This is a genomic window from Microbispora sp. CSR-4, assembly GCF_008033685.1.
Taxonomy (GTDB): Bacteria; Actinomycetota; Actinomycetes; order Streptosporangiales; family Streptosporangiaceae; genus Microbispora.
Window position 1 is genome coordinate 1 of sequence record NZ_VJVX01000047.1, and the last position, 57,671, is coordinate 57,671.

42 protein-coding genes and 1 other RNA gene (1 of these 43 running past the window's edge) are annotated in these 57,671 nt (G+C 71.3%); 20 read left to right on the forward strand and 23 right to left on the reverse strand.

From position 1 onward, the window contains the following. Nucleotides 1-996, reverse strand: a 996-nt coding sequence (locus FLV34_RS28615) for an ARMT1-like domain-containing protein (protein ID WP_147944570.1), incomplete at its 3' end; no start/stop codon positions are given. 280 nt (nucleotides 997-1,276) lie between these two features. Beyond that, nucleotides 1,277-2,392 carry a nitronate monooxygenase family protein gene (locus FLV34_RS28620; protein ID WP_147944571.1) on the reverse strand — a complete coding sequence of 372 codons (1,116 nt, stop codon included), beginning with the start codon at nucleotides 2,390-2,392 and terminating at the stop codon, nucleotides 1,277-1,279. Between the two features lie 248 nt (nucleotides 2,393-2,640). Here FLV34_RS28620 and FLV34_RS28625 point away from each other — a divergent pair, with 248 nt between their 5' ends. Together FLV34_RS28625 and FLV34_RS28630 are read left to right on the forward strand one after the other, a co-directional pair. Continuing rightward, nucleotides 2,641-3,603 (forward strand): LysR family transcriptional regulator, encoded by a 963-nt coding sequence (locus FLV34_RS28625; RefSeq protein WP_142648204.1) that lies wholly within the window; start codon nucleotides 2,641-2,643, stop codon nucleotides 3,601-3,603. A 234-nt stretch (nucleotides 3,604-3,837) separates the two neighbouring features. Continuing rightward, nucleotides 3,838-4,992, forward strand: coding sequence for a S1 family peptidase (locus FLV34_RS28630; RefSeq protein WP_142648203.1), 1,155 nt, complete (start codon nucleotides 3,838-3,840; stop codon nucleotides 4,990-4,992). Between the two features lie 43 nt (nucleotides 4,993-5,035). On the opposite strand, the gene FLV34_RS28635 is transcribed toward FLV34_RS28630, so the two are convergent. The 4 genes from FLV34_RS28635 to FLV34_RS28650 are packed head-to-tail and all read right to left on the reverse strand — an operon-like array spanning nucleotide 5,036 to nucleotide 9,037. Next, entirely contained in the window at nucleotides 5,036-5,785 is a 750-nt protein-coding gene (locus FLV34_RS28635; RefSeq protein WP_142648202.1) for a decaprenylphospho-beta-D-erythro-pentofuranosid-2-ulose 2-reductase, read from the reverse strand. 34 nt (nucleotides 5,786-5,819) lie between these two features. Continuing rightward, nucleotides 5,820-7,160, reverse strand: coding sequence for an FAD-binding oxidoreductase (locus FLV34_RS28640; protein ID WP_147944572.1), 1,341 nt, complete (start codon nucleotides 7,158-7,160; stop codon nucleotides 5,820-5,822). Continuing rightward, nucleotides 7,157-8,089 carry a decaprenyl-phosphate phosphoribosyltransferase gene (locus tag FLV34_RS28645; RefSeq protein WP_147944573.1) on the reverse strand — a complete coding sequence of 311 codons (933 nt, stop codon included), beginning with the start codon at nucleotides 8,087-8,089 and terminating at the stop codon, nucleotides 7,157-7,159. Before FLV34_RS28645 ends, FLV34_RS28640 begins: the two co-directional genes overlap by 4 nt. Nucleotides 8,090-8,110: 21 nt before the next feature. Continuing rightward, complete coding sequence (locus FLV34_RS28650) at nucleotides 8,111-9,037, reverse strand: DUF3068 domain-containing protein (RefSeq protein WP_142648200.1); 927 nt, start codon at nucleotides 9,035-9,037, stop codon at nucleotides 8,111-8,113. A 200-nt stretch (nucleotides 9,038-9,237) separates the two neighbouring features. On the opposite strand from FLV34_RS28650, the gene FLV34_RS28655 reads away from it, so the two are divergent. After that, entirely contained in the window at nucleotides 9,238-10,518 is a 1,281-nt protein-coding gene (locus FLV34_RS28655; protein ID WP_261985938.1) for an acyltransferase, read from the forward strand. A gap of 1,902 nt (nucleotides 10,519-12,420) precedes the next feature. Then, the gene (locus FLV34_RS28660) at nucleotides 12,421-13,191 is read left to right on the forward strand and encodes a bifunctional 2-polyprenyl-6-hydroxyphenol methylase/3-demethylubiquinol 3-O-methyltransferase UbiG (RefSeq protein WP_142648198.1); all 771 of its coding nucleotides are present in this window, start codon (nucleotides 12,421-12,423) and stop codon (nucleotides 13,189-13,191) included. On the opposite strand, the gene FLV34_RS28665 is transcribed toward FLV34_RS28660, so the two are convergent. The 6 genes from FLV34_RS28665 to FLV34_RS28685 form a co-directional block, all read right to left on the reverse strand. Continuing rightward, on the reverse strand, nucleotides 13,132-14,115 hold the full coding sequence (locus tag FLV34_RS28665; RefSeq protein ID WP_187280767.1) for a DUF3068 domain-containing protein: 984 nt from the start codon (nucleotides 14,113-14,115) through the stop codon (nucleotides 13,132-13,134). The two genes, FLV34_RS28660 and FLV34_RS28665, sit on opposite strands and share 60 nt — an antisense overlap. Beyond that, nucleotides 14,112-18,242 carry an alpha-(1->3)-arabinofuranosyltransferase gene (locus FLV34_RS28670; protein WP_261985939.1) on the reverse strand — a complete coding sequence of 1,377 codons (4,131 nt, stop codon included), beginning with the start codon at nucleotides 18,240-18,242 and terminating at the stop codon, nucleotides 14,112-14,114. Before FLV34_RS28670 ends, FLV34_RS28665 begins: the two co-directional genes overlap by 4 nt. A gap of 6 nt (nucleotides 18,243-18,248) precedes the next feature. Next, nucleotides 18,249-19,727, reverse strand: a complete 1,479-nt coding sequence (locus FLV34_RS28675) for a glycosyltransferase family 4 protein (protein WP_261985940.1) — start codon at nucleotides 19,725-19,727, stop codon at nucleotides 18,249-18,251. A gap of 222 nt (nucleotides 19,728-19,949) precedes the next feature. Then, on the reverse strand, nucleotides 19,950-20,081 hold the full coding sequence (locus tag FLV34_RS42770; RefSeq protein ID WP_256862666.1) for a hypothetical protein: 132 nt from the start codon (nucleotides 20,079-20,081) through the stop codon (nucleotides 19,950-19,952). A 152-nt stretch (nucleotides 20,082-20,233) separates the two neighbouring features. Beyond that, nucleotides 20,234-22,312, reverse strand: coding sequence for a hypothetical protein (locus tag FLV34_RS28680; protein ID WP_187280768.1), 2,079 nt, complete (start codon nucleotides 22,310-22,312; stop codon nucleotides 20,234-20,236). Nucleotides 22,313-22,381: 69 nt separating this feature from the next. Then, nucleotides 22,382-24,589, reverse strand: coding sequence for an acyl-CoA dehydrogenase (locus tag FLV34_RS28685; RefSeq protein ID WP_147944597.1), 2,208 nt, complete (start codon nucleotides 24,587-24,589; stop codon nucleotides 22,382-22,384). Between the two features lie 170 nt (nucleotides 24,590-24,759). Here FLV34_RS28685 and FLV34_RS28690 point away from each other — a divergent pair, with 170 nt between their 5' ends. Together FLV34_RS28690 and FLV34_RS28695 are read left to right on the forward strand one after the other, a co-directional pair. Next, entirely contained in the window at nucleotides 24,760-25,833 is a 1,074-nt protein-coding gene (locus tag FLV34_RS28690) for a S1C family serine protease (protein WP_147944577.1), read from the forward strand. Between the two features lie 79 nt (nucleotides 25,834-25,912). Beyond that, nucleotides 25,913-26,950, forward strand: coding sequence for an adenosine deaminase (locus tag FLV34_RS28695; protein WP_260617292.1), 1,038 nt, complete (start codon nucleotides 25,913-25,915; stop codon nucleotides 26,948-26,950). Here FLV34_RS28695 and FLV34_RS28700 read toward each other — a convergent pair. Further along, the gene (locus FLV34_RS28700; protein WP_261985941.1) at nucleotides 26,923-27,477 is read right to left on the reverse strand and encodes a GntR family transcriptional regulator; all 555 of its coding nucleotides are present in this window, start codon (nucleotides 27,475-27,477) and stop codon (nucleotides 26,923-26,925) included. The two genes, FLV34_RS28695 and FLV34_RS28700, sit on opposite strands and share 28 nt — an antisense overlap. A gap of 180 nt (nucleotides 27,478-27,657) precedes the next feature. On the opposite strand from FLV34_RS28700, the gene FLV34_RS28705 reads away from it, so the two are divergent. From FLV34_RS28705 to FLV34_RS28720, 5 genes are all read left to right on the forward strand, one after another. Further along, complete coding sequence (locus tag FLV34_RS28705) at nucleotides 27,658-28,071, forward strand: hypothetical protein (protein ID WP_142648193.1); 414 nt, start codon at nucleotides 27,658-27,660, stop codon at nucleotides 28,069-28,071. Continuing rightward, nucleotides 28,056-30,293, forward strand: a complete 2,238-nt coding sequence (locus FLV34_RS28710) for a hypothetical protein (RefSeq protein ID WP_142648192.1) — start codon at nucleotides 28,056-28,058, stop codon at nucleotides 30,291-30,293. Before FLV34_RS28705 ends, FLV34_RS28710 begins: the two co-directional genes overlap by 16 nt. A gap of 141 nt (nucleotides 30,294-30,434) precedes the next feature. Beyond that, the gene (locus tag FLV34_RS28715; protein WP_142648191.1) at nucleotides 30,435-33,131 is read left to right on the forward strand and encodes a LuxR family transcriptional regulator; all 2,697 of its coding nucleotides are present in this window, start codon (nucleotides 30,435-30,437) and stop codon (nucleotides 33,129-33,131) included. 53 nt (nucleotides 33,132-33,184) lie between these two features. After that, a complete protein-coding gene (locus FLV34_RS40790) occupies nucleotides 33,185-33,334 on the forward strand; it encodes a hypothetical protein (RefSeq protein WP_168065981.1) in 150 nt (49 codons plus the stop codon). Between the two features lie 79 nt (nucleotides 33,335-33,413). Beyond that, nucleotides 33,414-35,009 carry an NBR1-Ig-like domain-containing protein gene (locus tag FLV34_RS28720; protein ID WP_147944579.1) on the forward strand — a complete coding sequence of 532 codons (1,596 nt, stop codon included), beginning with the start codon at nucleotides 33,414-33,416 and terminating at the stop codon, nucleotides 35,007-35,009. Nucleotides 35,010-35,111: 102 nt separating this feature from the next. Here the strand turns inward: FLV34_RS28720 and ssrA are convergent. From ssrA to ftsE, 5 genes are all read right to left on the reverse strand, one after another. Continuing rightward, nucleotides 35,112-35,497, reverse strand: a transfer-messenger RNA (tmRNA) gene (gene ssrA / locus FLV34_RS28725). Between the two features lie 292 nt (nucleotides 35,498-35,789). Next, complete coding sequence (locus FLV34_RS28730) at nucleotides 35,790-37,694, reverse strand: penicillin-binding transpeptidase domain-containing protein (RefSeq protein WP_142648190.1); 1,905 nt, start codon at nucleotides 37,692-37,694, stop codon at nucleotides 35,790-35,792. 3 nt (nucleotides 37,695-37,697) lie between these two features. After that, complete coding sequence (smpB, locus tag FLV34_RS28735; protein WP_142648189.1) at nucleotides 37,698-38,180, reverse strand: SsrA-binding protein SmpB; 483 nt, start codon at nucleotides 38,178-38,180, stop codon at nucleotides 37,698-37,700. Nucleotides 38,181-38,236: 56 nt separating this feature from the next. Continuing rightward, on the reverse strand, nucleotides 38,237-39,136 hold the full coding sequence (gene ftsX, locus FLV34_RS28740; protein WP_142623990.1) for a permease-like cell division protein FtsX: 900 nt from the start codon (nucleotides 39,134-39,136) through the stop codon (nucleotides 38,237-38,239). 14 nt (nucleotides 39,137-39,150) lie between these two features. Next, entirely contained in the window at nucleotides 39,151-39,840 is a 690-nt protein-coding gene (gene ftsE, locus FLV34_RS28745) for a cell division ATP-binding protein FtsE (protein WP_079315626.1), read from the reverse strand. Between the two features lie 179 nt (nucleotides 39,841-40,019). On the opposite strand from ftsE, the gene FLV34_RS28750 reads away from it, so the two are divergent. After that, the gene (locus tag FLV34_RS28750) at nucleotides 40,020-40,208 is read left to right on the forward strand and encodes a hypothetical protein (protein ID WP_030509253.1); all 189 of its coding nucleotides are present in this window, start codon (nucleotides 40,020-40,022) and stop codon (nucleotides 40,206-40,208) included. Here the strand turns inward: FLV34_RS28750 and prfB are convergent. Beyond that, complete coding sequence (gene prfB, locus FLV34_RS28755) at nucleotides 40,202-41,320, reverse strand: peptide chain release factor 2 (protein WP_142648188.1); 1,119 nt, start codon at nucleotides 41,318-41,320, stop codon at nucleotides 40,202-40,204. The genes FLV34_RS28750 and prfB overlap by 7 nt on opposite strands. Before the next feature lie 83 nt (nucleotides 41,321-41,403). On the opposite strand from prfB, the gene FLV34_RS28760 reads away from it, so the two are divergent. Beyond that, entirely contained in the window at nucleotides 41,404-42,474 is a 1,071-nt protein-coding gene (locus FLV34_RS28760; protein ID WP_142648187.1) for a hypothetical protein, read from the forward strand. Between the two features lie 13 nt (nucleotides 42,475-42,487). On the opposite strand, the gene FLV34_RS28765 is transcribed toward FLV34_RS28760, so the two are convergent. The 4 genes from FLV34_RS28765 to FLV34_RS28780 all read right to left on the reverse strand — a co-directional run bounded on the left by FLV34_RS28765 (nucleotide 42,488) and on the right by FLV34_RS28780 (nucleotide 49,502). Then, on the reverse strand, nucleotides 42,488-47,434 hold the full coding sequence (locus tag FLV34_RS28765) for an NAD-glutamate dehydrogenase (RefSeq protein ID WP_147944580.1): 4,947 nt from the start codon (nucleotides 47,432-47,434) through the stop codon (nucleotides 42,488-42,490). 26 nt (nucleotides 47,435-47,460) lie between these two features. Continuing rightward, the gene (locus FLV34_RS28770; protein WP_142648185.1) at nucleotides 47,461-48,282 is read right to left on the reverse strand and encodes a tryptophan 2,3-dioxygenase; all 822 of its coding nucleotides are present in this window, start codon (nucleotides 48,280-48,282) and stop codon (nucleotides 47,461-47,463) included. A gap of 441 nt (nucleotides 48,283-48,723) precedes the next feature. After that, nucleotides 48,724-48,924: a zf-HC2 domain-containing protein gene (locus FLV34_RS28775; protein WP_142623997.1), complete on the reverse strand. Its 201-nt coding sequence runs from the start codon at nucleotides 48,922-48,924 to the stop codon at nucleotides 48,724-48,726. Continuing rightward, a complete protein-coding gene (locus FLV34_RS28780; RefSeq protein ID WP_312845745.1) occupies nucleotides 48,924-49,502 on the reverse strand; it encodes a sigma-70 family RNA polymerase sigma factor in 579 nt (192 codons plus the stop codon). Before FLV34_RS28780 ends, FLV34_RS28775 begins: the two co-directional genes overlap by 1 nt. A gap of 123 nt (nucleotides 49,503-49,625) precedes the next feature. On the opposite strand from FLV34_RS28780, the gene FLV34_RS28785 reads away from it, so the two are divergent. The 7 genes from FLV34_RS28785 to FLV34_RS28815 all read left to right on the forward strand — a co-directional run. Next, nucleotides 49,626-50,228 carry a DUF4142 domain-containing protein gene (locus tag FLV34_RS28785; RefSeq protein ID WP_147944581.1) on the forward strand — a complete coding sequence of 201 codons (603 nt, stop codon included), beginning with the start codon at nucleotides 49,626-49,628 and terminating at the stop codon, nucleotides 50,226-50,228. Nucleotides 50,229-50,249: 21 nt separating this feature from the next. Then, entirely contained in the window at nucleotides 50,250-51,389 is a 1,140-nt protein-coding gene (locus FLV34_RS28790) for a DUF1996 domain-containing protein (RefSeq protein WP_147944582.1), read from the forward strand. A gap of 117 nt (nucleotides 51,390-51,506) precedes the next feature. Continuing rightward, entirely contained in the window at nucleotides 51,507-52,388 is an 882-nt protein-coding gene (locus tag FLV34_RS28795; RefSeq protein WP_147944583.1) for a hypothetical protein, read from the forward strand. After that, the gene (locus FLV34_RS28800; RefSeq protein ID WP_261985942.1) at nucleotides 52,385-53,842 is read left to right on the forward strand and encodes an NADH-quinone oxidoreductase subunit NuoF family protein; all 1,458 of its coding nucleotides are present in this window, start codon (nucleotides 52,385-52,387) and stop codon (nucleotides 53,840-53,842) included. The genes FLV34_RS28795 and FLV34_RS28800 overlap by 4 nt, the downstream gene beginning before the upstream one ends. A gap of 146 nt (nucleotides 53,843-53,988) precedes the next feature. After that, complete coding sequence (locus FLV34_RS28805) at nucleotides 53,989-55,461, forward strand: FAD-binding oxidoreductase (protein ID WP_147944584.1); 1,473 nt, start codon at nucleotides 53,989-53,991, stop codon at nucleotides 55,459-55,461. A 58-nt stretch (nucleotides 55,462-55,519) separates the two neighbouring features. After that, nucleotides 55,520-56,254 (forward strand): N-acetyltransferase, encoded by a 735-nt coding sequence (locus FLV34_RS28810; RefSeq protein ID WP_147944585.1) that lies wholly within the window; start codon nucleotides 55,520-55,522, stop codon nucleotides 56,252-56,254. Nucleotides 56,255-56,402: 148 nt separating this feature from the next. Next, nucleotides 56,403-57,671, forward strand: partial view of an ATP-binding protein gene (locus FLV34_RS28815; RefSeq protein ID WP_142648180.1) — the 5' portion only. The gene runs 165 nt beyond the window's last position; the window shows 1,269 of its 1,434 coding nt (coding positions 1-1,269); it begins with the start codon at nucleotides 56,403-56,405; the stop codon falls past the right edge of the window.

Genomic DNA, 57,671 nt, shown 5'->3' on the forward strand with positions numbered 1-57,671 from the left:
CACCTCCTCGCCCACGCGACCCCTCCGCAGTCGGGTGGGCGCGCCCGCGGCGCCCGCCCCCCGCGGTCCCGCCGCCCCCCCCCGGGCCGCAGGGGGGGCGCGGGGGAGGGGCCCCCCCCGACGGGGTGGCCTCCCCCCCCCCGGGCCCCCCCAGGGGGGGCCCCCCGCCTCTGCGGCCCGGCCGGGCGCCGCGGCGAGCCGCCGCAGGCACGCCAGCACGTCGGCGGGGGTGGCGTCGGACACGAAGTACGGATAGGGCTTGACGTGCAGGACGACCTCGCCCGCGAGCCCGCAGGCGAGGAGATCGTCGGCCAGCACGAGATCGGGCAGCAGTTCGCGCCCCGCGTTGTCGGCGACCAGGCAGATCCTCCCCGGGGCGGCGGCCTCGACCAGCGACCACAGCAGCGGGCGGTCGTCCACGACCAGGTCCGCGGCCTTCTCCCGGTCACCGGTGAGGGTGACGCCGAAGGACAGGTCCGCCCGGTTGCCCCAGAGCGAGCCGAGCAGCAGCGCGTCGGCCCGCTCGGCCGGGGAGAGCGCGGCGGTCTCGTCGAGCGCCGCCAGCTCACCGTCCACGTCCGGGCCGTCGAGCTCGGCCTGCTTCATCGGGCCGAACGGATCGATCCCGCGCCACGGGCCGTCGCCGAAATATCCGGTGGCTTCGAGCACCTTCCGATAGAAGTAGCTCTCCCCCCACAGGAAGGGCACGTCGACATAGGGGCGGCCGATCTTGCCGCGTCCCCACTCGGCCCAGGCCGCGGCGTCGTGCGCCGACGGCTCCAGCGGCTCCATGACGTCGCGCACGACCTCGTCGAGCAGCCGGTCGAGCGCGCGCCGCCGGTCCGGCGAGTACGGCAGCGCCTCCGCGACCTGGCGGACGAGCACCGGGTGCCGCTCCCTGAAGACGCTCAGCGCGTAGGAGCCGGGGACGTTCCCCATGATCGGCGGCGGGGTTGGCAGGGCCTCAGCCACGGTCTCGTCGCGGGCACCACTCATCCCCGGCGTCCTCCCTCTGCTCGCGGAACGGCACCGCCAGTAAATCGCAGCGGCCGGGCGACCGAGGGAGGCGGGGGCAGGCGTGGGGACAACCGGGCCTGGCAGGGCCCAGTTGCGTGCCCGTACGGGTGATGTGGTGGGGGCGGAGCGGGAGCTGGCGTTGGCCGGTGAGGCGGCCGATCGGGGTGCGGAGTCCTTCTCTCCAGGGGACGGACGCGCGAGGGGACCCGCCGCTCACCGCGTCAGCCGTCGCTCACCGCGTCAGCCGTCGCTCGCGGTGTCAGCCGTCGCCGGTCATGCGGCCGAGACGTTCCATCGCCTCGATGTACTCCTCCACCATCTCGAAGACGACCTGTCTGGCCGGCTTGACCTGGTTCATCGCACCGATGATCTGCCCGGCCGGGAACGTGGCCAGCTCGGTCACGTCCGACCTGCTGATCCGCCGCAGCGCGTCGGAGATCAGCATGAACTGCAGCGGCATCGGCAGCGTGCCGGGCGACTCGGCCGACTCCCACGCGTCGGTCCACTCGTTCTTCAGCAGGCGGGCGGGCTTGCCGGTCCAGCTCCGCGACCTGACCGTGTCGCGGGAGGTGGCCGCGATGATACGCCGCCGTACGGTCTCGGAGGTGTCGGCCTCCTCCACGGCCAGCCAGATCGAGCCGGTCCACACGCCCTCGGCGCCGAGCGCCATGCCCGCGGCCATCTGGCGGCCCGACCCGATGCCGCCCGCGGCCAGGACCGGCACGTCCACCGCGTCCACCACCTGCGGGATCAGCACCATCGTGGAGATCTCCCCGGTGTGGCCGCCGGCCTCGGTGCCCTGCGCCACGACGACGTCCACGCCGACCTCGACCTGTTTGATCGCGTGGCGGGGCGTCGAGGCGAGCGCGGCCACCTGCACGCCCTTGGCGTGCGCCTGCTCCACGACGTCCGCGGGCGGCGGGCCGAGGGCGTTGGCGAGCAGCGCGATGGGGTGCCGGAGCGCGACCTCGACCTGCGGCCGGGCGGTCGCGTCGGTCCAGCCGAGCAGCACCTTGCCGGAGTCGGCGCCGTCGAGCGGCGGCACGCCGTGCCGGGCCAGCAGATCCTCCACGAAGGCCCGGTGCCCCTGCGGGATCATCCCCTGCAGCCGCGCCACCAGTTCTGCGGGAGTGTCCACGTCGAGGTCCGCGCCCGCGTAGGAGGCGGGCATCACCACGTCCACGCCGTACGGACGACCGTCCACGTGGTCGTCGATCCACTTCAGCTCGATCTCGAGCTCTTCCGGGGTGAAGTACAGGGCGCCGAGCACGCCCATGCCGCCGGCGCGGCTGACCGCGGCGACGACGTCCCGGCAGTGGCTGAAGGCGAAGATGGGGAACTCGATTCCGAACATGTCGGTGACACGTGTCCGCATGCCTCGAACGTACGACGGCCCCCACCGAACTGCAACGCGTTCTAATAAGCCGCGCCCGACAGGTTCCTACCAGTCGGTAACCATTCCCCGGAGGGCGGGAGAAAGCCCAGGCGAGAACGCGTTTCACGCCACGGCCGACGCCCCAGCCGCACCACCCGTCACAGTGGTGACGACAGCTCACGGGCCAAAGTCAGATTTCATGACAATGCGGGATTGCGGCCATAACACGAGGGTCGTACCGTCCCTCTATGGATCTGGAGATCCGCCATCTGAGAATCGTGCACGCGGTCGCCGAAGCCGGGAGCGTCACGAAAGCGGCCACCCGGCTCGGCCTCGCCCAACCGTCGCTCACCGCGCAGCTCAAGCGCATCGAGCGATCACTCGGAGGTCCGCTGTTCGAACGCGACCGCAACGGCGCCCGGCCCACTCCTCTCGGCGAGATGGTGCTCGCCCGCGCCCGGGTGCTGCTGCCCGCCGTACGGGACCTCCAGGAGGACGCGGTGAGGTTCGCCAACACCTCCGTCAAGCTGCCCGGCTATCGTCTGGGCGCGACGAACGGGCCCATACTCGGCGGGCTCGTCGAGCGTCTGACCGCCGACCAGCCGGGCATCCCCGTCACCACCCGCACCTCGTGGTCGGCCGCTGAGCTGACCTCGCTCGCGGTCGCGGGCCGGCTCGACTTCGTGCTGCTCGGAACGTGCGGCGACAGCCCGCCTCCCCCGGCCGAATCGATGAACTGGACCACGGTCGGCACCGATCCGGTCTTCGTGCTCCTGTCCGAGGATCATCCCCTCGCGGGAGAGAAGGAACTGGAGCTGTCGAGCCTCGCCGAGGAGCACTGGACGGTCGCCCCCGGCGACGGCTGTTTCGCCGACTGCTTCGCCGCCGCCTGCGCCCGGGCCGGGTTCGTCCCCGAGTCCATCTACGAGACGGACGTGGCGACCTGCCTGCACCTGGTCGGAGTGGGCAAGGCGGTCGCCCTGTGCCAGGCCACCTTCCGGCTCACCGCCGGGCTGGTCATGATGCCGCTCGCCGGCGCGCCGCTGCGCTGGCGGCATCTGCTCGGCTGGCACGCCGACTCGATCGGCGCGCGGGCCGCCGCCCCCGTCGTCGCCGCGCACGCCCGGGCCGCGTACGCCGACGCGGTGCGGCGCAGCGCCCGCTACGCCGACTGGCTCGCCACCAACCCCGAATACGGCGCGGTTCCCTGAGCGGTTCCCCGACCGAAATCGCACGACCGGCGAATTCCGTCATGAATGACGGCGTACGAAAGGGCTATTTCGGAATGCTCCCGCGGGCGTGGTGCGGGAGCGGCCAATTTCGGGCCAGCGAATCCTCTCGCGAGGGCGGTTCCATAACTCGGTGATAGGGGCGAACTGATAGATCCACCGGAGAGCGGAGGTCGGTTACGTTGACGGCACCCCCAGAGACAAGGAGAGCCCCACATGCTCCACAGACGCACCGTACTCGCCGGATGCGCTCTGGCCGTCACGGCCCTCGCCACGGTCGCCACCCCCGCCGTGGCCGAGCCGAACGACTCTCCCGCCTCCTCCGGCCTCAAGCCTCCGCCCGCCTTGGTGGACGCCATGCAGCGCGACCTCGGGCTCACCCCCGCCCAGATCGACGCCCGCCTGGCCAACGAGGCCAAGGCCATGTCCGCCGACGCCAAGGTCCGGGCCGCGATCGGCGACGCCTACGCCGGTTCCTGGGTCACCGGCACCACCTCCGAGAGCTTCATCGTCGCCACCTCCGACGCCTCGAAGGCCGGTGCGATCCTGGCCGCGGGCGCGCAGCCGAAGATCGTCGGCCGCAGCCTCGCCGCGCTCGAGTCGACCGAGGCCGCGCTCGACCGGGCCGCCGCCAGTGCGCCCGCCTCCACCCCCGTCTGGTACGTCGACGTGCGCAGCAACAGCGTCGTCGTGCTGTCGTCCAACCCCGCCGAGGCCGAGGCGTTCGTGGCGGCCAGCGGCGCCGACACGTCGGCCGTACGGGTCGAGCAGTCCAGCGAGCAGCCGCAGACCTACTACGACGTGCGCGGCGGCGACGCCTACTACATCAACGGCTCGGCCCGGTGCTCGATCGGCTTCTCCGTACGCAAGGGAAGCACGAACGGCTTCGTCAGCGCCGGCCACTGTGGCCGCGCCGGCAACACCACGACCGGCTACAACCGGATCGCGCAGGGCACCTTCCAGGGCTCCTCGTTCCCTGGCGACGACTACTCGTGGGTCGCGGTCAACAGCAACTGGACGCCCACGGGCTGGGTCAACAACTACAGCGGCGGCAACGTGGCCGTGAAGGGCTCGTCCGTGGCCCCCGTCGGCTCGTCGATCTGCCGCTCCGGCTCGACCACCGGCTGGCGCTGCGGCACCGTCCAGCAGCTCAACGCCAGCGTCCGCTACTCCCAGGGCACGGTGAGCGGCCTGACCCGCACCAACGTCTGCGCCGAGCCCGGTGACTCCGGCGGCTCGTTCATCTCGGGCAACCAGGCCCAGGGCATGACCTCGGGCGGCTCGGGCAACTGCACCGTCGGCGGCACCACGTACTTCCAGCCCGTCAACGAGGCCCTGTCGGTCTACGGGCTGACACTCGTCACCGGCTGATCCGGCCGATCACAGGAGGCTCTCCCGCCGGCCCGGCACGGGGTCAGCGGGGGAGCCTCCGCCATATGGGGCGGGGCAGCAGCCGCATGACGGCGAACGCGAGCCGCAGCCGCGCGGGCACCCACACGGTCACCTTCCGCGTGTCCAGGGCCTCCATCACGCCGTCCGCGACCTCGGCCGCCGTCACCGACATCGGAGCGGGGGTCATCCCCCGCGTCATCCGGCCGATCACGAACCCCGGCCGGACGACCACGACCCGGGCCCCCGAGCCGTGCAGCGCGTCGGCCAGCCCCTGGGCGAAGCCGTCCAGCCCGGCCTTGGCGGAGCCGTACACGAAGTTGGCCTTCCGCACCCGCACCCCGGCCACCGACGACAGCACGACGAGCGTGCCGTGGCCCTGCTCGCGCAGCCGCCGCGCGGCGGCCAGGCCGATGGAGACGTGGCCGCCGAAGTTGACGGCGACGTCGCGGGCGGCGGCCACCGGGTCGGCGTCATAGACCGCCTGGCTGCCGAGTACGCCGAACGCCGGGATCACCACGTCGAGGTCGCCCACCTTGGCGGCGGCCTCCTCGATCAGGCCGGCGTGCGTCTCCGGCCGGGCGGCGTCGAAGTCGAGCACGTGGACCTCGGCCCCGAGCCGTTCGAGCTCCTCCACCGGCGCGGTCCCGCCCCGAGCGGCGAGCACGACCCGGCGGGCGCCCCGCCGGACCAGCCGCTCCACGATGGCGAGGCCGATCTCGCTGCGCCCGCCGAGCAGCAGGACGGTGTCGACCGAGCCCAGCGCGTTTCTCACGACCACTCCCACGACGACGGAACCAGCACAGAACTCAGCACAGCCGCAGCCTACGGGCGAGATCGGAGACGAAGACGCCGTCCGGGTCGGCCCGGCGCCGGATCTCCCGCCACTCCCCCAGCCGCGGATAGGTCGCGGCCATCGTGGCGGCCGACATCCGGGAGTCCTTGGCCAGGTAGAGCCGCCCCCCGGCCGCCGCGACCCAGCCGTCGAACTCGGTCAGCATGGCGGCCAGCCCGCGCTGCCCGGCCGGGATGTCCAGGGCCAGCGTCCACCCCGGCATCGGGAACGACAGCATGCCGGGCGTCCCCGCCCCGAACCTCTTCAGCACGGTCAGGAACGACACGACGCCCGCGCCGGACAGCCGCTCGACCACCCGGCGCAGCGTGTCCTCCGCCCCGAGCGGCACCACGAACTGATACTGCACGAAGCCGCGCGGGCCGTACATCCGGTTCCAGCCGGCCACGCCGTCGAGGGGATGGAAGAACGGCGCGATGCCCTGGACGATCCGGCGCGGGGCGGCGGGCGCCTTGCCGTACCAGGCGGCGTTGAAGGCCCGCACCGTGGCCCGGTTGAGCAGGCCGCCGGGCGCCCAGGGCGGCGCGGACAGCAGGGGCCGCGGCGCGAACGCGAGCGGGTTCGCCCGCGCGCGGGCGGGCAGGTCGCCGGGCGCGGCGTGGTCACCACGGGTGAGCACGCCCCGGCCCATGCGCCCGCCCCGCGCCAGCAGGTCGATCCACGCGACCGTGTAGCGATGCCCGTCGTCGGTCGCGGCCATCGTCTCCAGGGTCTGGTCGAGGTCGCGGGTGCGCTCGACGTCCACCCGCATCCACGCCGTCTCGATCGGCACGCACTGGAAGGCCGCCTCGACGACGATCCCGGTCAGCCCCATCCCGCCCACGGTTGCCCAGAACAGGTCGTCGCCCGGCCCGAGCGTACGTACGACGCCGTCGGCGGTGAGCAGGCGCAGCGACCGCAGATGGGCGCCGAAGGAGGAGTCCACGTGGTGGTTCTTGCCGTGCACGTCGGCCGCGACGGCCCCGCCGACCGTGACATAGCGGGTGCCGGGGGTCACCGGCACGAACCAGCCGCGCGGCACGAGCGCGGTCATGAGGTCGTGCAGGCTGACCCCCGCCGACGCGGTGACGAGCCCGGTGGAGTCGACGCGCCATGACCGCTCAAGTGCCGTGCAGTCGAGCACGAGCCCGCCCGCGTTCTGCGCGGCGTCGCCGTACGCGCGGCCGAGCCCGCGGGCCACGACGCCGCGCCTGCCCGCCTTCGCCACCAGCTCCGCGGCCTCCTCGGCGGTGCGCGGGCGGACCACCGTCGCCCGCGTGGGCGCGGTGCGCCCCCATCCCGTCAGCGGCGTCGTCATGCCAGTTGGATACCGCATGCCAGCAGGATCAGCATCAGCGCGAGGAACACCTGGAGCGGGCGGTCGCGCAGCAGCAGTTCCTCGGGCTCCTCGCCCACCCCGCGGTCGACGAGCAGCGCGTGCCGCAGCACGACCAGCACGAACGGCACGATGCTGAGCGCGCAGAACGCCCTGGCCGATCCGGTGTGCTCCTGGAGCGCCCACAGGCAGTAGGTGACGATCATCGCTCCCGAGGCCATGACGCGCACGTGGCCGAGGTAGCTCGCGGTGTACGTCTCCAGGGTGGCCCGGGCGACCTGGCCGTCCTGCGGCCCGGCGCGGAGCTCGGCCTCGCGCTTGCCGGCCACCAGCAGCAGCGAGCCGAGCGAGACGACGACCAGGAACCAGCTCGTCACCGGCACGGCCACGGCGACCGCCCCCGCGTACGCGCGCACGACGTGGCAGCCGGCCACCGCGACCAGGTCCACCACGGGCTGGTGCTTGAGCCACAGGGTGTAGGAGAAGGTGAGCGCCAGATAGGCGGCGACGACGGCGGCGAGCGGCCACCCACCGGCCAGCCCCACGAGCAGGCCGGCCGCCAGCAGCACCGCGCCTGCCGTCCGCGCGAGCCGTACGGACACGATCCCGGCCGCGATCGGGCGCAGCCGCTTGCGGGGATGGCGCCGGTCGGCGGCCACGTCGGCCGCGTCGTTGAAGAGGTAGGACCCGGCGGCGGCCAGGCAGAAGGCGGCGAACGCGACGAGCGAGCCGCGCAGCCCCGCCCCGGTGGTGAGCACGCCGGCGGCGGCAGGAGCGGCGAAGACGAGCGCGTTCTTGAGCCACTGCCGGGGCCGGCAGGCCCGCACCAGCCCGGCCGCGCGGGAGCGCCGGGAGGGCGTGCCCGCCGGAGGCGCCGCCACCGGCGGGTGCAGGACGCTGTCCCGCTTCACGGGGTCGGCCGGCTTCCCGGGTCAGTCCGCGCGGCCCGGCCGCAGCAGCCACACTCCGACGACGGCGAGCGCGAGCCCGAGGATGAGCGACACCAGGGGGAGCGTCGTCTTGATGAGCGTGATCTGGGCGATGTTGTCCCGGGCCGTTTTGACGAGCTCGCCGATGGTCTGCGGCGTGAACGAGGCGGTGGCGATGAGGGCGGGCATGCGCTCGACGCCGTCGGCCGTCTTCAGCACCTCGTGGCGCTGCTGCTCCTGCTTGACCGGGACGCCGGTGGTCGGCTCGACCCAGAAGGTGTTCACGCCGTCGTAGACACGGTCGACCTGGATGTCGCCCGTCCCCTTCATGCCGAGCACGGAGGCGGGCGCGCTGAGCTGCTCGACGGGCGTCGGCGGGATCTTCTGCACGAACCGGTAGACCGGCAGGCCGTCGATCGTGTCCTCGCCGTCGAACGTCGCGTCGTACGCCTTGCGGGTATCGGTGTTGAACACCTGATAGGTCTTCTTCTCGACGCCGAACGGGAACAGGAAGATCTGGCCCTGCAACTGCACCGGCTCCGCGCCGGAACCGCTGTTCACGCTCGTGCCGCAGCAGGTGACGCCCTGGCCGTTGTATTTGTTGAACGCGCTGCGGAACTGCGTCATGGAGATCTGCGGATTGTTGTTCGTCACGTCGTTGGCGTTGGTGAACTGGTCCCACACGACGTGGTCGTCCTTGGCCTCCTTGACATCGCCCCTGGTCGTGACCGTGATGTCGAGGGTGCCGGTGAGGACCTTCAGGTCGCGCATGCTGAAGTAGCGGGCGTTTTCGGCGGTCAGCCGCGTGACGCTGTATTGGTTCGCCGGCGCCTGCACGAGTTTGTCCGCGACCTGGAATCTCAGCAGCGGCGCGAGAACGACGAGGAACGCCCCGAGTCCTACGAGGACCACTCCCAATCCGCGGCGCATCGCTCCTCCTGGGGCAGGCCAGATACTACCTATTTGTCCTGAAACACGTTCCTATTTCGCTGTATGTTAGACGGGGCGGTGACCAACGTCACGAGGGATGCGGAAAAGTGACCGAAACAGGTTCTAGCTCGACGGCGACTCGTGACATGTTACCGGCCGGTTCGCAACCTGTTCGTGACACACCGGTGCTTTCCGGTCAGGTGCCTGCCGGACATGTGGACGCCCTCGACGGTGTGCGGGCGCTCGCTGCCATCGCCGTCCTCGTGTTCCACGTCGCGATCGAGTCGGCGGCGGCATTGCACGACAACTTCTTCAGCAGCCTGCTCGCCCGGGGCGACGTCGCGGTGCCCATCTTCTTCGCACTGTCCGGGCTGCTCCTCTACCGGCCCTACGCGCGTGCCGCGCTGCTCGGGGAGCGTCCCCCGAGCACCCGGGTCTACCTGGTCAAGCGCGCCCTGCGCATCCTCCCGGCGTACTGGCTGGTCGTGGTCGCGGCCATGACGCTGTGGGCCGGGCCGCACCTCGGCGACGTGAAGACGTGGCTGCAACTGCTGCTGCTCGGCCAGACCTACGAGATCCACCCCTGGTGGTTCGGCCTCGGGCCGCGCGGGCTCGCCCAGATGTGGAGCCTGTGCGTCGAGGCCGCGTTCTACGTGCTGCTGCCACTGGTCGCCGCCGTGCTGGCGGCGTACGCGCGGCGCGGCGGTCCCGATCTCGGCAGGCGCGCCCGGCGGCTGCTGACCGGCGTCGCCGTGCTCGCCGCGTCGTCGTTCGCGTGGGCGCTGCTCACCTATTTCCCCGTCTATCGGCCCTACCTGAACACCTGGCTGCCCCGAGCCTGGGTGTTCTTCGCGATCGGCATGGCGCTGGCCGTCGTCTCCGAGTGGGCCCGTCAAGAGACCCGCGAGGACGGCCCAGCGCACCGGTTCGTCCGGGCGGCGGGCGCGTCGGCGGGCTCGTTCCTGCTCGTCGCCGCCCTCGCGTACGCCGTGGCGGCCTCGCCGCTGACCGGCACGCGCTTCAGCGGCGTGGACGGCGTGTGGGCCGACCTGTCGGAGCTGGCCCTGTACGCCACCGTGGCGGCCGGGCTGGTGACCCCGGCCGCGCTGCTGCCCGCCGGGGGCTCGCCGTACGGGCGCTTCCTGGGCAGCCGGGTGATGCGCTTCCTCGGCCGGGTGTCCTACGGCGTGTTCCTGTGGCAGTTCGTGGCCCTCTATCTCTGGTACGACTTCACCGAGCAGCGGCCGTGGAGCGGGAACTTCGCCGGCAACCTCGTCGTGGTCGGCGCGTTCACGCTGCTGCTGGCCACGCTCACCCATCGCTACGTCGAGGAGCCGGCGAGGCGCCTCGCCCTCCGGGCGACCTCTTCACGGAGGGGGACGCGGAGGGGGACACAGACGGAGACGGAGACGGAGATCTCTTCACAGAAGGCGAGGGCGACGGGGAAGGAGACGGAGACGGCGGCGTCACCGCGTCCGTAGGGGCGGGCGCGCCGGGCACGGGGTCGCCGTAGGCGAAGCCCTTCAGGCAGACCGCCGCCGGGTCGTCCAGCCGGATCAGCAGCCCCTTGCCGACGGCCGTGACCGGGAAGTGCACCAGCGCGCCACTGGATCCGGTGGCATGGAACCGCAACCGCCCCTGCTGCCCGCTCATCTCGTAGCTGCCGGTGCCGTCCCGCTTCGCGGTGTAGGCCAGCCCGGCGACCGGCCCGGGCCCGCCGAACGAGACGACGTCGGGGAAGAAGATCGCGTCGCCGAACAGCGGGAAGCACGAGCGGTCCCCCGGCGGCAGCACCCCGACCGACGCCTTCACCTCGACCGGCGCGAGCCCGCCCTTGTCGTCGAAGACGAGCGCGTGCTCCGACGGCTCGGGCACCCGCATCCGGGCGCGCAGCGCGGGCCGGGCGAGCGGGGCCAGCAGGTGGTGGCTGAGCCTGCGGTTGCCGTTCCACGGCAGCACGATGCCCTCGGGCAGCGGGCTGGAGTAGATCACCGCCGTGTCCGGCGTCTTGGCGAGGGAGGCCCGTACGGCGGCCAGGTAGGCCCGCACCCGGTCGCCCGACAGTGTGTCGCGGTAGTTCTGGATCGACACGATCGACATCGCGAGATAGGCGCCCGCGACGAGGCCCGCCGCCGTCGGCAGCCCGCTCCCGGGGGGAATCGGCCGGCGGTAGGGCGCGGTCTCGTCCCGGGCGGGCAGCAGTGCGAGCCCCAGGCAGACCGCGAGCACGATCGCGGCGTCCGCGACATAACGGGTCTCGGAGCCGACGACCTGGGCGAGCCCGGTGCCGCGGGCGATCGCCGTGGGCACGCCGTCCGCGGCCACCAGGTAGCCCGCCAGGATCACCCAGGCGCGTACGGCCCGCCGCCGCCACAGCACGGTGGCGACCACCAGGGCGGCGAGCACGGCCCACCCGGCGGCCACCAGCAGCGGGCCGGGGTCGGCCAGCCCGCCGTTGGGCAGCACCGGGCCCCACGACAGCGGCCCGCCGACCACCCCGGCCGGGAAGACCTGGCCGAGAAGGCGGCCCAGCAGGCTCGCCACGTCACCCGGAGCCGGGACGGCCGCGCCCTCGCCCGGCGCGGTGCCGCGCCGGGCCAGGTAGAGCGCCGCGTATCCGCCCATCAGCAGCACGTAGGAGCCCCACAGCCGCCAGTGGGAGCGCAGCTCGCGCAGCATGAGCGCGATCCACGGGCCCGCCCACGGCCGCAGGTGCGACGTGGTGAGCGCGAACAGCAGGAACGGGACGAAGACCCCCTTCGTGCTGAACGCCATGCCGGCGAGCACCCAGTAGAACGCCCGGCGGGCGTGCCGCGCCCCGCCCTCCCCGGCCCACCTGACCTGGGCCGCCAGGGCCATGACCATCGTGAGCTGCAGCGGCACCGCGTTGATGGCGGCCGACCACCAGCCGAAGGCCGGGACCGTCAGCGGCGAGAACAGGGCGAAGGCGAGCGGCAGCAGGATCCCGGGCCGGGTGCCGAACAGCCGCACGAGCAGCCGCAGCAGCATCGCCGCCACCGCCGCCTGGACGGCGAGCGTGACCGCCGAGACCAGCAGCCAGTCGTACGGCGACAGCCGCGACAGCACCCAGGTGAGCCCGAGCGCCCCCGGCATCAGGTGGCCCTTGTGGACGCGGAACAGGAAGTCGAACGTCAAGGAGTGCTCGTAGGCGTCGCCCACGAACAGGAAGTCGTCCTCCACGAAGGACGAGGACGTCAGCACGGGGATCCGCACCGCCAGCGACGCCACGACCAGCAGGACGCCCGCGATCATGACGGGGTTCCGCAGGCCCGCCCGCCATCCCGGCAGGGCCCCGGGCCGTTCCGTACGCGTGGTCTGAGTCATCGGAATTCTCCCAGCGCCGTGGGACAAAGGGGGATGTTATGCTCCGGCGCACCCGACAGGAGAGGGACGTCGTGCACGCCGAGCCGTTCCGCGCCGACCTGGCCCGTTCGATCCGCCTGTTCAGCGCCTTCCGCAAGGAGCAGACCGACCCCGACTTCTTCTACGGCCTGCTCGCCCGGGACACCGTCGCCCAGCTCGCGGCGTACGCCGACCTCGACGGCGCGCTCGTCGCCGACGTCGGCGGCGGGCCCGGCTACTTCACCGACGCGCTGCGCGCCGTGGGCGCGCGGCCGGTGTGCGTCGACTGCGACGCCGGGGAGATGAGCGCGCGCACCGGCGCCATCCCCGACGGCGCGGTGCTCGGCAGCGCCCTCGACCTGCCGATGAAGACCGGATCCGTCGACGTCTGCTTCTCCTCCAACGTGCTGGAGCACGTGCCCGATCCGTGGCGGATGGGCGACGAGATGGTGCGGGTGACGCGGCCGGGCGGCCTGGTCTACCTGTCGTTCACCAACTGGCTGTCGCCGTGGGGCGGCCACGAGACCTCGCCGTGGCACTACCTGGGCGGACATCACGCCGCGCGCCGCTACGCGCGCCGCCACGGCCGCTCCCCCAAGAACGTGTACGGGACGAGCCTGTACGCCGTCTCGGTGGCCCGGGCGCTCGCGTGGGCCAGGCGGCATCCCGGCGCCGACCTCGTCGACGCCCTGCCGCGTTACCACCCTCGCTGGGCGACCCCGGTGATCCATCTACCCGGCGTTCGCGAGATCGTGACCTGGAACCTGCTGCTCGTGCTGCGCCGCCGCTGACCTTCCCGGCCGGACGCCGATCGCGTAGCCGCCGGCCAGCAGAATCGCCAGCAGCCCGCACCCCAGCGGGATCCACTCGCGCGTCAGCAGCATCCACCGGCGGAACCGGGCCGCCTCCCCGGCGAAGGCGTACACCTCGGCGGTGCTCGTCGTCAGGTCGGCGTCGAAGGCGACCAGCCGCTCGACCTGGTCGGGCGTGCGCAGCGTGTCGCGCCGCCGCTCCTGCGTGCGCACGGTCAGACCGCTCTCCGGCTCGACCCAGATCGTCCGGGTGATCTCGGTGTATCTCGCCACGGCGACCCGCTCCTCCTCCGGCATGCCGACCGTCGTGCCGGGCACCGGGCCGGGCAGATCGGCGGTCTTCACCGGCCCGGCCGAGTAGGTGTAACGGTAGGTCGGCACGCCCGCGACGGTCTCCTCGCGCTCGAACCGCAGTTGCTCCTCCCGCCGCAGCAGCGGGTCGAACATCGCGTACGAGCGCGGCTCGGCCCGGGCGGGCAGCCGGAAGGCCAGCCCGGTCTGCCGCACGCCGGGATCCTCGTCCACATAGGCCGCGCAGCAGTCGACGGCAAGACCGGTGCGCCGGTCGAAGGCCGTGCGGCGCTCGTGATAGTCGACGCGCTCGCCGTCCCGGGTGTCGAGCGAGGAGAACTCCACCCACACGGCCGTGTGGTCGTCGCCCGCCCGCGGATCGCCATAGACGGCCACCGTGTTCTGCACCGGCACGTCGCGGTGCAGGCGGAAGGTCGCGGTGTCGAGATAGGTGGCCGAAGGCGAGACCAGCCGCTGCACGCGGGTCTGCTCCAACGGCATGACCGTGGTCCGCGGATAGACGTAGAAGTGGAACAGCGCCCCCACGGTGACCAGGAAGGCGATGCCCGCCAGCAGGAGCGGGCGCCGCAGCCGCACGAACGCGTCCGTCACCGGCTCACCCCTCCCTCGTCCCGTACGGCGGCCAGCAGCCGGGCCAGCACGACGAGACAGAGCGCGTCGGCGGCGAGGCCCTGCCCGGCGGCCTGGGCGAGCCCGGCGAGACCGAGCGCGACCAGCGCCACCCACGCGGAGGCGGCATGGCGGGCGAAGACCCGGAAACGGGTCGGATCGGCGTGCTGAGCGGCGGCGATCCCGCGCAGCCACAGGAACGCCGCCAGCGCGGCGGCGACGACGGCCACGCCCGCCACGCCTCCGGCCCACAGCCCGGCGACCGGCGCGGCGATCCACACCCACAGCACACGGACGCGGCCCGGCCCGGTGGCGCGCAGGCGCGACCGGCCCCGCACCAGCGCCAGGGCCACCACCACGAGGGCCAGGCCCAGCCCGGCGAGCAGCGCCGCGCGGTAGGCCGGGTCGGGCTCGTAGCGCAGCACCACCTCGCCGCCGCCGGACGGCAGCTCCCAGGCCTGCCGCCAGCCGTCGAGCCGTGCGGGGGTCAGCCGCACGCCGTCGAGGTACGCCTGCCAGCCGGCGTTGTAGTTCTCGTTGACCACCAGATAGGACGGCGCGGCTGCGGCCACCCGCAGGCGGCGCTCCTGCGGCCCCCATGACGTCACCGTGGCGGGGGTGGCCGTCACCTTCTCGTGTTCGGCTTCCGCTCCGTCGTCCAGCACCACCGAGCGCACCCGGAAGGCGTCGCCCGGCGCCACGCTGACCCTGCTGCGGCCCTCGGTCAGGTGCACGGGCGCGCAGCCCGAGTAGGTCAACGGGCGGCCGTTGAGCACGTCGTCGAGCGTGCCGCCGACCACCCGAGTCGGCACGTCGTCGCCGTCCACCCGCAGCGTCGGGCCATAGCCGCAGGGCAGCCGCAGCGGGATGGCGCCGAGGCCGCCGAGGGGCTTCACGCCGGGGATGGCGATCTCGGCCACCTCGATCGGGCGCGAGGCGGGCGCGGTGAACTCGATGGTGAACGTCCGCGTCTTCACCGCGGGGAAGGTGAACACGCCGTCTCTGTCCACCCACCCCTGCACGGCCCTCTCCCCCGCGCGCAGCGTGAGCTTCACGGGCGGGATGCCCTGCGCCGAGTCGGGGAACAGCACCCGGATCCGGGAGAAGCTCCGCTTTTCGCCCAGGTCGATCGACAGCGTCGGATGCCGGTCGAACGGCTGGGCGTACCACAGCGTCGCCGGGTCGCCGTCCATCGCCTGGCGGCCCAGCACGGCCCCGTGCTCGGTGGCGGTGGACGACGCGGTGACGTGGGGATAGCGGTCCGGCAGCGTGGTGAGCAGGTCCGCCGCCTTCGGATCGCTGAGCACGGCCTGCCCGCGCACCGTGCGCACGCCGGCGTGGGCCACCGGGACGAGCCGGTCGAAGCCATAGCCGTCCTCGCCGATGATCTGCAGCCGCGAGGAGCAGGTCCAGGTGACCGAGCCCCGCATGCACGCGTCGGCGTCCCCCCGCTTGGTGAGCAGCACGGTGCCCGGATCTTCGCCGGACACGTCGGGCACCGAGATCGTCCGCACCGCCCGTACGCCCGGGATGCGCAGGTCGGTGATGCCGACCCGGCTGCCGAGCGCCGTCTTCGGCTCGTACGCGAGCCGGGTCACCCGGATCCGCAGCCACGAGCTCGTCCCGGGCACCGGGCGCAGTGGCTGGAGCGCGTCGGTGCGCGCCACCGCCACCCGGCGGACGCCGCGCTCGGTCTCCAGCGCGACCTCGGCCACCGGCGGGCCGAGCGTCCCCTGCTCGAAGGCCGCCGAGATCTCGGTCAGGTCCACCGGGCCGGTGAAGCGGACCTCCAGCCACTCCCCGACCGCGCCCTTCCAGCCGTCCGACCGCCAGCCCGTGCGCGGATCGTCGTCCAGCGCGGCGTACGGCTGCCGCCCCGGGTCGCGCTGGCCCACGGCGGCGGTCACGGCGGAGTCCGCCGACGAGGCGGTGACGTCCTTCACGTCGAGATAGCGGGCGGTCGAGGTGGCCGACGACCATGCCGGGTCGGTGAGATCGGTGGTGACCGGCGCCTGGCCCTCCGTCAGCGTCGCCGACGCGATGCGCCGCACGTCACCGAACACGATGTCGCGTTTGCGCAGCGTGTCGGTGAGGATCGTGTCGCGGGCGGGGATCTGCGCCGCGCCCGGCTCGTCGCCGACGAGCACCGGGCGGTCGCCGGTGAGCAGTCCCTCCTCGGCCAGGTCGAGCATGGCCTCGGGGGCGCCCTCCACGTGCAGCGTGCCCGCGCGGGGCACGATCGAGGCGAGCGGCGCCGTCTCAGGGATCGTGTAGACCTCCAGCGCCGGGTAGGGCTGGTCGAGCCAGCCCGAGGCGGTGCCGTTCGCGGTCAGGCCCACCAGCGGCCCGAACTCGGCGGTCCTGGGCAGCCCCGAGTCCTGCAGCGTCTGGTGCACCCGGGCGGGCCAGGCGGTGCCGAGCGCCTCCCTGACCAGGTCGTTGCGGATGAGCAGGTAGGTCACCCCGGCCCGGCGCAGGGCCTCGGCGAGACCCGGCGAGCCGTGCCCGGTGGCGAAGCGCTCGTCCACCGCCTGCACGAGCCGGGCCAGGCCGGGCGACCCCCACGGCACGTTGGCGTGGGTCGCCCAGCGCACGGTCAGCAGCGACTGCATGGGCTCGTCGAGCGGACGTCCCCACAGGTATTCGCCCCGCGCCGAGCCGGGCATGGCGAGCACCATGCCGTCGCCCGTGTTGCGGTTCAGCCAGGCCGCCGCCTCTCGCCAGTAGGCGGGGATGTCCGCGAAGGCACCACGAGCGGTCACCCCGGCCGTACCGACCGGCACGAGCGTGAGCGCGAGCAGCCCGGCCGCCACGGCGGTGACGGGTCTGCGCAGCCGCACCGGGCCCGCTACGGGAAGCGCGGCGAGTCCGAGCGCGAGCGGCAGCCGGATCAGCGCGTCGAACTTGTGCAGGTTGCGGAACGGCGCGAGCGGCCCGTCGAGCAGGTCCCTGACCTGGCCGGTCCAGGGGTGGGCGAGGTCGCCCGCGTGCCCGGCGGTGACGATCACGAGACCGGCGATCACGGACAGCGCGAGGAACGTCCGCTCGGGGGTGGCCCTGCGGACGACGCCGGTCAGCCCGAGCCCTGCCACCAGCGCCGTCGCGGCGACCAGCCACGGCACGGTCGCCTGGTCGTAGGCCGCGGGAAGCCACGGCTGCCCGTCCACCGGCAGGAACGAGATCCAGCTCGACGTGCCGCGCAGCGCGTTCACCAGGGAGGTGACGCTGGCGGTCGCCGACGCCGTCTCTATGAACGGCAGGAACGAGAAGATGTAGCGCCCGAGCAGCAGCAGCGGGACGAGCCACCACATCGACACGAGGCCGACGAACGGCAGCCACCAGCCGAGCAGGGCCCACTTGCGCCCACCGTGGCGGCGGCTGAGCAGGTAGAGCAGCGGGACGACCAGCACGGCCAGCTCCGCCGCCGCGTTGACGCCGCCCGCGAACAGGAACGCGGCGGCCGACAGCGCGGCGGCCCGGCGCGGGCTCGCCCCTTCCCGCGTGCCGTGCACCAGGGGCAGCAGCACCCACGGCAGCACGGCGCTCGGCTGGAACTCCGAGGAGTTGATCCCGATCAGCGCCAGCGCGTGCGGGGCCAGGGCGTAGGCGAGCGCGCCGAGGAGCCGGGTGCCGGGCGAGCCGATGCCCATCGCCCGCGCCAGCCGTTCGGTGCCGAGGAACGCCGCGCACAGCACGAGCGACATCCAGAGCCGCTGGATGTCCCAGGCCGGCATGTCCAGGGCCCGGAAGAGCACGTAGAACGGCCCCATCGGGAAGAGATAGCCGTACGCCTGGTTCTGCAGGTGGCCGAAGTAGGCCGGATCCCACAGGTGGAGCGCGCGCGACAGGAACCCCAGGGGGTTCACCGCCATGTCGAGCTTGGTCTCGGAGATCACCGCGCCGGGCGCGGTGTTGAACGCGACTGCCGCCAGCAGGAGGCAGCCCGCCAGCAACCGGAGCCGGTGCCGCAGCGTACGGCCCGGCGAGCCCGCCGAGCCCGCGGCGGGCTCGGCCGAGGCGGGAGCCTCGCCGGGCGCCTCCGGCGTGCGGGTCACCGCTTCCCGGGCGGAGCCGGGCTCCCTCGGGTGGACCGAGACGTCGACGGACACGGGCGCTCAGGACTTCTCGGAGCGGGACTTCACAGAGCCGGTCTCGGGGCCGGACTTCTCGGGGCCGGACTTCTCAGCGCCGGACTTCTGAGGGCGGGACTTCACAGAGCCGGTCTCGGGGCCGGACTTCTCAGCGCCGGACTTCTGAGGGCGGGACTTCTCGGAGCCGGTCTCGGGGCGGGACTTCACGGAACCGGACTTCTGGGAGCCGGACTTCACGGGGCCGTCGCCGGGGGTTCGCGCGGGGAGCCGGTCGAGCTCGCCGGCCACCAGCCTGGTCATCGCCGCCCCGGTCTTCCCCCAGGTGAACTCGCCCGCCCATTGGCGGCATGCCCGCGCCATCCGCGCCCTGGTCAGGGGGTCGTCCAGCTCGCGCAGCGCCTGGCCGACCACGTCGGCGAGCCGCTCGCCGTCGCGCACCAGCCACCCCGTCACGCCGTGCCGTACGGAGTCACGCAGGCCGGCCACGTCGTAGGCGACGGTGGGCACGCCGAGCGCGGCCGCCTCGATCACGGTCAGCCCCCAGCCCTCGAACTCCGAGGCCGTGACGTTGAGCCTGGCGCCGCTCAGCACCGCGTTCTTCTCCCTCTCGGGCAGGAATCCGTGCAGGTGGACGCGTCCGGCCACGTCGGGCCTGCCCGCCCGCTCGGCCAGCCGGTCGTGCTCGGGGCCCCGCCCGATCACGTGGACGTGCAGGCCGGGACGGGCGGGCGCCAGCTCGGCGGCGAGCTCGACGACCCGCTCGACGCGCTTGTGGCCGACCAGGCGGCCGAGGTAGACGACGGCCGGGTCGCCGGGCACCGGCTCCCGCGCGACGGGCCGCGCGGTCGGGCTGCCGTTGGGCACCACCTCGATCGGCGCCAGCCAGCGCAGCCGCGCGCGCATCTCGTCGCGGGACGACTCGGAGACCGTCACCGTCGTGCACCGCCGATAGAGCAGCCGCGCCACCGGCCCCTCGATGAAGCAGCCGATCCGCGCCAGCCACCGGGGGAAGAAGGCGTAGAACTGCCGGTCGTGCACGTGGTGGACCACGCAGATCACCCGCGTACGGCGGCGCGCCACGACCGGCGAGAAGAACGGGATGCCGTTCATGCAGTCGATGATGACGTCGAACCGGCGGCGGTGCATCAGCAGCCAGAGCGGGACGAGAAGGTAGACCAGGTATTTGTTGCCCATCCGGCGCAGTTCGATGCCGTCACGCGCCTCGCCGCGGGTCTGGTCGCGCTCCCGGCTGGTGAGGAAGTGGACGCGCGCCCCCTGACCGACGAGGTAGGCCGAGACTCGCCAGGCGTACTCCTCCGCGCCGCCCGCGACGGTCTGGCTCGGTTCGCGGAAGTTCAGCACGGCCACGCGTACGCCGTCGAACAGCGGAACGGCGGCCGGTGCCGCGACCGTGCCGGTGGCCGCCAGATGCGGCCTGCCGGGCGGTTCGAGAGAGGGGGCCGGGCGCCCCGAGGACTTCGCCTTCGCACCCTGTGCGACCACGACCACTCCTTCGGGTGACGCGTCTCTGCGGGGAGTTCGGGGAGGCACCGCGCGACGTGGCCGCCCGTACGGGTGGTCCGGGTGCGGCGGGCGGGGCGGTGCGGGTGAACCGGGGCACGGACGCATGAGGGCATGGCGGAGCCACGCCCCTGACGAACTGGGTCTTCGCGGGGAGTCCTTTTCGAGAAAGTCCTTATGGCACGGGCGTCAGGTCTGGTGCGCTCACCTGTCGCCGTAGTTGTAGAGCGGCTTGTTCGGCGGCTCGGCGGTGGGCGCGGCCACGTTGACGACCGCCACGGAGGCGACGCCGGCGAGCACGGCCCCGACCGCGAGAGCAGCCAGCACCTTCAACACGTGGCTTCCTCCTTGTCGGAACGCACAGTGCCTAGCGGTATGTACGGTGCGCCGAGATTAGAACGTGATACAGCTCCTACACCAGAGCCTTGGTCAAACCGTGATAAAAAGACTTACCGTCCAGTATGCCGTGAGGCGCAGGTCTTCCCAGTTCACAGGCGTATCAGGAGAAGTTCCCGGCCTCTGTATACGGGGGTCACCCCCGGGAACCGAGACAAGAACGTGTTCTCATCGACTCCTTCCACGAGCACATACCGCACCCCCTCCCGCCGGAGCGCCACTGTGAGCGACGCAGTGAGCGACGCAGTGAGCGACGCAGTGAGCGACGCAGTGAGCGACGCAGTGAGCGACGCAGTGAGCGACGCCGTGGGCGGCACAAGTGCCGACACAGTGGGCGGCGTCGCGAGCGGCACTGTCGGCGACACTGTGGACACCGCGGGTGGCACGGTGCGCGTCGTGGGCGACGCTGCGGGCGGCTCGATGGGCGACGCAATGGGCGACACGGTGACCGACGTTGCGGGCGGTGTCGTGGGTGGTGTCGTGGGCGACGCAGTGCTCGGCACGGTGGGCGACGCAGTGCTCGACGCAGTGGGCAAGGCTGCGTGTGCCCCTGGCGCCGCTTCCGGAGCGGCCAGCAGCGCGCCGATGCGCCGCGCGCGCGGGCTCTCGGCGGCCAGCCGGATCCGCGTCCCGTCACCCGTGCCGACGACGAGCCCGTCGTTCCACACCACGGGCCGGGAGAACATCTTGGTGGCGGGGTCGAGGACGACCCGGCCGCCGTTCCACGCGAACGCCCGGTAGGCGCTCCAGGGCAGCGACAGCAGCGCGCCGGGCGCGGGATCCCCGTTGACGATGGCCTGCACACGGCGCCATTCCTCGGGATACTCGGCCGTCCCGAGCCTGCCGAAGGCGCCCAGCGCGAACGTCGGCAGGGCCAGCACCGGCACCACCACTGTGGCCGCCGCGACCGGAGCCGGCATCGCGGCGCGCAGGGCCGTCACCGCCACCGCGACCCCCACGGCCTGCGCCAGCGCGAGCGGCGCGATGTACGCCTGGCCGTCGCGGAGCGGGCCGAACCCCGCCCACCAGCCGATCAGAGCGCGCGGCACGCCCGGCGCGAACGCCCCGGCGCACGCGATCACGACACCGGCGCACGCCGCCGCGGCCAGACCCCGCCACCACGCGGGCCGCCGCACGAACCCAAGCCGCGCGAAGCCGAACCGTACGAACCCGAGCCGCACGAACCCCGCGATCGCGACGAGAGCGAGGGCGAGGCGGACGGCGGCGAGCGCGGGCATGTCCTGTCCCGGCACGGCGGCGTGGGAGTTCCAGATGCCGCCGAGCGTGAGCAGGCTGCCGAGCGTTCCGAAGGGCCCGTCCGCCCGGGGCGCGAAGGCGGCCACCCCGGCGGGGTCGGCCGCGGTGTCCGCCCCGATCACCGATGTGAGCGCAGGGACGAGCCACGGCAGGCTGAGCACGGCGAGGACGCCCAGTGGCGGCGACACCGACGAGAGCACCGCCCGCACCCGGCCTCCCCCGCCGCCATCACGGCCGTCTCCCTCGCCGCCATCACTGCCGCCCTCCCCGCCACCGTCCCGCCGGCACAGCGCGGCCACCGGGAGCACGGTCAGAGCGCTCACGAGCATGGCCTGGAACCCGCCTATGGCGGCGGGCAGGAGGGCCGCCGCGAGCCGCACGGCCCCGCCACGCGACACGGCGTGCGACCCGGCGTGCGACCCGGCGTGCGACACCGCGCGCACGGCCCAGGGCAGCCCGGCATATCCGAGCAGCAGCGCCCACTGTCCGATGAGCAGGCGCTGGGCCAGATAGGCGTTCCAGGCGTAGAACGCCGCCGCGGCCAGCCGGGGCACGATCCCGCTCCCCGGCAGGGCGTCGCGCGCGAGCGCCGCCGCGCCCGAGGCGGCCAGCACGAACAGCCCGAGCAGGATCGCCTTCTGCACGATCTCCCCCGGGATCACGGCCGACAGCACCGCCACGACCTGGTCGCTCGGCACGGCCCTGGGGAAGCCGTCGCCGAGGTGCACCGGCGGGTCCGGCACGAAGACCATGTCGTAGCGCAGGACGAATCCCGGTCCCAGGGCGGGCCCGAGCGCCAGCACCCCGAACGCCAGGCCGAGCAGGGCGGGCCCCAGCCGTACGAGCGCCGCCCCAAGGGCGGCGCCGTCACGCCCGGCGAGGCCAAGGCGCGCAAACCGGAAGGGCCGCCACATAGTCGTACAGGCTAATGGCAGGTCACCCGGGCGCCCGGTGGCCCGGGTGACCGGCCGGTCACCTGAGGGCTACTTGCCCGGCTCCGGGGCGCGGGGCAGGCCGAGCATGCGCTCGGCGATGATGTTGAGCTGCACCTCCGTGGTGCCGCCGTAGATCGTCATCGCGCGGGTGGCGAGCACGGCGCGGTTCCAGTAGCCGGCGTCGCCGAGCTTCCAGTCGGCGGCGGTGACGGCGGCCGGGCCGAGCAGCGAGACCGCCACCTCGGAGACGTGCTGCGCGTGCGCGGTGGACAGCAGCTTGCGCACCGACGCGTCGGCGCCCGGCTCGCTGCCGGCGAGCTGCTTGAGGGTCACCCGCAGCGACAGGGCGTTGATCGAGTGCGCCTCGCAGACGACGCGGGCGAGGTCCTGCCGCTCGGCGGGGGTGAGCTCACGGCCGAGCCGGCCGGCCAGGCCGAGCAGGTCGGGTACGGAGGCGCCGGTGCCGCCCGAGCCGGACGACAGCGAGACCCGCTCGTTCGACAGCGTGTTCCTGGCGACCCGCCACCCCTCGTTGACCTCGCCGACGACCATCTCGTCCGGCACGAAGACGTCATCGAGGAACACCTCGTTGAAGAGGTTCTCCCCGGTCATCTCGGTCAGCGGCCGCACGGTGACGCCGGGCGCCTTCATGTTCACGAGGAAGTAGGTGATGCCGTCGTGCTTGGGCTTGGACGTGTCGGACCTGGCGATGCAGATGGCCCACTCGGCGACGTGCGCCACCGACGTCCAGATCTTCTGGCCGTTGAGCTTCCAGCCGCCCTCGACCTTCTCCGCCTTCATCTGCAGCGACGCGAGGTCGGAGCCGGCCTCCGGCTCGGAGAAGAGCTGGCACCAGATCAGCTCGCCGCTCAGCGTCGGCGGCAGGAACCGCTCCTGCTGCTCCGGCGTGCCGTACGTGACCAGCGACGGCACCACCCACGCACCGATGATCATCTGCGGCGGCTTGATCTTGGCCGCCCTGACCTCCTGGTGGATGAGCACCTGCTCCAGCGGGGAGGCCGCGCGGCCCCAGGGCCTGGGCAGGTGGGGCATGACGAAACCGGCCTTGGCCAGTGCCCGCTTCTGCTCGGCGCCCTCCAGGGCGGCGATCTCGGCGAGCTCCGCCCGGATGGACGCGCGCAGCGGCTCCGACTCCTCCGGCAGGTCGATCTCCATCTCCCGGGCGACACCCTGGAGCGCGAGCCCGGCCACCCGGTCGGACCACTCGGAGGAGGAGCCGAGCAGCGCGCGGAGGGTCAGCGCCCGGCGGTAGTAGAGGTGCGCGTCGTGCTCGAAGGTGTAGCCGATGCCGCCGAACGTCTGGATCGCGTCCTTGGCGCACTGCACCGCCGCGTCGGGCGCCATGACGGCGGCGATCGCGGCGGCGTAGTCGCGCTCGGCGCCGTCCGCCCGGGTGGCGTCCCAGACGGTGGCCCGCGCCTGCTCCAGCGCGACCAGCATCCGCGAGATCTTGTGCTTGATGCCCTGGAACTGGCCGATCGGGCGGCCGAACTGCACCCGGACCTTGGCGTAGTCCGCCGCGGCGGACACGCACCAGGCGGCCACCCCGGCGGCATCCGCTCCGAGGACGATCGCGGCCACGTTCCGCACCTCGGCGCCGGTCAGGCCGGTCAGCACCCGCTCGGCGGGCACCCGTACGGCGTCCAGCTCGACCTTGGCCACGCCACGGGTGAGGTCGAGCGACTTGACCGCGGTGACCGTCGCCTGGGCGGCGTCGACGGCCACCCACTCCTCGCCGCCGTCCGTGGCCACCGGCAGGACCAGCACGTCGGCGACCGTCGCGCCGAGGACGTACCCGGCCGCGCCGCTGATCGTCAGCGTGTCCTCGTCGCGGACCCCGGTGATCTCGGCGTCGAGCGCCACCGCGCCGGTCAGCGACCCGTCCGCGAGCCCGGGCAGCAGCTCGGCCTGGGCCTTGCCCTCGGAGGCGAGGATCGCGGCGCTGGCGAGCACGGTCGGCACGATCGGGCCGGGCGCCACCCGCTCCGACAGCGCCTCGATCGCCACGGCCGCCTCCAGGAGGCCATAGCCGGAGCCGCCGAACTCCTCGGGGATGTGCAGCCCGAGCAGCCCCTGGCCGGCGAGGGCGGGCCAGAAGGATGGGCGCTCCTCCGTTCCCGGATCGGCGAGGACGCCCACCGTGCTCCGCACGAGGTCGGCGGGCACGGCCCGCTCGGCCCATCCGGTCACCGACTCGCGAAGCGCCTCGTGCTCCTCGCTCAGCCCGATCGCCATAAGATCCTCCAGCACTAGGTCCTTGTAGAACCATATTCTAGAGGAATATTCGCTGGCTAGGCCGGGTTCCGCCGGGCTCGGGTATCGGCCGTTCCCGGCACCCGTCATGAGCTGCGCCGGTCCCGGCGTGCCGCCTTGCGGCGACCGTACGCGCAGGTAGACAGGGGACTATGCAGCTCTCACGGAAGGTCCTCCGCACGGTCGCCACCCCAGCCGTGGCCGTGCTGGTCGCGGCGGGATGCTCGCCGAGATCCGAGATCGCCTCTCCGACGGCCCCTCCGAAGACGGGAACGGCCGCGCCCCTGCCGACCCGCCCGCTCGAACTGGAGACGACGTACGAGCAGGTCATCAAGAGCGTCCTCCCGTCGATCGTGCAGATCACCACCGGGCAGGCGCTGGGCTCGGGCATCGTCTACGACACCGACGGCCACATCCTGACCAACGCCCACGTCGTGGGCGCGTCGACGACGTTCCAGGTCACGCTGGCGACGGGTGGCAAGCCGAGGAGGGCCAGGCTGGTGAGCTCCTATCCCCCCGGCGACCTGGCCATCATCCAGGTCGAGGACAAGACCGGGCTGACACCCGCGGTCTTCGGCCGCTCCGCCGACCTCAAGGTCGGCCAGATCGTGCTCGCGATGGGCAACCCGCTCGGCTTCTCCGGCAGTGTGACCCAGGGCATCGTGTCCGCCCTGGGCCGCACCGTGACGGGCGAAAGGCACGCCGGCGGCGGTGCCGCGACCATCACCAACGCCGTCCAGACCTCCGCGCCCATCAACCCCGGCAACAGCGGCGGCGCGCTGGTGGACCTGTCCGGCCAGGTCATCGGCATCCCGACGCTGGCCGCCGTCGATCCCAACCAGGGCACCGCGCCCGGCCTCGGCTTCGCGATCCCGAGCGACACCGCGACCGACATCGCCCGCCAGATCATCCAGTACGGCCGGGTCGTCAACAGCCATCGGGCCGCCCTCGGCGTACGGGTCGGCACGGCGGTCAACGCGGACGGCGACCCGATCGGCGTGGCCGTCGGCTCCGTGGCCCCCGGCGGCGGCGCGGACAAGGCCGGCATCCGCGCCGGCGACGTGATCCTGAAGGTCAACGGCACGCCCACGCCCACAGCCACCGACCTGGCGCAGGTCCTGGTGACGCTCAAGCCGGGCGACAGGGCCAAGGTCGAGCTGATGCTGCCGGACGGCAGCAAGAAGACGGTCACCGTCGTGCTCAGCGAGCTCCCGGCCGGAGGATGAGCCTGATCCTGACAAAGTGCTGTGAGATAGCGCGGAAACGCTTGGAGGCGGCTCCTGCCTGCTTGTTACGTTCGATCCCGTGATCTCACCGCGACTCACCACGTTCATCGCCGGGCTGCCCAAGGCGGAGCTGCACGTCCACCACATCGGCGCGGCGTCCCCGCGCATCGTCGCCGAGCTCGCCGCCCGATATGAGGGATCAACGCCCGTGCCCGCCGACCCCGCCGAGCTCGCGGCCTTCTACGACTTCCGCGACTTCGCCCATTTCCTCCAGGTCTATCTGCAGGTCGTGGACCTGGTGCGGACCCCCGAAGACCTGTGGACGCTGACCTACGGCGTGGGCGGCGATCTGGCCGCCCAGCAGGTGCGGTACGCCGAGCTGACCGTGACGCCCCATTCCCAGCTCGTCCGGGGCTTCGCCCCGCAGGAGTTCTGCGAGGTGATCGAGGACGCCCGCCGCAGGATCGAGGCGGACTTCGGCACCGTGCTGCGCTGGTGCTTCGACATCCCGGGCATCCCGGGCCCGCCCGCCGACCAGACGCTCGCCATCGCGCTCGACCAGCGGCCCGACGGCCTGGTCAGCCTGGGCCTCGGCGGCCCGGAGACCGGCGTGTCCCGGTCGCAGTTCGCCCCGCACTTCGCCGCGGCCCGCGCCGCCGGGCTCCACTCGGTGCCGCACGCCGGCGAGGTCACCGACGCCGATTACGTCTGGCAGGCCGTACGCGACCTCGGCGCGGAACGGATCGCGCACGGCATCCACAGCGTGGGCGACCCGGCGCTGCTGGAACACCTGGCCGAGCACAAGATCACGCTGGAGGTCTGCCCCACCTCCAACGTCTGCACGCGGGCCGTGCCCAGCCTCGCCGAGCATCCGCTGCCCGCGCTGGTCGCGGCCGGGGTGCCGGTCACGGTGAACAGCGACGACCCGCCGATGTTCGGCACCGACCTCAACCGGGAGTACGCCGTGGCGGCCGAGCTGCTCTCCCTAGACGAGAAGGGCGTCGCCGACCTCGCCCGCGCCGCCGTGGATGCGTCCTTCCTCGGCACCGAGGGCAAGTCGGCGCTGCTCGCGGAGATCGACGCGTACGCTCAGAACTCGTCGGCGCCGCTCACCTGAGCGATGTCGAAGACGTGCCGGGAGGCGGCGCAGATGGTCTCCAGGACGTGGATCGGCAGGTCGTCGGCCGAATAAGCGGCCCGTACGATCTGGACCACCCACTCTCCCGGGTCCAGGCGCAGCGTGGCCGCCTCCTCGTCCCGGGGCGGCCGGGCGACCAGATGCTCCTCCGCCCGTCCGAACCGGTGGCCCTGCTCCTCGATACGCGCCTGCAGACTCGGCGAGAGGAAGCCCGGCTCGCACAGCGGGGTGTCCGCGAAGAGGTCGAGCCGCAGGAAGCTCGTGGCGACCCGCACCGGCACGTCGCCGGCGAGCAGCAGCTTGCGCCGGGCCAGCACCGGCGTGCCCGGCTCGACCCGCAGCCCGGCGGCCACGTGCTCCGACGCGGGCTCCGGGCCGACGTACAGCATCCGCCGCCCGGCCCGCACGCCCTGCCGCTGGGCCTCCGTCAGGAACAACGAGGCCGATCCCCGTACGGCAGGCTCCGACGGCAACGACCGCCGCACCAGCACTCTCGGCTCCCCCACGACTCCCAACTCCCCCACGGCGGATCCCCTCCCACGTACCGGACCCGACAGTACTCGCCATGCCCGAAAGCCGACGATCGGGGAAGCGCTCCCTAGAGGAATCCCTGGGCCGCAACCCGAGGTGCCGCCGCCGACGCGCCGCTTAGCCTGCGTCTCACGCGCGATCGGAGAGGCAGGGCGATGGCGGACCGGCAGGTGATGCTGAGCTACGGATACTCGGTGCCGGCGTTACCGGAGCCGTTGCTGCGTGGTGTCTACGGGGAGCGCACGCCCGATCCGCGGGTCGAGTTCGTCGCGCTGACGGTCGCCTGCTACGTCAGGGCCAACGCCACCCGCCGGCTGACGCGCGATCGCGTGCTGCGGGCGATGGAAGCCCGGATCACGTCGTCGAACGTGTACGACCTGATCTCCCTGCTGGCCGGGCTCGGGATCGCGGACGAGTTCTTCGGCCTGACGGCCCGGACCGTGGACGAGGACGGGGCTTTCCGCGAGTTCCTGCTCGGCCTCGATCCGCTGCTGATCGACGCCATCCGGCACCACAAGGGACCCAACAAGATGTTCACAGGAGGGATTAGCACATGGGCGAGGCCATAGTTGCGGGAATCGACACCGGCGGGCTTTCCTTCACGGCCGGCTTCTCCGACCGTTATGTCTATTCGAATTATTTCGTGCCCGTACTGCTTACCTACGGCGACGGGATCACCCCGATCCTGCCCTTCTACACCAAGCGGCTCCTCATCGAGGTGCTGCGGTATTCATCGGTCGGCGACCGGCTGTTGGACGCCATCGACGCCCTGAATCTGCCGGACCTGTGGTCGCTGAACGCCCTGGACGACGCGAAGGAACGGCTGCCGCAGACGGAGTCGACGATGACCGTCGGGGAGCCGCCGACCTCCCGGCCGACGCTGCTGGGAACGCAGGACGTGGAGTTCGTGGCCGGGATGCTCAGGTCCGACCTCGGCTTCGCCTTCCTCGACCGCACCTGTGTCCGGCCGGTCGGGTTCGCGCTGGGAGAGCATGTGTACGCCCTCGCGCTGGCCCCGGGTGAGGAGGTCGTGCTGGAGCAGAAGACCTACACCAAGCGCCAGCTCACCCTCGAAGAGCAGAACGAGACCGAGCGCCAGTTCGACCTGGAGCTGGTCAGCTCGCTGAGCACGGAGATCCAGGAGGGGTTCCAGCGGCAGCGCAACCTCACCGACAGCTCAGGACTGAACGCCACCCACACCGGCTCCTATCAGAGCCCGGAGTTCTTCTGGGGCAAGTTCAACGCCAGCCACACCATCGCGTACAGCAGGAACGTGACCGAGGCGCACCAGGAGAGCCGCAGCCGCACTGTCAAGGACAGTCAGACGGCCAGCTCCAAGGTGGCCGCCCGCTATCGCGCCCAGCACAAGGTGGACTTCAAGCTCGTCACGGAGACGGGCCTGGAGACGACGGCCAAGCGCACCGTCCGCAACCCGAACCGGACGACCCCTCTGACCCTCCACTACTTCAAGGTGCTGCAGCGCCTCCAGCTGCGGCAGGAGCGGTACGGCGTGCGCCTGTGCTGGGCACCCTGCGTCAAGGATCCCGCGCAGACGTTCTTCGACAAGATCCGGGCCGGCCGCCAGGCGATCATCGACAAGGCCCTGCGCGCGCTGCCGCCCCGGCCGCAGGAGCCGAAGAAGCCCGAGCCCGTGGCCGGGCCCGTGCAGACGACGGCGGCGACCAAGGTCTTCGCGTCAGCCGTGACACCGGCCGACAATTGGGGGTTCAGCGGCGACATGAGGGCCGAATACGACGTCCTCATCCCGTACGACGCTGCCTTCGAGTGGGATGGCGACACCGGCTTCGTCCAGAACAGCATCGCGATCTTCTCCCGCCGTCCCAAGGTCAGTCACTGGATCACCGGCACGCCCTACCCCACGGACGGCGGGCTCAAGGTCCGCGTCCACATCGGTGCGGATTCCTGGTTCGGCGGCCCCGGCATCGACTTCCAGGTCAAGGCGCGGTTCAGGGAGAAGCCGACCATCGTCCAGGAGACCGGGGAGAACACCAAGTACAACGACGATCTCACGGCGTACCGTACGGCGCTCAAGGCATGGGAGGACGCCCGCGACGCCGCCGTGCGGGCGGCCCACGAGGAGGGCGACGCGTTCGAGGCGCGGCTCAGGCAGGGCCTCAATCCGGTCAACGAGATGGTGTCCCAGATCATCGAGCAGCACTTCCCCGCGAGCGTGCGCGACGAGTGCTGGGAGATCGAACACTGGCAGCGGGTCTTCGACTGGGAACGCGCCTCGTTCGAAGCCTTCCCGAGCTGGTGGTCGGGTGGTGCCGCCCGTGAGCCGGAGCGCGACCCCTCCGATTTCGTCAACGCGAGCTGGGCCAAGCTCTACCTGCCCGTACGACCCGGAATGGAGCGCCAGGCCCTGCGCTGGATCTTCGGCAAGGCCGTCAGCAGGCCGCTGCGACCGGAGATCGAGAAGCGGTTCGACGTGGTCATCGACGATCTGCGGCAGTTCCGCACCGACCTCATCGGACAACCGGACGAGCTGCCCGACCTCGCCGAAGAGGGCCGCGAGCTTCCCGGCGCGGCCCACTGCCTGGCCACCTGGACGGAGCTGATGCCGACCGACGGGACGCACGCCGAGGTCGTCCAGGGCGTCACCAGCGCCGCCGACCAGACGACCATGCGGGAGATCGAGGACGCCGAGGCCATGCGGAAGACCCTGCTCGAAAGCGAGCGGCAGGCCGTCAGGCTCAAGGACCGGGCACACGAGCGCATGACCGAGCCCGCCGGCATCGACGTCGTCATCGGCTCGACGCCCACCCACTGAAGCGACCGGCTCGGCGGCCACGGAAGCGGCCGCCGTCCGGGCCGGCCCGTGGGCGTCCCGGCTCCACCTCGGCTAGGGGATTTCTCCGGGTTTGCACCTGTCGTACAGTCACGGTGGGCCGCACCAGCGGAGGTGATCATCATGTCGCCGCACAGGATCGTCTCATTCGTCGGACGCGCGGCCGAGCTGGCGAGGCTGGACGCGGAGCTGGCCGGGGTGCGGGCGGGATCACCGCGGATTCTACTGGTCGACGGGCAGCCGGGGATCGGCAAGACCGCGCTGGTCCGGCGGTTCCTGAGTCGCCATCCCGGCCTCACGGTGCTGTGGGCGAGCGGAGAGCAGAACGAGTCGACGCTCTCGTACGGAACCTTCGACCAGTTGCACAAGGCGGACGCCGTCCCCGCGGACCCGTTGGAGGCGGGGGCGGCCCTGCTGGAGAAGCTGGGCGATCTGCAGGACCGGGGCGAGCTGGTGCTGGTCCTCGATGACGCCCACTGGGCGGACACCGCCTCGCTGCACGCGATCACCTTCGCCTTGCGGCGGCTGCGTGTCGACCGGATCATGGCGATCGTCATCGTGCGCGATCCCGCCGACCAGCGCCTGCCGGAGGGCCTGCGCCGGCTGCTCGCGGCCGAGTCCACCGCGCGCATCTCGCTGGCCGGGCTCGCCGCCGAAGACATCCAGGGGCTGAGCGAGACGCCGTTGCCGCTGCGGGTGGCCTCGCGGCTGCGTGACCATACGAGCGGAAATCCCCTCCATGCCCGCGCCCTGCTCGAACAGGTGCCGGGAGAGCTCCTCGCCGATCTCGGGTCACCCCTGCCGGCGCCTCGTTCGTACGCCATGCTGGTCCTGTCGCGCCTCGCCGGCAGTGCTGTCCGCACCCAGCACCTCGTGGAGGCCATGTCCGTGCTCGGCGCGTCCGCTCCCCTGTGGCAGGCCGCGCGGCTGGCCGCCCTCGACCATCCGGTGGCCGCCCTCGACGAGGCCGTGGCGGCGCACCTGCTAGAGGAACGTTCCACAGGCAACGGCATCGTGGTCGCCTTTCCTCACCCGCTGATCCAGGCCGCGGTCTACCAGGACTTGGGACCCGCGCTCCGCATGGCCCTGCACGGCAGGGCGGCCGAGATCGTCGGTGACGAGCTGGCGAGGCTGAACCATCGGCTCCACTCGACCGCTCACCCTGATGACACGCTGGTGGCGGAGTTCGCGGCGTTCGCTCGGCGGGAGGCGAACGCGGGCCTGTGGTCCAGCGCCGCCGTCCACCTCACCCGCGCCGCGCGGCTGGCCCCGGCGGAGGACGAGCGAGCACGGCTGACCGCCGACGCGATCGAAGCGCTGCTCCTCGACGGGCAGGTCGGCGAGGCGGTGACGCTGACGACGGAGCTGCCCGAGACCTGCCCCGCGGCCGTCAGCGGATACGCCCGTGGCGCGGTGGCCTATGTGACCGGACGGCTGGAGGACGCCTTCGAGCTGCTGACGGACGCGTGGAAGCACTGCGCGCCCGATGAGGAGCCGGTGCTCGCGGCCCGGATCGCCGAGAACCTCGCGGCCCTGTGCAGCATGCGATCCCGGGGAGCGCAGGGCGCCTGGTGGGCCGAGCAGGCGTTGCGGCTGGCGCCCGACCGGCCGGGCATGGGCATGGCCCGCTATTTCCGGCTCGCCGGCCTCGGCATCTCGGGGAGTATAGACAAGGCGCTCGACCTCATACCGTCACTGCCCAACCCGGAGATCGCCAGTCCCTTCGAGCTCGACGCGATCTGCGGACGAGGGGTGCTGCGCACCTGGGCCGACGACCTCCAGGGAGCACTGCGAGACCTCTCCGGAGTCGTGGCCGCCTCGGCCGGTCGCTCGGCGCCGTTCCGGCTGCTCGCCGCGTCGATGCTCGGGTACGCCGAATATCGTGCCGGTCATTGGGATGACGCCGTCGTGCATGCCGAGATCTCCACCTCGATCGCCGACGACGCCGGTCAGGCGTGGCTCGCCGCCATCGCTCACGGCCTCGCCGCCTGCGTGCCCGCCGCGCGCGGCGAATGGGACCACGCCACCGCGCACATCCGGGCCGCGTGCGGGGTGCGTCCGGACAGCACCGTCGCGCTCACCACCGCGTGCAGCGCCGAGGCTCACCTGGCCGCGGCGCAGGGCAGCCATGATCAGGTCATCACCGCGCTGAAGCCGCTCGCGGACCTCGGTCACCAGGACGGGAGCCACGAGCCGGGAGTGATCGCCTGGCAGGATCTGCTCGCCGACGCGCTCATCGCCGTCGGCGCGGACGAGGAGGCGGAGGCCGTCCTCGTCCCGTGCGAGAGGCTCGCGAGGGAGCGCGGCCGCCACTCGGTGCTGGCCGCCTGCGCGCGGGTCCGCGGCAACCTGCTCGCCTTCCGCGAGCGGCACTCCGCCGCCGACGCCGCCTTCCAGGAAGGTCTCACCCACTGCGCACGGATCTCCATGCCGTTCGAGACCGCCCGGTTGCGGTTGGCGTACGGCGGCTTCCTGCGGAGATGGGGCAAGCGTGCCCTGGCGGCCGAGCAGTTGGAGGCCGCTCGCGACGCGCTGGAGAGGCTGGCCGCCCGGCCGTACCTCGAAAGGTGCGAACGCGAGCTCGCCGCCTGCGGACTGCGGGCATCCTCCGGTCATCGGCGCCGGGGAACTCTCACCCCGCAGGAACAGGCGGTGGCGAGGCTGGCCGCCACCGGAATCAGCAATCGCCAGATCGCCCGCGAGCTCATGCTGAGCACCAAGACCGTCGAATATCACCTCAGTCACCTGTACGCCAAACTGGGCGTGACATCCCGCGCGGCGCTGATCGCGACATTCGGGAACGTGAGAGACCCAGGGTAAGCACCTAGGCGTCTCCCGATGAATCTCCCTCACCTCAGGTCTACCGTTGGCTCATGCGATTCGTCATCGACCTCGACTACACCGATGACGGAGTGCGCGGCCAAGTGCTCCGCGAGGGCCACGCGCCGGAGACCTTCACCGGCTGGCTGGGACTCCTCCGGCTCCTGGAGCCTCCCTCAGCAGTCGACGAGGGCGACGCCTAGCGATTTCCCTGAGAGCTCCCCTGGGGCGACCTCCCCTCGATGCCGTCTTCAATGAGACGACTCCAAGGGAGGATCGCTCATGGACCGATTAGCGGCCGGCCAGGAGATGAAGGCCGGCTCGGAGCTCGTGTCCGGCAACGGACGGGTGTGCCTGGTCATGCAAGGTGACGGCAACCTGGTCCTCTATCGCACCGACGACGGGCGCCCCTTGTGGGACACCGGCACCTGGGGCAAACCCGTCGCCCACGCCGTCATGCAGGGCGACGGCAACGTCGTTCTCTACGACGACTCCGGCCAGGCACACTGGGCCACGAACACGGACGGCAACCCCGGCGCCTGGCTGTGGCTGCAGGACGACGGCAACCTCGTGCTGTACGGCACCGCCGGAAATCCGCTCTGGGCCACGAACACCGTCCAGCACTTCGGCCCGGCCGCCGTACCCGGGTTCCTGCCCTCCACGAGAGCCCCGCGGTTCGGAAACCGCCCGTGGCCTCAGGGAACCGCGCTGCAGATATCCATCCACGGCCTGCCGCCCGTCTCCATCGACGTCACCGAGATGGGGTTGTGCGGTGGCATGTCCTTCCTCGCCCGGGACATCCACGAAAGCGGCACTCCTCAGCTGAAGGGCACGGACTCGTCCGCCATTCCCGTCCCGCTCGCCCAACACATCCTCACCCGCCTGGTGCACAGCTTCGACGGCCCCGGCGTGGTCGCCCGCTGGCTGGCCGACACCCAGGCGCTCGACCACGACGCGATCGTCTGGGGCTCCGGGCTCTTCCGCCGGTCGTACAACGAGATCCCGGGCATCATCCAGGACATCGACAACGGCGTTCTCAGCCCCATAGGGCTCGTCCTCACCCACTCCTACGCCCCCTGGGACGTGTTCAAGAACCACGTCGTCCTCGTGTGGGGTTACGAGCGGCACGGTGACCTGCTGACCCTGCGCACCTACGACTGCAACTTCCCCGGCCACGACGACATCGTCATCCAGATGGACATGAGCTCTCCCACCCCGGCGAAGACCATCACCACCAACGGCACACACGGCCCCAATTCTGGCCAGATCCGCGGTTTCTTCAGGCTTCCGTACCGACACGTGGACCCGGCCCCCGCCTACATCGACGACGGCTCGGTCGTCACTTCGACCCCGCCCGCGGCGACCATGCCCGCCGGCTCGCGCACGCACGTCACTGTCCGTGTCACCAACACCGGGTCCACCACGTGGACTCCCGATCTCGGGTATCGGCTCGGCAGCCAGTCTCCTCAGGACAACACCACCTGGGGCCTGGGCAGGGTCGAACTGCCGGTGCCCGAGGTCCGCCCCGGTTCCACGGCGACGTTCCGGTTCGACGTCACCGCGCCCGGCACAGCGGGCATGTACGACTTCAGCTGGCAGATGCTGCGGGAAGGGGTCCACTGGTTCGGCCACGCCGGCCCCCCTGTGCGGATCGTGGTGGGCTCGACCGGCAGCGCGTGCGAGCAACTGCACCAGCGCCACCAGCACCTCGACGAACAACTCGCCCAGGTCAAGGCCGAGATCGCCGCCGTCGACTGGAGCGATCCCTTCATCGCCAGGCACGAGGCCGCCGGCCTCAGCCGCGTCGCCCAATCCCTGCGCCAGCAGATCAGCGACGTGGAGGCCCAGCAGATCGCGCAGGGATGCGCCCCCGGATGAGTCCCACAGGGCTCCACGGGATGACGCGCCGGAGGGGATGTCCCGTGGGAAAACCGAAGGGCGGGGAGGGAGCGTTCGCTTCCTCCCCGCCCTTCGGCGGAGATGTGGAGGTGGCGGGAATCGAACCCGCGTCCTTCAACACCAAGACAGGGCTTCTCCGGGTGCAGCCTGTTGCGCTTTTCTCGGCCCCGGCAATCTCACAGGCGAGTCGCCGACGGGCCCAGTCACTGTTTGGTTTCCCGTACGGCCCCGTGACCGGGCCGGACGGTTGAGCCTTCTAGCGATGTCAGTTCCGGGCCGAAGGCACTCCCGGGCTGACAGAGGTTACTCGCTGCTTAGGCGGCGAGAGCCAGGGAAGCCTGGCTGACCTCAGTGCTCTTCTTATTGGCACTTATTGTTTCGCGGTCACAGTGTTAACGGGGTTATGTCCGCAGTCCCCGACCCGCTTCCCCTGACTTGCAATGTCGAAGTCGAAACCGGTCACCCCCTGTGCAGTTGTCAATCCAGACCCGAGAGCCTGGCAACTCAAGCTTACTCGTGACAACACCGGCGACGCGACTCGAATTCCGGTGGGACGCCGAAGCCCCCGGGATCGCGGCCTGTGGCACGCGTCCCGGGGGCCGACCGGCAGGGTCGAGCCGGTCGAGACGGGCAGGGCTCCCCCCGAGATGGAGCCCTGTCCTCATCACGGCGACTGGGCCCGCAACCCCCCAAGCGGGTCCCAGTCACCTAGAAAGACGCCGGCCGCCGCCCTGATGGTTGCTCGCCTCCGGATCTTTTTCAGGTCTGGGGCTGGGCGTCGCGGAAGAAGCTCCCGGCGATCGCCGAGGCGGCCGCCAGGTCGCCGCTCTCCGACAGCACGGCGACCGCGACGTCACCCTGCCAGCCCACGAACCATGAGAGCCGGGTGCGCTCCTTCTTCTCCGTCTGGGTGACCTCGGCGGCCACGCCGTACACGGGGTCGCCGGGGGCGGAGGCGGCGGTGGCCGCGCCGGACGTCACACCGGCCCGCATGAGCGTGCGCAGCTTCGCGGTGATCGCGGGGTCGAGCGTGACGGGCTGGGCGGTGGCCTGCGTGGCGCCGCCGACCGATGGGTCGGGGGCGGCGGGCGAGGTCACCAGCACCGGCGGCCGCCACGTGCCGGACTTCACGGCCGCGGCGACGAGGGCCATCGCCAGCGGGCTCACGCGGGCACCCTGCCCGGCCATGATCTTCGCGATGGCGGCGTCCCCGTCGGGGGCGTTCATCGACCCGCTGAACGTCTTCAGCGGCAGCCTCCAGTCGCCGCCGATGCCGAACTGGGTCGCGCTGTCGGCCAGCCGCTGTCCGCTGATCCGCCGGGCAAGCGACGCCAGGGCGGTCACGCAGCCCTGCGCGAAGTCGGTTTGGAAGGTCGGTGTCGTCACCCCGACGATGCCCGGCTGCTGGAAGCGGGCTCCGCCCACGGTGCGGTCGGCGCTGCACGGCACCTTCTGCTTCGGGTCGAGGCCCGACTCGAGCAGCCCTTCCGCGGCGATGATCGAGAAGGCGGTGCCGGCCGCGAACTTTCCGGCCAGCGCGTCGTTCTCCTGGTGCAGCTGGTTGGTGGAGACGGCCAGCACCTCGCCGGTGGAGGCCTGCACCGCGACGAGCGCGGCCGGGCGGGGTCCGGCCACGGCGGAGTCGCCCACGTGCTGCAGGCGGCTGTCGATCGTCGTCTGGACCGAGGAGTTCTCCCGTCCCGGCCACGCCTTGAGCTCCTTGACCTGCCTGCCGGTGGCGTTGTCGAGGATGACGACCCGGGTCTCGGTCGAGCCGGTGAGCTGGTCCTGGTAGGCCTTCTGCAGGCCGTCGCGGCCGAGCGTGTCGCCGGCGCGCTGCGGTCCGCCGAGCTTCTGCTCCGCCTCCGGCGTGATGGCCGTGACCACCCCGACGATCTGGGTGGGCGACTTGGGGGCGACCGGCGGGTTGTCGATCTGGAACTCGAGACCCGGGATGGCCTCCAGCTTGGACTTGATCTGGGCGAACTTCGTCCGCCCGAACGTCGCGAGGGGGACGAAGTCCTGCGGGGGTGACGACAGGATGCGGCTCAGCAGGCGGTCCTGGGCGAAACCGGTGACCTTCGAGAGCTGGTCGCAGAGCCTGCCGGGGTCCTTGATCTTGGCGGGGATGACTCCGGCGACGTGCAGCACGGTCTCGTCCTGCAACGGGTTGCCGTTCCGGTCGAGGATCGGCTTGCGGCCCTTGGGGACGGTGGCGACCGCGAGCCGCTGCCCGGGGTGCAGGTCGGGGTGGATGACGCTCGGCGACCACCGCACCTTCCACTGGCCGCCGACCAGGTGCAGGGGCAGGTTGCCGTCGTACTGCCAGAGGGGGTTGTTCTCGCCGAGATCCACCTCGGCGTGGTAGCCGGCCTGCGCCGAGTCGCCGTCCTGGCTGATCCCCCGCAGGGTGAAGCGGATCGAGGCGGCGTCCAGTTGCAGCCGGGCGTCCTCCAGCGCCTTGCGCACCACCGCCGGGTTGCCGTCGGCGCGCCGCGCGGCGGCGGCGTAGTCGCCCGTCTGCCAGCCGACGAGGAAGTCGCGCACCGCGTCGTGCGGCGTCGGCTCCTCGAAGCAGCCGGTCAGCAGGGGCGCGGCCAGCCCCAGCGCGAGCGCGGCCCGTACGGCTCTCGCCCGGACGACCCCGAATGATCGGAAGGACACGGGCTAACGGCCCCCCCGGCGGCGGACCGCGTTCGACATGGCCCGCGCCATCTCCCGGTTGGCCTGCTTCTCCATGAGCGTCTGCCGCTTGTCGTAGTCCTTCTTACCCCTCGCGACGCCGATTTCGATCTTCGCCCGGCCGTCCTTGAAGTACATCGACAGCGGGATCAGCGTGAGGCCCTTCTCCTTCAGCGTCACGTCGAGCTTGCCGATCTCCTTGCGGTTCAGCAGCAGCTTGCGCGTCCGCCGGGCGGCGTGGTTGGTCCAGGTGCCCTGGCTGTACTCCGGGATGTACACGTTGATCAGCCAGACCTCGCCGCCCTCGACCGACGCGTAGCCGTCGGTCAGGTTGGCCTTTCCCGCCCGCAGGGACTTGACCTCGGTGCCGGTCAGGACGAGACCGGCCTCGTAGGTGTCCTCGATGAAGAAGTCGTGCCTGGCACGCTTGTTCTGGGCGATCAGCTTGCGCCCGGTCTCACGTGGCATAAGGGGAGCCTACCGTCGCCTCGAAGGGCGGAAACGAGTTGCGCGGCGGTGCGGGCTCACACCCGCAGGTAGCGGCGCAGAGTGACGAAAGAGGCGAGCACACAGATGAGCACGCCGATGGCCATCGTGCCGGTGATCACACCCGCGACCGTGTCCCAGCCGAGGGGCGCGGCCATGTAGGTCTGGATCGACTCGAAGATGAAGACCTTGACGATGATCAGGATCACACCGGACAGAACGCCGCCGATGAGGCCCGCGATCAGACCCTCCAGCACGAACGGAAGCTGGATGTAGATGTTGGAGGCGCCCACCAGCCGCATGATGCCGGTCTCTCTCCGGCGGTTGTACGCCGAGAGCCGGACCGTGTTGCCGATCAGCAGGGTCGCCGCGATCACCATGAGGATCGCGATGCCCAGCGCCACGTTGCGCAGCGTGTCCATGAAGCCGAAGACCGACTGGAGCAGGTCGCGCTCGTTGACGACGTTGGAGACGCCGGGCTGCCCCTTGAGGCTGCCGGCCACGGCCGCCGCCTTCTCCGGGTCCTTCAGCTTGACCCGGAACGACTCCGGCATGTCCTCGGGCTTGGTCACCGAGAGCAGCAGCGTGTTGCTCTCCGTGCTCTGGAAGTTCTTGAACGCCTGGGCCTGGTTCTCGAACTGCACCCGCTCGACGTCCGGCAGCGCCTTGATCGTCTGCTCCAGGTTGCCCTTCTCCTCCTGCGTGACCGCGCCTCTGTTCTTGCACGGTTCGAAGGGCGAGCCCTTGGTGCACAGGTAGACCGACAGCTCGACCTTGTCGCTCCAGAAGCCGGTCAGCTTCGAGACCTGGGAGTTGATCATCAGTCCGACGCCGAGCAGCGCCATGCCGACCGCCACCGTCACGATCACCGCGATGGTCATCGTGAGGTTGCGCCGAAGGCCGATCCAGACCTCGGAGAAGATGAAGTTGGCCCGCATGGTCCCAGTTACTCCTAATACGCCTGGCCGTACACGCCGCGCGACTGGTCGCGGACGATCTTGCCGTCCTCGAGCTCGACCACGCGCTTGCGCATGGAGTCGACGATCGCGGCGTCGTGTGTCGCCATGAGGACGGTCGTGCCGGTCCTGTTGATTCGGTCGAGCACCTTCATGATGCCGATGCTCGTGGCGGGGTCGATGTTTCCGGTCGGCTCGTCGGCCAGCAGGATCATCGGCCGGTTGACGAACGCGCGGGCCATGGCGACCCGCTGCTGCTCGCCACCGGACAGCTCCTCCGGCATGCGGTGCGCCTTGCCCTCCAGGCCGACGAGCTCGATGACCTCGGGCACGACCTTGCGGATGAAGCGGCGCGGCTTGCCGATGACCTCCAGGGCGAACGCCACGTTCTCGTAGACGTTCTTGTTCGGCAGCAGCCGGAAGTCCTGGAAGACGCAGCCGATACGGCGGCGCAGGTGTGGCACCTTGAAGTTGGACAGCTTCGACAGGTCTTTGCCGGCCACGTGGATGGAGCCGCTGTTGGGCCGCTCCTCCTTCAGCACCAGCCGGAGGAAGGTGGACTTCCCCGACCCTGACGGACCGACCAGGAACACGAACTCGCCCTTGTCGACGTCCACGCTCACGTGGTCGAGGGCGGGCCGGTTTTGGTTCGCGTAGACCTTGGTGACATTATCGAAATGGATCACGGGCGCATCACGGCTAGCCAGTCTAGGGGGTTGGACGGCCGGTCCGGGGGTCGCCGGTCACTTTGCTCTGGATCGACGTTCCGTTTGGCCAGAGGCCAGTCTAGGGGTAACACTGGCATGGAACGTCCATAACGGAAACAAAACGATTAGCCCTTGGGCGATGGGGCGGTAAAGCTGCTATGAGCTGCGAACATCTGATCTGCGCCGCGTGCGCGGGCCCCGTGGTGGAGGGGCGCTGCCCCGTCTGCCGAGAGGGCCGCGCCAAGGTTCACCACCACGGGTTCATGGGGCTGTCGCCCCTGGTCATCGCACTGATCGTGCTACTGGTCGTGGCGCTCGTCGCGCTCACGCACGTCAGCGGTTACTGACCGTCACCCGACTCCTGGCGGCGCATCCAGCGGATCTCGCCCTCGATGAACTCGTCGAGGTCGCCGTCCAGCACGGCGGAGGGGTTGCCCGCCTCCACGCCCGTACGCAGGTCCTTGACGATCTGGTAGGGGTGCAGGACGTAGTTGCGGATCTGCGTGCCCCACGAGGTCGTCGTCTCGCCGCGCAGCTCGTTCATCGCCGCGGCCTCCTCCTGGCGCTTGCGCTCCAGCAGCTTGGCCTGGAGGACGGCCATCGCCGTCGCCCGGTTCTGCAGCTGCGACCGCTCGTTCTGGCAGGAGACCACGATCCCGGTCGGGAGGTGGGTGATCCGCACGGCCGAGTCGGTCGTGTTCACGCCCTGACCACCCGGCCCGGACGACCGGTAGACGTCGATCCGCAGGTCGTCTTCGTTGATGTCGATGTGATCGGTCTGCTCGACCACGGGCACCACGTCGACGCCCGCGAACGAGGTCTGCCGGCGGCCCTGGTTGTCGAACGGGCTGATCCGCACCAGCCGGTGGGTGCCGTGCTCGCCCCTGAGCGTGCCGTACGCGTAGGGGGCCTTGACCGTGAACGTGGCCGACTTGATGCCGGCCTCCTCGGCGTAGGAGGTCTCGTAGACCTCCGCCGGGTAGCCCTTGCGCTCGGCCCACCGCAGATACATGCGCAGCAGCATCTGGGCCCAGTCGGCCGCGTCGACGCCGCCCGCCTGGGCGTTGATGGTCACCAGCGCCTCGCGGGCGTCGTACTCGCCCGACAGGAGCGTGCGGACCTCGAGCGCGCTGACCTCGGACCTGAGCGCGGCGAGCTCCCGTTCCGCCTCGGCCAGCGCGTCCTCGTCGCCTTCTTCGGACGCCAGCTCGAACAGGACCGGCAGGTCCTCCAGGCGGCGGCCCAGGCCGTCCACCCGGTTGACCTCGGCCTGCAGGTGGGAGAGCTTGCTGGTGACGCGCTGCGCCTGCTCGGGGTCGTTCCACAGGTCGGGCGCGGCAGCCTGGTCCTCCAACTCGGCGATCTGCTTGCGCAGGGCGTCGAGGTCGAGCACGTCCTGAATGCCCTTCAGCGTGCCGCTAAGCTCGTTGATCTCTTCGGCTGGATCGATGACTGCCACGTCTGTAAAGGGTACGCGAATCGGAGACCCGGTCAGGCAGTCCGCCTCGGTAGCATGTGCATCGATTGCATGGGGAGGCTGGCGTGAACGGGGTCGTTCGGAGTGCGCTGGCCTTCGCCCTTCTCACCTCCACGGTCGTCGCCTGCTCGGGCGGCGAGCCGGCCCTGCCGACGGCCAGCCCGGCGGCCGCCATCTCCGCCCTGCCGAGTCCCGGCGCGAGCCCGTCGTCGTCGGCGAATTCCCCGGCCGTGACCCTGGATGAGGCCTCCGAGGCGTTCGACGCGTTCCTCGACACCGACAACGTGCTGCGGCAGGCCGGGGCCGGCCGGTGGGCGCTCCTGCTCACCCAGGACGGCCAGCGGCCCATCACGATCGCCGGCATCCACTCGCAGGCGGGCAAGCCCGCCCACTACACGTGGGATCGCCGCACGGTGCTCGTGCCCCGGCAGAGCGGCCGTTCGAACGTCTGGTTCGCGGCCACCGCGCGGCGGCGCGACGCCTCCGGCGAGGTCCGCACGGGCGTGTTCACGTTCGTACGGCAGGGCCGGAACGGGCGGTGGCTCAACAGCTTCGCGTCGCTCCTCTACCCCGGGGAGACGCCGCCCTCGGTCGCCCTCGACGAGGACGGGTACGCCACGGCGCTGGAGGCCCGCGACACCTCGGTGGCCATCAGCCCCAACCTGATGGGCCCGCTGCACGCCACGGTCGCCGAGGAGGGCACCAAGGGCTACGCCTCCGGGCTGATCGCCCCGGGACCGCAGACCACGGGCTTCTACGACGAGATCAGCAAGGCCAAGGAGACGGCCAAGGCCGACGACTGCATGAACTACGAGTCGATCTTCGCCTCTGCCCCCAACTATCCGATCTTCGCGCTGCGCACGAGCGACGGCGGCGCGATGATGCTCTACACGCTGATCCGCACGTCCTCGTGGACCCCCAGCCCCCAGGGGCTCAAGTGCGGCGAGGGACGTCCGGTGGCGGTGCCCGCGGAGGCCCGCTGGCTGCTGAACCCCGCCAAGAGCCTGTTCATCCGGCAGAAGCGACAGATCATCGAGACCCAGCAGTACGTGAGCGCGGTGCCGCCCAAGGCGTCCACCGCGCCCGCGCACGTCGTCGGCTACGAGGGCATCGTCACCGGCGGCTCCAACCACTGATCACCGGGCACGGTCACTCCTCCACCGCGTGGGGGAGGTTGCTGGTGGACACCAGCGTCCGCACCGCGCGCAGCGCCACCGACAGCGTCGCCAGGTCGAAGGTGTCGCTCTCCCAGATCTCCGACAGCGTCTGCCGCGACCGCGTCACCGCGGCCTGGTTGGCCTCCGTCCAGCTCGCCAGCCGCTCCTCCGGCGACAGGCCCGGCCGGCTGTGGATCAGCACGTCCCTGGTCAGCGTCGCGTGGGCGGCGTACAGGTCGTCGCGCAGCGCCGACCTGGCCATCGAGTTCCACCGGCTGTCGCGCGGCAGCGCGATCACCCGCTCGCGCAGCCGGGCGAGCTGGAGCCGGTCGGCCAGGTCGAAGTAGACCTCGGCCACCTCGCTCACCGGCCGGCCGGTGTAGGCCGCGATCTCCACCAGGTCGAACGTGGAGTAGGCCGGCACCATCGCCGCGACCCGCTCGGCCAGCTCGCCGGGCACGCCCCTGGCCACGAAGGAGTCCCTGCGCTCCTCGTACGCCACGAGGTCGGGGCCGGTCAGCAGCTTGGGCAGGTGGGGCAGCAGGCCGCTCGCGCCCTCGATGAAGTAGCGGGCCGTGGAGGAGAGGTCGAGCGGCGGACGGCGGTTGCCGAGCAGCCAGCGGGTGCCGCGCTCGGACAGCTTGCGGGCCTCGAACAGCATCGCGAGCTGAGTGGAGGTGTCCACCTCGTTGTCCAGCTCCTCGATCTGGCGCACCAACGACGGCAGGTCGAAGACCTCCCGCGTCACCAGGTAGGCCCGCACGATGTCGGGCGTCGAGGCGCCGGTCTCCTCCCCGAACCGGAAGACGAAGCTCGTCCCGCCGAAGTTCACCACGTCGTTGACGATCCGGGTCGTGATGATCTCCCGGCGCAGCGGGTGGGAGTCCATGTACGGCCGGAAGCGCTCCCGCAGGGCCGAGGGGAAGTACGACACCAGCCACGACGCCAGCGACGGGTCGTCGGGGATGTCCGACTGCAGCAGCTCGGCGTCCACCACGAGCTTGGTGTAGGCGAGCAGCACCGCGAACTCGGGGTTGGTGAGCCCGAGCCCGGCCTGGCGCCGCTCGGCGAGCACCTTGTCCGAGGGCAGGAACTCCAGCTCCCGGTCGACCAGCCCGGCCCGCTCCAGCTTCCGCAGATAGCGGGAGTGGATGTGCAGCATCTCCGGCGCCTGCGCCCGGGCCGCCGCGAGCACGACGTTCTGGGCGTAGTTGTCCTCCAGGACCAGCCTGCCCACCTCGTCGGTCATGTCGAGGAAGAGCTGGTTGCGCTGCTTGTCGGTCATCTCGCCGTCGCGGACGACCTGGTCGAGCAGGATCTTGATGTTCACCTCGTGGTCGGAGGTGTCCACACCGGCCGAGTTGTCGATGAAGTCGGTGTTGATCAGCCCGCCGTTCAGGGCGAACTCGATCCTGGCGCGCTGGGTGAAGCCGAGGTTGCCGCCCTCGCCCACGACCTTGCAGCGCAGCTCGGACGCGTTGATCCGCAGCGCGTCGTTGGCCTTGTCGCCCACGTCGGCGTGGGTCTCCGACGACGCCTTGACGTACGTGCCGATGCCGCCGTTCCACAGCAGGTCGACGGGGGCCCGCAGGATCGCGCTGATCAGGTCGTTCGGCGCGAGCGCGGTGACGTTGGACGGCAGGCCGAGCGCGGCGCGCGTCTGGGGCGACACCGGGATCGACTTCGCGGTGCGCGGCCACACGCCGCCGCCCGCCGAGATGAGCTTCCTGTCGTAGTCGTCCCAGGAGCTTCTGGGCAGCTCGAACAGCCGCCGCCGCTCGGCGAAGCTCCGCGCCGGGTCGGGGTCGGGGTCGATGAACACGTGCCGGTGGTCGAAGGCCGCCACGAGCCGGATGTGCTCCGACAGGAGCATCCCGTTGCCGAACACGTCGCCGGACATGTCGCCGATGCCGACCACGGTGAAGTCGGTGGTCTGCACGTCCACGCCGAGCGTGCGGAAGTGGTATTTGACCGACTCCCAGGCGCCCCTCGCGGTGATGCCCATGACCTTGTGGTCGTAGCCGACCGACCCGCCGGAGGCGAAGGCGTCCCCGAGCCAGTAGCCGTACTCCTTGGCCACCTCGTTGGCGATGTCGGAGAACGTCGCGGTGCCCTTGTCGGCGGCCACCACGAGGTAGGTGTCGTCGCCGTCGTGCCGCACGACGTCGGGCGGCGGCACGACCTGCCCGGCGGCCAGGTTGTCGGTGAGGTCGAGCAGGCCCGAGATGAACTGGCGATAGCAGGCCACGCCCTCGGCGAGGAACTCGTCGCGTCCGCCGGCCGGGGGCTGCTTGACGACGAAGCCGCCCTTCGAGCCGGTCGGCACGATGACGGTGTTCTTCACCATCTGCGCCTTGACCAGGCCGAGGATCTCCGTGCGGAAGTCCTCCATGCGGTCCGACCAGCGCAGGCCGCCGCGGGCGACCTTGCCGAAGCGCAGGTGCACGCCCTCGACGCGCGGCGAGTACACGAAGATCTCGTACTTCGGCCGGGGCCGCGGCAGCACGCTGATCGCCTGCGGGTCGAACTTCAGCGAGATGTACGGCTTGCGCCTGCCGGTGACGAACTGGCTGCCCGCGTCGCCGGCGTCGCGGCCGTCGTCGCGCGCGGCCTGGAAGACGTTGGTGCGCAGCGTCGCCTGGATCATCTCCAGGTAGGCCCGCAGGATGCGGTCCTCGTCGAGCGAGGCCACCTCGTCCAGCGAGGCGAGGATCTCCTCGGTCAGCGCGTCGCAGACCTCCGCCCTGGCGTCGTCGGGCCGGCGCGGGTCGAGCCTGGCCTCGAACAGCCGCACCAGCAGCCGGGCCAGCCGCACGTTCCCGCGCAGCACCTTCTCTATGTACGACTGGCTGAACGTCGTGCCGGCCTGCCGCAGATACTTGGCGTACGCCCGGAGGATCTCGGCCTGCTCCCAGGTGAGCCCGCCGGCCAGCACGAGCGCGTTGAAGCCGTCGTTCTCCACCTCGCCACGCCACAGCACGGCGAACGCGTCCTGGAAGAGCCGCTTGAACTCGTCGCGGTGCACCTCCTCTGAGGGGGTGTAGCGCAGGCCGAAGTCGTAGATCCAGGCGTCCTTGGTGCGGGGGTCGTGGTCACGGTCGATCTCGTAGGGCCGCTCGTCCACCACCTCGACGCCCATCCGGGTGAGCAGCGGAAGCACCCGCGACAGCGAGATCGGCGCGCCCAGCCGGTAGAGCTTCAGGCGCCGCTCCCCCTCGGCCGCGCCGTACGGCTCGTAGAGGTTGATGCCGATGGCGTTGGGGTCCTCGGCGAGCGCCTCCAGCCGCTTGAGGTCGGCGACGGCCGTACGCGCGGGGAAGTCGGCCTTGTAGCCCTCGGGGAAGGCGGAGCCGTAGCGGCGCAGCAGCCGGGGCGCGTCCTCTTCCGGGCACAGCTCATTGATCGCGGTGGCGAGGTCGTCCTCCCACGTCCGGGTGGTGGCGGCCAGCCGCGCCTCCAGCTCCTCGACGTCGACCGGGGTGTCGGCGAGCGGCTTGCCGCGCTCGCCGCGGATCACGATGTGCAGCCGGGCCAGCGCCGACTCGCCGATCATCGTGCTGTAGTCGAGCGAGCTGCCGCCGAGCGCGTCCATCAGGATGCGCTGCATGTGCAGGCGCACCTTGGTGGTGTAGCGGTCGCGCGGCAGGAAGATCAGGCAGGAGATGTAGCGGCCGTAGTCGTCGCGGCGCAGGAACAGCTTGACCTGCTTGCGCTCGCGCAGCCGCAGCACGCCGAGCGCGATGGGCAGCAGCTCGTCCACGGACATCTGGAAGAGCTCGGTGCGCGGGTAGGTCTCCAGGATCTCCATCAGATCCTTGCCGTCGTGGCTGTCGGGCGACAGCCCGGCCCGCTCCAGCACCTCGGCGAGCTTGCGCCGCAGCACCGGGATCCGGGAGATCGACTCGTTGTACGCCACGTGGGTGAACAGGCCGAGGAAACGGCGCTCGCCGATCACCTCGCCCTCGGGTGAGAAGACCTTGATCCCGATGTAGTCGAGGTAGTGGGGCCGATAGACGGTGGCCCGGCTGTTGGCCTTGGTGACGATGAGGAGCTGTTTCTCCCGCGCCTTCTCCCGCACGGCCGGCGGCAGGGCCGCGAAGCTGGCCGATCCGGGCTTGTCGGCCCGCAGGATGCCGAGCCCGGTGCCGGGCAGGCCGCGCAGCGCCGCGCCGCCGTCGGTGTCCTCCAGGCGGTATTCGCGGTAGCCGAGGAACGTGAAGTGGCCGTCGGCCAGCCAGCGCAGCAGCTCCACGCCGTCCTCGACCTGCGCGGGGTCGAGCGGCGGCGGGTTGACCGCCAGGTCCTCGGCGGTCTGCACGGCCATCGCCCGCATCTTGGCGAAGTCCTCGACCGCGCAGCGCACGTCGAGCAGCACCCGCTGCAGGTCGTTCTCCAGCTCCTTGAGCACGGCCTGATCGGTCTGCCGGTCGATCTCGATGTGCATCCACGACTCGCGGATGACCTGCCCGGTGACGTCCTCCTTGTCGGGGCCGAGCAGCTCGCCGGTCATGTCCCTGCGCACCCGCATCTGCGGATGGACGATCAGGTGGGTGCCGATCTCGTGCCGGTCCAGCTCCGTCGTCACCGAGTCGACGAGGAACGGCATGTCGTCGGTGACGATCTGGACCACCGAGCGGCCCGGGTCCCAGCCGTGCTCCTCCAGAGTGGGAGTGAACGCGCGGACCAGCGCGCGTCCCTGCGGCCGGTGCTGGGCCAGGTGGCGGTGGGCCATCGCGGGGCCGTAGACGTTCACCGGGTCGCGGTCGGCCAGGTCCTCGACCGGAACGTTCCGGTAGTACCGCCGTAGGAAGGCCAGGACGTCCTCGCCCTCCACCTGCAGCGCTCCCGGCGCGTGCGCGCATCTCTCGGCGGCGATGCGGAGAAGCTCATCCAGCGCTTCATCCGATTCCTGCCGACTTAGCGCCATTTCGAGCGGCATGTCGCTACTCACTCCCTTGTGAGGATTCAAAGCCAGGCCCGCAGTTCCCAGAGCAGGGGAAAGAAGTGCAAACGCGTCCTTCCCCTCAAGTACGGTGCCCCAGAAGAGCCCCCCGTACCGGATTTCGTGCCGATCTGGCGCTCCACCATCTGCACGTGCCTCATCCGCCAGAGCGCCGTCGTCTCGTCGTGGGTGAGGAGATCTTCGGCCAGATCCCACAGATCGTCGTACGATCCCCGGTCGCGGGCGACGGCCAGCAGGGACTCCATGATCTCCTCGTCGGAGACAGGCAGGCCCCGCTGGGAGAGGGCGGTGACGAAGGCGTCCCACAGCGTCGGCTCGTCGAGCCGACGCCGGAGCCTGGCGAGCTCCGCCTCGCTCGCGTCCCGCAGCCGGCCGAGGTACGTCGGGTCCTTGGCGCCGGAGAGGAACTCGAGCTCGCGGAACTGCACCGACTGGAAGCCGCTCGCGGGGGCGAGCACCGATCGGAACTCCAGGAAGTCCTGGGGGGTCATGGTCTCCAGCACCTGGACCTGGTCGACCAGCACCTTCTCCACCGCGTGGACCCGGCGGAACAGGTGCCTGGCACGCCACAGGGCGCCCTCGATCATCGCGTCCCTGATCCGCTCCAGCTCGTGCAGGAGGAGCTTGAACCACAGCTCATAGACCTGGTGAACGGTGATGAACAGCAGTTCGTCGCTGGCCCCGGATCGCTGCTCCTGCTGAGCGAGCAGCTCGGGGAGGCGGAGATAACCGCCATAGGACAGGCGCGCGCCCTCCTCGCCGAAACTGCGCGGCGGGGGCAGGACGTCTCCGGACCCGGCCCGGCCGTACGGCGTCGCAGGCATGCGCCACTCCTCCACGATGGGCGCGCTCCTTCCGGTCCCCATTGACCGAAAGGCCGGCACCACCGCCCCCGATATCACCCCAAAACGGCACAAACGTCAACTTGGTCCAGACCCTTGTGATCAGGGGGTTGACCTTGCCCCATTTAACCAGCCACACCCCCGCCGAGGGGTCCGATGCGCGCGCCGCCCCGCGATGATCGGAAAGCCGCGCGCCGGCCATCGGGAAATCCGAAATTCCGGATCACGAGACGGTGTGCACTCCTCGAAGCTGCTTTCGACTCGCGTGCGATCACGCGTCGTGGAAGATCACCGTCCGGAGCGTACGGCCGTCTTCGTGGACCAGAGCGGACGCCGGGCCAGGATCTTGACAGCGGCCGCGGCCGACGGGCGATCTTCGGGCCGTACCGCGGCCGTCTGCCGCGGGCCGCCGGCGCCGGACGATCAGGGGTGGGAACGCTCCGAGGAGGAGACGGAGCCGTCCTTGAAGGCGTCGAGCATGCCGGGCAGCTCCTGTGCCTCCAGCAGTTCCGCCCGGCATGGCGCGCATTCGTCGAGGTGCCGCTCGAACGCCTCGGCGTCGTCGTCGTCCAGCACTCCCAGGGCGTACGCTGCCACGTCGAAGTGCGGCGACGACGCGGACATCAGCTGGCCACCCCCCTCTCCTTCAGGGCCGTGCGAAGTGCGCGCAGGGCGTAAAAGAGCCTGGATTTCACGGTACCCGGTGGGATGCCCAGAACCTCGGCCGCTTGGCTTACCGTCCGGTCCCGTAAGTATGTCTCTTCGATAACTTCCCGGTGCTGACTCGACAGGTGCCGCAGCGCGTCCGCGACCACGATGGCCGCCAGCGTCCGGTCCGAGCCGTCCGGTACGGCGATGCTGTCCTCTTCGGGAGCCTCCACCTCCCTCGGCCGTACGCCGCGCCTGCGGCGCCCGTCGATCACGATGCGGCGGGCGACGGTGAGGAGCCACGCCCACAGCAGGGGCGGCTCCCACGTCAGCTTCGCCGAGTTGCGCCAGGCACGCACGAGCGTCTCCTGGACGACGTCCTCAGCCCATTGCAGGTCGTTGCCGGTCGTCTTGCGCACATGACGCAGCAGCGGACCGCCGAACTCGCGGTACAGCTCCCGGATCAGGCGTTCGTCCCGATCGTCGTTGTCAGCGTCATAGTCGGGGGGGTCAAGACGCACGAACCGGCTGTCGAGTTGTCGACGCACGGCCACATATTTGCACCAGGGTTACTGGTTCGTACACCACATCCGTAACTCCAGTCATTTCTGACTATTTCCTGAACCGCGCCCGAGGAGACCGCGTACCTCCGACCGAAGGTCACGAAAGGAGGCACGATGCGGTTCCGGTTTGGGGAACTCCTGGTGCTCGGCGTCTTCCTCTTCGCGGCGGCCGTCACGGTCGTCGTGGTCGTCCCTCGGAGTGCGTCGTCGCAGCCGGGCTGGACCGGGCCGGATTGGACGCAGACCCCCTACGGCCCGCTGGGCCCGGCCGACCGCGACCTGCTGGTCCGCGTGCGCTGGGCGGGGCTCTGGGAGATCCCCGCCGGCCGCTGGGCCCAGGACCGGGCCGGCAGCGCCAAGGTCAAGGACGCCGGCATGCACCTCGTCGAGGACCACACCAAGCTCGACGCGGCGGTCAGGGAGCTCGCCGCCAAGCTCGCCGTCCCGCTGCCGGACCAGCCCAACCCCGACCAGGGCGGGTGGCTGGACGAGATGGCGCCCCTGCGCGGCGCCGACTTCGACCGCGTCTTCACCGCCCGCCTGCGCGACGCGCACGGCAAGGTGTTCACCTTCGTCTCCGCCGTACGCGCGGACACCCGCAACAGCCTGATCCGCGACTTCGCCGGGCAGGCGGTCGACGTCGTGATGAAGCACATGACGCTGCTCGAAGGCACCGGGCTCGTCGACTACTCCACGCTGCCCACCCCCACGGTCTAGCACTGTCTTTAGGGAGACTCCATGCGAAAACGGCTCGTGCTCGCGATGGCGGGCGTACTGATCGCAGGCTCGCTGACCGGTGTGGGCCGGCCCGCGTTCGCCGACCACTGCGACCCCTCCGTCCAGGGCGCGGAGTGCGAGGACGTCGGCCCGGCCCTGGAGGACTTCGTCGACATCCGGCAGGTCCCGCCGGGCGACACCGGCGTACGCGCCGGGCGCGGCTCGTTCACCTCACGCTGCGGGCGCAACGAGAACGGCCACCGCAACTCCGACAACCACATCGTCACGCCGGGGGTGTCGAACGGCGCGCACCACGTGCACGACTATGTCGGCAACCTCACCACCAACGGCTTCTCCACCGACCAGAGCCTCGCCGCGGGCGGCACCACCTGCCGGTTCGGCGACAAGTCGGCGTACTTCTGGCCCGTGCTGCGCAGCCGGACCGGCGTCGGCGCCGCCCAGGCGGCACCATCGGCCTCCCCCTCGCCGGACGCCTCCGCCCGATCCCAGGAAGGACGGTTCCAGGAGGGGCGCTTCCGCACCGGGCGCGGCCGGGGCCCGGGCTCCGGTACGGGCTCAGGTGCGGGCGGCTCCGGTACGGGCGCGAACCCGGGCGCGGACGAGCCGGGCGGCGCGTCCGAGGGCAACATCGGCAGGATCCTCCTGGCGCGGTCGGTCACGCTGCAGTTCCGCGGCAACCCGGTCAGCAGGGTCGTCGCGATGCCCCGCTTCCTCAAACTGATCACCGGCGACGCGAAGGCGGCCACCAACGGCGGCGCCAACGCCAGGGCGCAGTGGACCTGCACCGGCTTCACCAACCGGCTCACCAGCAAATATCCGCTCTGCCCCCGGGGCAGCCTGGTGCTGCGCGTGCTCGACTTCCCCAGTTGCTGGGACGGCCGGAACACCGACAGTGCCAACCACCGGACCCACGTCGTGTTCCCCGGCGCGAACGGCGCCTGCCCCGCGGGCACCCGCGCGATCCCGCAGCTGCGCATGACGCTGGCTTATTCGGTGCCGAGCGGGCCGTCGTTCGCGGTGGACAGCTTCCCCGAGCAGCGGCACAACCCGATCACCGACCACGCCGACTTCGAGAACGTCATGCCCGACCGGCTGATGAACACGGTCGTCACCTGCGTCAACCGCGGCCTGCGCTGCTGAGCCGCCGAACCCCGATCGTGCCGTTCCCCGTCCGGTCCTTTCGCAGACCACCCCCGCCTGAGGACGGGGAGCGGCACCCTCCCGCATCGAGCCCGCATCGACGAAACGGAGGAATCCTTGCCCAGCAGACGGGCTCCCCGGCACACCCGGCCGGATCCCGGCCTCGATCTCGAAAGGCGCGGCGTGCGGATCGCCCTCGGCGCCGTGGTCGCCCTGGCCCTCACCGGAGGGCTCGCCGCCACCCGGACCAGCGGCGGCGCGGCGTTCCTCGCCGACGCCCAGGCGTTCCTCACGTTCTACGCCGGGGTCTTCTCGCTCGTCGGCCTCACGACCACGGTCGCCCTCGGCCTGGCGGCGACCGACCGCGTCGTCCTGCCGATCTCGCAACGGGTGCGCGTCCAGCTCGTGCACCGCGCCATGGCGCTGCTCGGCATCGGCTTCCTGATCGTCCACATCGGCATGAAGATCGCCGCCGGGCTGGTGCCGCCGTACGGGTCGGTGATCCCCACCACCAACGTCTACGTGTCGCTGGGGGCCGTGGCCTCGGACCTGTTCGTCGTGATCGTCGCGACCGGCGTGATGCGCGGCAGGTTCGCCCAGGCGGAGCGGCCCTGGCTGTGGCGCGGGCTGCACGACCTGGCCTATCTCGCCTGGCCGGTGGCGATCCTGCACGGCCTGACCGCGGGCCGGACCGCCGCCCCCTGGGTGACCTTCAGCTACGTGGCGTGCCTTGCGGCGGTCGGCGCCGCCCTGCTGATCCGGCTCGCCGCCGCCACCCGGCCCGCCCGGCAGGCGCCGACCGGCGACTGGAACGCCGAGTGGAGCGCCGGCCGCATGTCCCGGGAGGACCTCGCCGCGCCGCGGCCCGCCGTACGGCGGCAGCAGGCGCCACGTGAGGCCGCCGTCCTCGGCCGCACCGGCACCGATCCCCACGACGTCCTCGACATGCCCGGCACACCTCCCACCCCCCAGGAACCCCGCCTCCGGAGGATCGTGTGATTCCCTACCGCGTCTCCCATGTCCGGCGGCTCGGCCCGGCCCGGCTCACCGCTGGGCTGGACGACCACCGCAGGCTCGACCTGAACGCGCACTACAGGTTCCACGACCGGCTCCCGAGCCAGACCGTGGACGCGCTGATCTCGATGGCCGAGGAGGTGGACCTGCGGGGCCGGGGCGGAGCCGCGTTCCCGTTCGCGCGCAAGCTGCGCGCCGTGTCCTCCCGCGCCCGCGACAGCGAGACGGTCGTGCTGGTGAACGCCGCCGAGGGCGAGCCCGCCAGCCTCAAGGACAAGACCCTGCTCACCCGGGCGCCCCATCTCGTCCTGGAAGGCGCGCTGCTCGCGGCGAGCGCGCTCGGCTCCCGCGAGGTGGTGATCGCGGTCGGCGCCGGCGAGCTGGCCGAGGCGTCGGTGACCGCCGCCGTGGCCGAGCGCGGCCTCACCGGCCTGGTGCGCGTCGCGGGCATCCAGGAGAGGTTCGTCTCGGGCGAGGGCGGCGCGCTCGTCCGCGCGGTCAACGGCGAGGCGGGCCTGCCCCCGGGCCGCAAGGTCCGCTCCAGCGACAGCGGGGTGCGCGGGCTGCCCACTCTGCTGTCGAACACCGAGACCTTCGCCCAGCTCGCCGTGCTCGCCGAGCTGGGGCCGGAGGAGTACGCCGCGGTGGGCACCGTCCAGGAGCCGGGGACGATCCTGCTCACGGTCGGCGGCTCGGTGGCGACCCCCGCGGTCGTGGAGGTGACGCCGGGCGTGCCGCTGGCCGACGTGCTGAACCTGTGCGAGGCGAAGATCGGCGACGGGCTACTGCTCGGCGGCTACCACGGCACCTGGATGGCCGCCGAGGACGCGTACGGCGCGATCCTGTCGCGGCGCGGCGCGAAGGAGGCGGGCGGCGAGCTGGGCGCGGGCATCGTGGTGGTTCTGGGCGAGGACACCTGCCCGCTCGGCGAGACGGCGCGGGTGGCGAACTACCTCGCCGCGCAGTCGGCCGGGCAGTGCGGGCCGTGCCGCCTCGGGCTGCCGGACCTCGCGCGGGCCTGCCGCCGGCTCCAGGACGGCGACCCGGAGGGCCCCGAGCTGATCCGCCGGGCCGCAGCCGCGGTGAAGGGCCGGGGCGCCTGCTTCCACCCGGACGGCTCGGCCAGGTTCGCGCTGTCGGCGCTCGACGCGTTCGCCGACGACGTGGAGGAGCACCGCTTCCACGGCGGCTGCGGGCGGACGACCAAGGGCGTGCTGCCGCTGCCGATCGAGGACGCGCAGGACGCCAGGCTCGTCGTCGACTGGACCCGCTGCCAGGGCCACGGCCTGTGCGCGCACCTCGTGCCCGAGCTGGTCAAGCTCGACCGGCACGGCTTCCCGGTGTTCATGGACACCGGAGTGCCCTCGTGGCTGCTGGGCGAGGCGCAGAAGGCCGTGGAGATGTGCCCCGCGCTGGCCCTCCGCATAGGCACGAAGTGACCTCGGTTCACCCCGGCGTGTGGCTCCGGCAGACGGCTCCGCGGGACAGGGCCGGGGAGTAGGACCGAAGTGATGTGGTTGTTACCAACCTGACCGGTTCCATGAGCGTCTCAACGAGGGAGATCAGCACCTCGGGGAGTACGACCATGATCGACAGACGGAGTTTCCTTCGCGTTTCGGCTCTGGCCGGGGCCGCCGCCGTTACCGGTGCGGCTTCGGGTGCGGCCTTCGCCGCCGCGGGGCCCCGTCCCGCCGACTGGTCCGCGCTCGGACGGGGGCTGGACGGCAAGCTGATCCGCCCCGGCGATGCGTCGTACGACAACGCGCGCCGCGTGTTCAACTCGGCCTTCGATTCCGCCCGCCCGGCCGGGGTGGCCTACTGCAAGACGGCGGGGGACGTGTCGGAGTGCCTGGCGTTCGCCCGGCGCTACGGCGTGCCGGTGACCTCCCGGTCGGGCGGCCACAGCTACGCGGGCTGGTCCACGGGCAGCGGGCTCGTCATCGACGTGTCGCCGATGAGCGGCGTGTCCTACGCGAGCGGCCACGCCACGGTCGGCGCCGGGGCACGTCTGGTCGACGTGTACGCCAAGCTGGCCGCGCACGGCGTCAGCATCCCCGCGGGCTCCTGCCCGACGGTCGGGGTCGCCGGGCTCACCCTGGGCGGCGGCATCGGCGTGGTGTCGCGGCAATATGGCCTGACCTGCGACGTGCTGGAGTCGCTGAAGGTGGTCACGGCGGACGGGAAGGTGCTGACCTGCTCGCCGACCTCGCACCCGGACCTCTACTGGGCCTCCAGGGGAGGCGGCGGCGGCAACTTCGGCGTGGCGACGTCGTTCACGTTCCGGACGCATCGGACGCGTTCGGTGACCCTGTTCTTCCTACACTGGCCCTGGGCGAAGGCCGCGGCCGTGCTGAAGGCATGGCAGGCGTGGGCGCCCGCCGCGCCCGACGCGATGTGGTCCAACTGCCATCTCGGCCACGACCCGTCGCTCGACGTGATGGTCGGCGGCCTCTACATCGGCGGCAAGACCGCGTGCGAGAACCTGCTGCAGAAGCTCGTCGACCGCGTCGGTTCGAGCCCTTCGACCCGCTACGTCGCGACGTCCGCCTACGACCACGCGATGATGGTGGAGGCGGGCTGCGCGTCGGCGTCCGTGGCCCAGTGCCACCGTCCCGGCACGCTCCCCGGGCAGAACCCGAGCGGCAAGCTCGTCCGCGACTCGTTCTCGGCCAAGTCGCACTTCGCTTACAAGCCGCTGTCGTCCGCCGGGATCAAGGCGCTGGTGGCCCAGGTCGCCGCGCCAGGACGGCACATCGTGATGCTCGACGCGCTCGGCGGCGCCGTCGCCCGGGTGCGCCCCGACGCCACCGCCTTCCCGCACCGCAAGGCGCTGTTCGGCGTGCAGTACTTCTCCCACTTCTCCGGCGCCGCCGCCTGGGCCAGGGCCGCCCACGCCGCCATGCGGCCCCACTTCGGCGACCACGCGTACGTGAACTACGTCGATCCGGAGCTCAAGAACTGGCGGCAGCAGTACTACGGCGCCAACGCCGCCCGGCTGGCCCAGGTCAAGGCGGCGTACGACCCCCACCGCCTGTTCCGCCTGCCCCAGGGCGTCTGACGGGCCGCGACGCTGTTAACCGGTTGCCGGGCGGGGCGGGCTGCGCGAGCCTCGCGGTATGACCGAGGAACGGCGGACGATGACCGGCCCCCACGGCGTCCCGGTGTGCAGTTATCGGGAAGGCGTCCGCGACGGCAGCCCCTGGGCGTACGCGATCGAGGACATCGGCCCGGGAGCCGCCGACGCGATCATGTCGCGGATGCCCGGCTGGGCGGTCTCCGCGCCGGTCGAGCTCGGCCGGGCACTGCTCGACCGGGGCGCGCGGCTGCTGCGGCACATGCACGTGATGCGGTGCGACCTGCCGGTCGCCGAGCCGGTCGGGGGCACCGCTCCGGACGGCTTTCTGCTCGTCCCCTGTGATCGGCCGCCCGCCGAGATCCTCCCCGCGTGGTTCGCGGCCTACCCGCCCGGCCACCCCGACCACCAGCCACGGGATCCCGAAAAGGCCCTGGAGGAGGAGCTCGTTCCGCTCCTGAGCGGCGAGGAGATCGGCCCCCTGCTCGCCTGCAGCGTCCTTGCCGTACGGGAGGACTCCGCTGGTAAAGGCGAGGTGGTGGGCGGCGTGTTCGCGCACGACTCGGACCGGGGACCGTGGATCGCGGACGTGTTCCGGCACCCGGACCGGTCGCCGCGAGGTCTCGGCGCGCTCATGCTGTCGGCCACCCTGGCCCGCGCCGGCGCGGACGGGCTGAGCGGCCTGGGCCTGGTGGTCACCGAGGGCAACCCCGCCCGCCACCTGTACAAAAGGCTCGGTTTCCAGGTCACCGACACCACGATGACGGTAGCGATCTGACCGCAAAGCAGACCGGTCATCACGCTCTCATCGCCTTGATGTGACCGCAGTGCGGAGACCGGCTTCCCCGACGGTTCACCGATCGGGAGCTCCAGGAAATGTAACCGACGACCCACGAAATGTAACTGACCGCAGTTACATTTCCCGCATGCCTGAGGACGTGAGCCATCTCATCGATGAGCTTCGGGCAGCCGGCGGGGACTCGACGGCCATAGAGGTCAAGTCGGCTGCCGGAGGACTCCCCGAGTCGCTGACCCCGACTCTGAGTGCGCTCGCGAATCTACCCGGCGGCGGAACGATAATCCTCGGGCTGGATGAACGGTTCGGGTTCCGGCCGGTTCCACTGCCGAACGTGCAGTCACTGAAACAGGGCCTCGCGGCGAAGGCGCGCTCGTTCACGCCACCTGTCCGCCTGACTTTGGACGACGGCATCGCCTACGGCGCTCCGGTCGTAGTGGCGAGGGTGCACGAGTGCGACAAGTCCGCCAAACCGTGCCGGGTCACCGCCACGGGCGCCTCCTATCTGCGAGGATACGACGGCGATTTCCGGCTCTCGGATATCGAAGAACAGGCCTTCATCGCGGCGCGACGAGCACCTATGTTCGATCGACCTCTGGTCGAGGGAGCCACCTCGGCGGACCTTGACCTCGAACTGGTGAAAGCATTCGTTGAGGCGGTCCGCGAGCGCGATCAGCAGGGGCTGGGGCGCTTCGTCCGGGACGATGAACTGCTGTGCCGCGCCGGAGTAACCGCCGTCGACGGCAGACCTACGGTCGCTGGGCTACTGGCTCTGGGCACGCATCCGCAACAGTGGTTCCCTCGATACGCCATCCAGATATCCGCCGACCCACTGCCAGGAGATCCACCCGGTTCCCGGGCACGCAACCTGGCCGTCCTGACCGGACCCATTCCCCGAATGCTCGACGCAGCCATGGAGTGGGCCAGACGAACCTTCGATACGGCCGTCGTGGCGGGGCTCGACGGCACCGTCCGGGACCTGCCCGCCTATCCGCTTGTCGCCTTTCGTGAACTGGTCGCCAACGCGTTGGTCCACCGCGATCTCGATCACTGGTCAGCGGGGATGGCCGTGGAAATCAGGCTTCGCCGGGATCGTCTTGTGATCACGAACCCCGGAGGGCTCTACGGCATAACGGTCGACCGTCTCGGCAAAGAAGCGGTCACGTCCGCACGCAACGCGCGGCTCGTCGCCATCTGCCAGAACGTGCGTTCCCCATTCAGCGGCGGCCGAGTCATCGAGGCGCTCGCCAGCGGCATTCCCACTGTGGGAGCGGCGCTCACAGAAGCCCGTCTACCTCCCGCTCACTACATCGACGCGGGCATTCGGTTCGTCGCCATCCTGCACCGGCCCATCGTCACCATTCCGGCAGCCGACCCGTTGAACGCCACCGAGTCACGC

Bases quoted from the DNA above. Each gene is read 5' to 3' on its own strand.
- FLV34_RS40790 (WP_168065981.1), top strand. From the start codon at position 33,185: ATGCGATTCGTCATCGACCTCGACTACACCGATGACGGAGTGCGCGGC.
- FLV34_RS28705 (WP_142648193.1), top strand. From the start codon at position 27,658: ATGGCGGACCGGCAGGTGATGCTGAGCTACGGATACTCGGTGCCGGCG.
- FLV34_RS28770 (WP_142648185.1), bottom strand. From the start codon at position 48,282: ATGCCTGCGACGCCGTACGGCCGGGCCGGGTCCGGAGACGTCCTGCCC.
- FLV34_RS28690 (WP_147944577.1), top strand. From the start codon at position 24,760: ATGCAGCTCTCACGGAAGGTCCTCCGCACGGTCGCCACCCCAGCCGTG.
- FLV34_RS28680 (WP_187280768.1), bottom strand. From the start codon at position 22,312: ATGTGGCGGCCCTTCCGGTTTGCGCGCCTTGGCCTCGCCGGGCGTGAC.
- FLV34_RS28720 (WP_147944579.1), top strand. From the start codon at position 33,414: ATGGACCGATTAGCGGCCGGCCAGGAGATGAAGGCCGGCTCGGAGCTC.
- FLV34_RS28805 (WP_147944584.1), top strand. From the start codon at position 53,989: ATGATCGACAGACGGAGTTTCCTTCGCGTTTCGGCTCTGGCCGGGGCC.
- FLV34_RS28790 (WP_147944582.1), top strand. From the start codon at position 50,250: ATGCGAAAACGGCTCGTGCTCGCGATGGCGGGCGTACTGATCGCAGGC.
- FLV34_RS28775 (WP_142623997.1), bottom strand. From the start codon at position 48,924: ATGTCCGCGTCGTCGCCGCACTTCGACGTGGCAGCGTACGCCCTGGGA.
- FLV34_RS28625 (WP_142648204.1), top strand. From the start codon at position 2,641: ATGGATCTGGAGATCCGCCATCTGAGAATCGTGCACGCGGTCGCCGAA.
- ftsX (WP_142623990.1), bottom strand. From the start codon at position 39,136: ATGCGGGCCAACTTCATCTTCTCCGAGGTCTGGATCGGCCTTCGGCGC.
- FLV34_RS28630 (WP_142648203.1), top strand. From the start codon at position 3,838: ATGCTCCACAGACGCACCGTACTCGCCGGATGCGCTCTGGCCGTCACG.
- smpB (WP_142648189.1), bottom strand. From the start codon at position 38,180: ATGCCACGTGAGACCGGGCGCAAGCTGATCGCCCAGAACAAGCGTGCC.
- FLV34_RS28685 (WP_147944597.1), bottom strand. From the start codon at position 24,589: ATGGCGATCGGGCTGAGCGAGGAGCACGAGGCGCTTCGCGAGTCGGTG.
- FLV34_RS28810 (WP_147944585.1), top strand. From the start codon at position 55,520: ATGACCGAGGAACGGCGGACGATGACCGGCCCCCACGGCGTCCCGGTG.
- FLV34_RS28650 (WP_142648200.1), bottom strand. From the start codon at position 9,037: ATGCGCCGCGGATTGGGAGTGGTCCTCGTAGGACTCGGGGCGTTCCTC.
- FLV34_RS28710 (WP_142648192.1), top strand. From the start codon at position 28,056: ATGGGCGAGGCCATAGTTGCGGGAATCGACACCGGCGGGCTTTCCTTC.
- FLV34_RS28660 (WP_142648198.1), top strand. From the start codon at position 12,421: ATGCTCCGGCGCACCCGACAGGAGAGGGACGTCGTGCACGCCGAGCCG.
- FLV34_RS28785 (WP_147944581.1), top strand. From the start codon at position 49,626: ATGCGGTTCCGGTTTGGGGAACTCCTGGTGCTCGGCGTCTTCCTCTTC.
- FLV34_RS28715 (WP_142648191.1), top strand. From the start codon at position 30,435: ATGTCGCCGCACAGGATCGTCTCATTCGTCGGACGCGCGGCCGAGCTG.
- FLV34_RS28640 (WP_147944572.1), bottom strand. From the start codon at position 7,160: ATGACGACGCCGCTGACGGGATGGGGGCGCACCGCGCCCACGCGGGCG.
- FLV34_RS28620 (WP_147944571.1), bottom strand. From the start codon at position 2,392: ATGCGGACACGTGTCACCGACATGTTCGGAATCGAGTTCCCCATCTTC.
- FLV34_RS28765 (WP_147944580.1), bottom strand. From the start codon at position 47,434: ATGCCGCTCGAAATGGCGCTAAGTCGGCAGGAATCGGATGAAGCGCTG.
- FLV34_RS28750 (WP_030509253.1), top strand. From the start codon at position 40,020: ATGAGCTGCGAACATCTGATCTGCGCCGCGTGCGCGGGCCCCGTGGTG.